Below are 43,581 nucleotides of genomic sequence, written 5' to 3' on the forward strand. Positions count from 1 at the left end.
CCCCAGCCCTCCCCCGCAAGCGGGAGAGGGAGCCGACTGCCGATGCCGCCCCATCCTGCACATCATATGCGATTGCCCTGCCGCTTGCGGGCAGAGGTCGGATCGCCTCGGCGATGCGAAGCATCGTCCGGTGCGATCCGGGCGAGGGGTACAGGTCCCACCACGATTGCACGCGTGGAGAGAGCCCCTCACCCCGCCCTCTCCCCGCAAGAGAGGGGCGAGGGAGACGAGAGAGCGCGGACGATCACCACATCGTGGCTGCAGCTCGCTCCGGCCAGATACGGTCGTACTCGGCACCGCCGACCTTGTTGTCGCTCATCTCGGCGAGGATCTGGCCGGGCGTCGGCAGTGTCTTCGGGTCGATGCGTTTGTCGGGATTCCAGAGGTCGGAGCGCACGATGGCGCGGGCGCATTGGAAGTAGATCTCCTCCACCTTCATCACCATGACGCTGCGCGGCGCCTTGCCTTCGACCTTGAACGAGGCCAGCAGCTCGGGATCGATGGAGAGATGGGCGCGGCCGTTGGCGCGGACCGCGTTACCGGAGCCGGGAATCAGGAACATCAGCGACACCCTGGGATCGCGCACGATGTTGCGAAGCGAATCGACGCGGTTGTTGCCGCGGCGGTCCGGCAGCATCAGCGTCCTGGGATCATGGACGCGGACGAAGCCGGGCAGGTCACCGCGCGGCGAGCAATCGATGCCCTCGGGCCCGATGGTGGCGAGCGCTGCAAACGGCGCCTTCTCGATGAAGATGCGATAGAGCGGCGTGACGTGGTCGGCGACTTTCACGGTCGAGGCGTCACCAACGGCGCCGTAGATGGCTTCAAGCTGCTCGACCGTAGTGATCACCGACATTCCGTTCTCCTTATTGTGCTGGCCGATCCTCGTGCCAGCCTTCGCCCTTGATGACGCGCAGGAGGTGGCGGCCGTGATACTCCGCACTCCCAGCATTGAGGATGGTGACATCGGCCTCGGCCGAGGCGTCGCTGACGCTGCGCGACAGCCGATCTGCGAGATTGCCGTCGCTGTGCCGCGCGCGCGCGGCAAGCCGCGCGGCCAGCACCTCGGGCGGCGCCGTGATCGCGACCACCACGACGTTGGCATAGGCCTGACGCAGCGTGCCGATCACCGTACGCGAGACATTGGCGACGACCGTACGGCCCGCACGGATCTCGTCATTGATGTCGCTCGGCAGCGCATAGGAATGCCCGTGCGCCTCCCAATGCACGGCGAAATCGCCGTGGTCGCGGGCACGGCGGAATTCGTCGGAACCGAGCGCGATATTGTCTTCGTCGGCGGAGGATTCGCGCGTCACGACGCGGCGCGGGAAGACGATGCCGCGATCATCGGCGCAGGCCGCTTGCGCGAGCCGCAGCAGCGTGTCCTTGCCTGCACCACTCGGTCCGACCACGAGCACGAGCCGGCCGGGGCCGATCGCGCCCGCATCGTCCTGCACCCTGGCCGGGATCTCATTCATGCGACGCGGTGTCCTTCGCGCCAGACGCTGCGGACGACGGGCACGTGGCCGGCCACATGCACGCGGATCAGGTCGGCGCGCTTGCCGGTCGCGATCTCGCCGCGATCGGTAAGGCCGACCGCCTCGGCGGGCGCCTTCGTCACGGTGCGGATCGCCGCCGGGAGGCTGATGGCGGGGACATGCTCGGGCAATTGCAGCGCGCCCATCAGGAGGCTCGACGGGATGTAATCCGACGACAGGATGTCGAGCAGGCCTTCGCGGGCGAGATCGACCGCGGCGATGTTGCCGGAGTGCGAGCCGCCGCGGACGACGTTGGGCGCGCCCATCAGGATGTCGATGCCGGCCTGGTGCAGGCCGCGGGCGGCTTCCAGCGTGGTCGGGAATTCCGCCACAGAGACGCGGTCGCGCACGGCATCGGCGACGTTCTCCTCGGTGGTGTCGTCATGGCTCGCCAGCGGGATATTGTATGCATGCGCAAGCGAGACGATCTCGCGCATATTGGCCGCGGCATAGAGCCTCTGATATTCGAAGCGCTTGGCAAAGAGCTCGTCGAGCTCGGCATCGGTCTTGCCGCCGCCCTTGCCGCGGTAATAGTCGCGCAGCTTGACCTCGTCACGGAACTGGCGCTGGCCGGGCGTGTGGTCCATCAGCGACATCAGCTTGACGTCGGGGCGGTCGATCAATTCCTTGGCTTCCTCGACCACGCTCGGCATCGGGATCTCGCAGCGCAGATGCAGGAAGTGGTCGGCGCGCAGCAGGCTGGCCTCGCGTGCGGTGGTGATGGCGGCGGCAAGCACGCCGGCGCGGCCGTCGACCTCCTCGGCGCCGTCCTCACGCCAGACCCGGAGCGAGTCGAATACGGTGGTGATGCCCGAGGTCGCGAGCTGGCCGTCATAGGAGATGACGGCGGCGACCGGATTCCAGAACACTTTTGGCCGCGGGACGTAATGCGCTTCGAGATGATCGGTGTGCAGCTCGATCAGGCCCGGCATGATCAGATCGCCGCCGGCATCCTCCGCACCCGCTGGCGCCCTGCCCTCACCGATCTCGGCGATGCGACCGTCGGTCATTGCGAGCCAGCCCTGCTCGATCACCCGATCGGCCAGCACGATCCTGGCATTGGCGATCACAGTGTCCTTGGCGTTCATTTCCTTCTTCCTTCAGGCCGCGGCGGCAAAGCTGGTGACGTCGACGATACGGTCGGCAATCAGATGACGGATTTCGTCGTCATGGACAATGGCGACCATGGCAACGCCCTGGCGTTTTTTCTCCGCGACCAGCTCGACCACCACGCTGCGGTTGGCGGCATCGAGCGAGGCGGTCGGCTCGTCCAGCAGCAGGATCGGCAGATCCGAGATGAAGCCGCGCGCGATGTTGACGCGCTGCTGCTCGCCGCCGGAGAAGGTCGCGGGCGGCAGCTGCCAGAGCCGCTCGGGGATGTTGAGACGGTGCAGCAGCTCGCCGGCGCGCGCCTGTGCGTCAGGGCGACCGATGCCGTTCACGATCAGCGGCTCGGCGACGACGTCGATGGTGGCAACGCGCGGCACCGCCCGCAGGAACTGGCTGACATAGCCGATGGTGGAGCGGCGGACGTTGAGCACCTGGCGCGGCTCGGCACTGGCGAGATCGATCACCGCGCCGCGGTGGCGGATGCCGATGCGGCCGCTATCGCAGCGGTAATTGCCGAAGATCATCTTGAGGATCGAGGACTTGCCGGCGCCCGATGGGCCCGACAGCACGACGCATTCGCCCGGATCGACGTGGAAGGTCACGCCGCTGACGACAGGCAATTCGATGCCGCCTTGCAGGTGCATCGTGAAGGTCTTCTTGGCGTCGGTGACATCGATCATGGCGGTCATAGGAACACTCATGGCGGTAGAATCGAGGAGACGAGAAGTTGCGTATAGGGCTCGCGAGGGTCGTCGAGCACCTGGTCGGTGAGGCCGGTCTCGATGACGCGGCCGCCCTTCATCACCATCACACGGTGCGAGAGGAGCCGCGCGACCGCGAGATCGTGGGTGACGATGATGACGGCGAGGTGAAGCTCGGCGACAAGGCTGCGCAGCAGATCGAGCAGGCGGGCCTGCACGGAGACGTCGAGGCCGCCGGTCGGCTCGTCCATGAACACCAGCCGCGGCTCGGTGACGAGATTGCGCGCGATCTGGAGCCGCTGACGCATGCCGCCGGAATAGGTCCGCGGCGCATCGTCGATGCGCGCGGTGTCGATCTCGACGCGGGTGAGCCAGTCGGAGGCGGTATCGCGGATGCGGCCGTAGTGATTCCACCCCACCGCCATCAGGCGCTCGCCGACATTGGCACCGGCCGACACCGCCATGCGCAGCCCTTGGGCGGGATCCTGGTGCACGAAGCCCCAGTCGGTGCGGAACAGGAAGCGACGCTCGGCTTCGCCCAGCGTGGCGAGATCGCGAGCAACACCGTCACGCATACGGTAAGAGACGTGGCCGGCGCTGGCTGCGAGCTGGCCCGACAGCAATTGCAGCAGCGTCGATTTGCCCGAGCCGGATTCGCCGACGATCGCCAGCACTTCACCGGGATAGAGCGAGAACGAGACGTCGCGGCAGGCGGCAATGCGGCCGAACGACTTGCTGAGGGACTTTGCGACCAGCAGCGGTTCGTCGTTGTCGAGCAGGTCTTGGTCAGCCATTCGACGCCTCCTGCGCCTTCTCCTTGTAGGGCGCAGCGCTGAGGCTGCCGTGGTGACCGGCGGCCTGACGTCCCTCGCAATAATCGGTGTCGGAACACACGAACATGCGCCCGCCCTTGTCGTCGGTGACGATCTCGTCGAGATAGGAATTTTCCGCCGCGCACAGCGCGCAGGGCGCGTTGAAGCGGTAGGGCTCGAACGGGTGATCCTCGAAATCGAGCGAGACCACCTGCGTATAGGGCGGGATCGCGTAAATGCGCTTCTCGCGGCCGGCGCCGAACAATTGCAGCGCGGGGCAATTGTCCATCTTGGGATTGTCGAATTTCGGCGTCGGTGACGGGTCCATCACATAGCGCGCGTTCACCTTCACGGGGTAGGCGTAGGCGGTGGCGATGTGGCCGAAGCGGGCGATGTCCTCATAGAGCTTCACATGCATCAGGCCGTATTCGGCGAGCGCATGCATGCGCCGCGTCTCGGTCTCGCGCGGCTCGAGGAAGCGCAGGGGTTCGGGGATCGGCACCTGATAGACCAGCACCTGGTTCTCGTTCAGCGTCGCCTCCGGGATACGGTGACGGGTCTGGATCACCGTCGCCTCCTCCGTCGCCGTCGTGGTGGCCACGCCCGCGGTCTTGGCGAAGAATTTCCGGATCGAGATCGCGTTGGTGGTGTCGTCAGAGCCCTGGTCGATCACCTTCAGCACATCCTGGGGACCGAGGATCGCGGCAGTGACCTGCACGCCGCCGGTGCCCCAGCCATAGGGCATCGGCATTTCGCGGCTGGCGAACGGCACCTGATAGCCGGGGATCGCGATTGCTTTGAGGATCGCGCGGCGGATCATTCGCTTGGTCTGCTCGTCGAGATAGGCAAAGTTGTAGGCGGGCGCGTTCATTCCGCGGCCTCCTTCATGGCGTCGGGCGCTTGGGCGTCAGTGAACTCCTTTCGCAGCTTGCGCAGCAGGCCGAGCTCGGACTGGAAGTCGACATAATGCGGCAGCTTGAGATGCTCGACGAAGCCGGTCGCCTGGACGTTGTCCGAATGCGACATCACGAACTCCTCGTCTTGCGCGGGCGCGAGTGCCTCCTCGCCGAGCTCGCGGGCGCGCAGCGCGCGATCGACCAGCGCCATCGACATGGTCTTGCGCTCGCTCTGGCCGAAGGCAAGGCCATAGCCACGGGTGAAGCACGGCCCTTCGGTCGCAGAACCCTTGAACTGATTGACCATCTGGCACTCGGTGAGCGCGATGGCGCCGAGCGGCACGGCGAAGCCGGTATCTTCGGCGACGAATTCGACCTCGACCTCGCCGAAACGGATCTCGCCGGCAAAGGGATGGTTGCGGCCATAGCCGCGCTGGGTGGAATAGCCCATCGCCAGCAGAAAACCTTCGTCGCCGCGCGCGAGGTTTTGCAGGCGCAGATCGCGATCGGCGGGAAAATTCAGCGGCTCGCGGGTGAGATCGCCGACACTGGCGCCCTCTTCGGCCTGCGGCGAGGACTCGATCAGCCCGTCGCGGCCGAGAATGTCCGTCACGCGCGGCGTCGGCGCGGTGGAGGCTTCCGCCGTTGCCGGCGCGTCCGGCACAAAGCCTTGCGCGAGCGCGGGGTCGAGCAGGCGGTGGGTGTAGTCGAAGGTCGGCCCGAGGATCTGGCCGCCCGGAATGTCCTTGAAGGTCGAGGACACCCGCCGCTGCACCCGCATCGCGCCGGTATCGACCGGCTCGCTGGCGCCGAAGCGCGGCAGCGTGGCACGGAAAGCGCGCACCAGGAAGATCGCCTCGATCAAATCGCCGCGCGCCTGCTTGATCGCGAGCGCCGCGAGCTCGCGATCATAGAGCGATCCCTCGCTCATGACGCGATCGACGGAAAGACCGAGCTGCTCCGAGATCTGGTCGAGCGTGAGCTCCGGAACGCTTTGATCGCCGCGCCGCTTGTGGGCGAGCAGGCGATGGGCGTTCTCGATGGCGCGTTCGCCGCCTTTGACTGCGACATACATGCTTCAGCTTCCCTTGCTCACGATTCGCGTGGTGCGGGGGATCGCGACCACGGCGTCATCGGCGACCAGCACCACATCGATGCCGCGCGGAAACAGCGCCTCGTTGAGATGCAGGCGCTCGAACAGATCGAACGGCTTGATCGACGCCTGGAGCATCGCGGCGCCGTCGATGCCCGGGCCGCGCAGCTCGAAGAAGCGACCCGAGTCGAGGCTCTCGACCTGGAGGATCAACGTGGTCGAACGGTCCGGATATTCGCTGGTGCCGAGCGCGAAGCGCTCCAGCGCCGGCAGCACGGCGCCGTCGCCGATCAGGGCAAAGCTCGCGATGGAGGAATCCTGCACCACCGGCGCGCCTGTGTGGAATTTGAGCCATTTCACCACGTCAGTGCTCTCCGCCATCCGCGCATCGAGCCACAGCGGCGTGTCGTGATCGAACAGCGTCAGCGCGATCGCGGCGGTGCCGCGCATCATCGGCTCGGGCGCCCCCGCGCCGGGCACGATGCGCTGGACCGAGCCGGGCCGCGCCATCGCATCCATCACCGAGCGAAAGGTCGACTGCGCCGACAGCACCTTGTCGGCGAAACCGGGCGGCAGTTCCGCAATCGTGGTCATGATCTCACCCCTCACCGCGCACCATGGTGTAGAAATCAACCTTCGTGGCGGCGGTCTCTGCCGCCGCCTGCTCGCGGCGAACCATAAGCTGCTCACGCAACGGCGCGATTACGTCCCGCTCCACCGCGCCGCCGAAATCCCGGGACTGCACCAGCGCATCGCACAGCGCAATCAGCCGCGCCTTCTCGCCGTCGCGCCCGAGCGTGTAGCCGAAGCCGACCTCGCCGCTGGCGAGCCGCACCGCCGCGCGCGACACCGTGGCTTCGCCGAGGTTGAACGGCGCGCCGTCGCCGCCGACCCGGCCGCGCAGCATGACGAGGCCGCTTTCCGGCGCGCGCAGATCCTGATGGTCCGGAAGGGTGAAGTCGCGGAGGCGGGCGGCGATCTCGCCCGCCTCCGCGTGCGCCAGCACGGCCATGGCGGCCTTGCGCTGGGCTTGCTGGTTGTTGTGCTGGGTCACCCGATCCACCGAACCTCTGACAGAACTTGCCGCATCGAAGTTGTCTATGATAATAGACAACTTCATACGGGCGCGCCATGACTGTTTCGTGACAAAGGCGTGATTTCTGGGCTAGGCTGACCGGCGATATGAGCATGCAAGACACTGCCTCGTCGGGCGTCGCGCTGTGGCGCCTCGTTGCCGACGGCATCGAGCGCGGCATCGCCGACGGCCGCTTTGCGGCCGGCGACAAATTGCCAGGCGAGATGGAGATCGCCGAAACCTATCGGGTGAACCGCCACACCGTGCGGCGCGCGCTGGCCGCCCTTGCCGAGCGCGGCCTGGTGCGGGCCGAGCGCGGCAGCGGGACCTATGTCGAGGCCCAGAAGCTCGCCTATCCCCTGCGCTCGCGCACGCGCTTCTCCGAGATCGTCGGCGCCGGCGGCCGCGAGCCGCGCGGGCAGTTGATCGAAGCCTCGGACGACGTCGCGACCCGGGAGCTGGCGCGCGAGCTCGGCTTGAAGGCCGGCGCGCCATTGGTGCGGATCGAGGCGATTCGCCTCGCCGACCGCACGCCGATCTGCGTCTCGACCACTTGGCTGTCGGCCGAGCTGTTTCCGAACGCCGGCGCCGTGTTCGCGGCGACGCGCTCGATGACGAAGCTGCTCGCGCATCATGGCGTGCGCGACTACCGCCGCGGCGCAACCCGGATCACCGCCGGCATCGTCGATGCCACCGACGCGGCCCGGCTCGATCTCGCGCTGGGGCGCCCGATCCTGGTGGTGGATGCCACCGACCACGATCTCGACGGCAAGCCGCTGATGACCAAGCATTCGCGGTTTGCGGCGGAGCGGGTGGAGTTTCTGGTGGAGTCGTAGCTCCGCAGATTCGGTGCCGTAGGGTGGGCAAAGCGGAGCGTGCCCACGGCTTTGGTCATGACGGAGAGAGTTCGTGGGCACGGCGCTGACGCGCCTTTGCCCACCCTACGGCACCGTCGATCAGGCTATCGCCCGCCTGCCGATGATCGCAAAGCGCAGCTTGCCCGAGATGAAGTCGATCGCGGCGACTGCGACCAGGATCATCAGGATCAGGAACGATACTTTCTGCCATTCCAGCACGCGGATCTGCTCGGCGAGCTGGAGGCCGATGCCGCCGGCGCCGACGATGCCGATGATGGTGGCCGAGCGGGTGTTGGACTCGATGAAGTAGAGCACCTGGCCGGCGATTACGGGCAGCACCTGCGGCAGGAGACCAAACCGGATTTCGTGCAGCTTGCTGCCGCCGGAGGCGCGGATGCCTTCGACCTGCTTCTGGTCGGCGCCCTCGATCGCCTCGGAGAACAGCTTTCCGAACGCGCCGAAATCCGACACCGCGATGGCGAGCACGCCGGCGAACGGGCCGAGCCCGACCACGTTGATCCACACCAGCGCCCAGATCAACGTATCGACGCCGCGGATCGAATCGAGGAAGCGGCGCACCGGGAAGCGCAGGATATTCGACGGCACGATGTTGCGCGCGGCCAGCAGGCTGACCGGCAGCGCGAAGACAGCGGCGAGCGTCGTCCCGAGCAGCGCGATCGACAACGTCTCGCCGAGCGCCTTCAGATAGACCGGCAGCGATGTGCCCGGATCCGGCGGGATCATCATCAGGCTGATCCAGCCGAGTTGGCTGAGGCCTGCGAGGAACCGCGACGGCGAGAAATCGAGATCGACGAGGCCGTAAACGAGGACCGCAAAGGCCGCGACGATCATCGCAGGCATGGCGAGCCGCGCCGAGGCCGGCCGGTCGAACACGTCGGGGTAGCGCGCGCGAAGTGCTCGCGTGTCGACCTCCTGCGGCGTCACGTCCGCGCCTCCTTGCCGAACAGGCGGCCGCGCAGCCAACCGGTGGTGATGTCGATGATGAAGACCGTGACGATGATGGTGAGCAGGATGGCGCTGACGTCCGAATAGTAGAATTTGCGGATGGCGACGACCAGCTCCTGGCCGATGCCCCCCGCGCCGACGAAGCCCATGACGGAGGCTTCGCGGACATTGATCTCGAAGCGCAGCAGCGCGTAGCTGGCGTAGCCCGCGGTCACCTGCGGCACCACGGCGAAGCGCATGCAGGACAGCCAGCTCGCGCCGGTCGAACGGATGCCCTCGACCGGCTTCATGTCGGCATTCTCGACGATCTCCGAGAACAGCTTTCCGAGCGCGCCGGTGGAATGAATGGCGATCGCGAGCACGCCGGCCATCGGCCCGAGCCCGAAGGCGATCACGAAGATCAGGGCGAACACGATGCCGGGGACGGTGCGCGCGAATTCGAGCAGGCGCCGCACCGTGAAGCGCAGCCAGGGCGCGGGCGAGGTGTTCTCGGCCGCAAAGAAGTTCAGGCAGAATGCGAGCGTGGCGCCGATCAGCGTGCCGACATAGGAGATGAGCAGGGTCTCGCCCAGCATCTTCAGCCATTTGCGCCAGCCCCAGAGCCATTCGCCGACATCGGTCCAGACGCGCTGGCCGCTGTCGAGCGTGAGGATGCGGTCGAAATAGCTGACGAAATTGCCGAAATAAGTGAACAGCGTGCGCAGATTAACCTCGGCACCGATCGACGCCACGATCAGCGCGGCGACGAACAAGGCAAAGCCGGCCAGCAGCCGCAGCCGCTTGCGCGCAACCGCCTTGCGGTAAGCGCCGTTCAAGACGGCAAGCTGCTGCTCAGGGAGGATCGAAACCGCTATCGTCATGTGTTCGAGGGCGCAGGTCCATCAAGAAGAAGAGCCGGGTCCAGGACCCGGCTCCAGTGCATCGTCCCGACGAGCTCAGGACGCCTTCTTACGCAGATTGTCGACGAACTTAATCAGCTCGATGGTCTTGTTGTAGTCTTCGTTCGTGATCGGCTCCCACGGCTTGTTCTTGCCGTCGGAGAGCTTGTTGAACGCCTCGGGGTCTTTCTGCGCCGCGTCGAGGAAGGCCTTCTTGATCGCGGCCTTCATGTCGTCGGGCAGATTGCTGAGATAGGCATAGGGCGAGTTGATGATGAGGTCGGACTTCACGATGATGCGGAAGTCCTCCTTCTTCATCACGGTGCCGTCTGCCGACTTCACCATGCCCTTGTTGAGCATGCGGGTGAGGTTGGAATCGTCGTCGGCATTCCACCAATTGGCGGCGACGTCGACCGTGCCCTGGGCGAGAGCCAGCACGGCGTTCTCGTGGCTGCCGGTGAACACCACCTTGGAGAAGTAAGCGTCGGGATCGACACCCATCTGATTCAGCTTGAAGCGGGGCATGTTGTTGCCCGAGGTCGAGTTCGGATCGACCAGGCCGAGATTCTTGCCCTTGAGGTCCTCGACCTTCTGGTACGGCGACTTCGCCAGCACGTAGAACACCGAATAATAGCCCTTCGAGCCGTCGGAGTTGACGTCGATCACGAAGGCGTCGGTCTTCACGCCGGTGAGACGCGCGCGCGAAAACGAAGCCGGGCCATAATAGCCGATGTGAATGTTGCCGGCGCGCTGGCCCTCGATGACCGCGGCGTAGTCGTTGGCGACCCGCAACGTGACCTTCACGCCGAGCTCCTTCGACAGATAGTTGACGAACGGCCCGTAGCGCTCGGTGACGCCGCTGCCATTCTCTGCCGGAATCACCGCGAAGGTGATTTCCGGATATTTCGCTTTCCAGTCTTCGGCGGAAGCCGTTCCGGCAAGGGTCAGCGCGGCTGCGCCGGCAAGAATCAGTCTACGAGTGATCATGGATAGCCCCTTCTTGGTTGAGGTCGGTTCGTACGCAAATCAAATACGCGCCGCGGCTCAGGCCGCCGCGGCCGTTCCGAGCGCCGGAACGCCCTCGGGCGCAGGAACCGGCACGCCACCCATGACGTCGGCGGCTTCGAGATCGTAGAGCTCGCGCGCGACGTGATCGGTCAGCGCGGCCGGCGCGCCGTCGAACACCACGCGGCCCGCGGCCATGCCGATCAGGCGATCACAATAGGAGCGGGCGAGATCGAGCGAGTGGAGATTGCAGAGCACGGTGATGCCGAAGTGCTTGTTGATGCGCAAAAGCGCATCCATCACGATCTTGGTGTTGCGCGGATCGAGCGAGGCGATCGGCTCGTCGGCGAGGATGATGTCGGGCTGCTGCACCAGCGCGCGGGCGATCGCGACGCGCTGCTGCTGGCCGCCGGAGAGCTGATCGGCGCGCTGGGCCGCGAGCGCAGCGATGTCGAACTGCTCGAGCGCCGACATCGCCAGCGCCTTGTCCTGCTCCGGCCACACTTGCGACAGCGAACGCCAGGCCGGCATGGTTGCGAGACGCCCCATCAGGACGTTGGTGAGGACATCGAGCCGACCGACCAGGTTGAACTGCTGGAAGATCATCGCCGAACGCGCCCGCCACTGCCGCAGCTGCTTGCCGCGCAACGCGGTGACGTCGACGCCGTCGAACAGGATCCGCCCCTCAGTCGGCGTCACCAGGCGGTTGATGCTCCGCAGCAGCGTCGATTTGCCGGCGCCGGATCGTCCGATGACGCCGACGAAGCCGCCGGGGGAGATTTGAAACGAGGCGTCGTCCACCGCGGCTTTCGCGCCGAAGCGACACGTCAGACCTTCCACCACCAGCATGCAGGGCTCCAGATTAACTGGAGCCCACCGCTAACGCTGGCGGTTAACACTTGTGTGACAGGCGCGTTGCGGTGCGGCGATCCTACACACTTCATCCCCTGTCATCGCCATGTCATGACATCGTCATCAAGCCGCTCGAAGAGGAACGCCCGCCCCCACACTTCGGATTTGACATGTCCGCCAAAATGCTTTCGGTCCAGCCGACCATCGATCCCTCGGCCAAGCTGCACGAGACCAGGCTCGGCGCCTACACCGAGGTCGGCGCCCGCACGATCCTTCATGAGGTGTCGATGGGCGATTACTCCTATGTCGTGAACGATTCGCAGATCACCTACACCACGATCGGAAAGTTCTGCTCGATCGCGGCGATGACGCGCATCAATCCCGGCAACCATCCGATGCATCGGGCGACCCAGGCGCATTTCACCTATCGCTCCAGCGCCTATTTCGAAGGCGAGAGCGACGATGCCGAGTTCTTCGACTGGCGGCGCCAGCATCACGTCCATATCGGCCACGACGTCTGGATCGGCCATGGCGCGGTGGTGCTGCCGGGCCGCAACATCGGCACCGGCGCGGTGATCGCGGCTGGTGCCATCGTCACCAAGGACGTCCCCGCCTACACCATCGTTGCCGGCAACCCGGCACGGATCGTGCGGCGGCGGTTCTCGGAGGAGATCGCCGGGCGACTCGCCAGGCTTGCCTGGTGGGACTGGGATCACGACAAATTGCGTGAGGCTCTGCCGGATTTCCGCAAGCTCGGGATTGAAGATTTCCTCGCGACATACGAAGCACGAGCAACTCTCCCTGCCAGTTCTCCCGCCAGCAAACGAAGCGCGGTCGCGTGACAGACATTTTCCTCGAAGGCGGCCGGGCCCTGATCGGCGCCGAGCTCGTCGAAACCTCCCTCGCCCTATCCGGAACTGATATCACGGAGGTCGACGCCTCTCGCGGCCGGACGCAACTGGCGATCGATGCACGCAACCTGCTGGTGCTGCCTGGTATCGTCGATCTTCACGGCGACGCCTTCGAGCGGCAGATGATGCCGCGCGCCGGTGTCGACTTCCCCATCGACGTTGCGCTCGCCGACAGCGATCGCCAGGCCATCAGCAACGGCATCACCACGGTGTTTCACGCCACGACCTGCTCGTGGGAGCCGGGCCTGCGCAGCGCCGACAATGCGCGCGGCCTGATGGAGGCGATCGAGCGGCAGCGTCCGCAATTCGCCGCCGACACCCGCTTCCACCTGAGGCACGAGACCTACAATCTCGACGCCGAGGCCGAGATCAACCAGTGGCTCGACGAGGGCCGCATCGACCTGTTCGCCTTCAACGACCACATGGACGGCACGGTCGCCGACATGGCAAAGCCGCGCAAGCGCAACCGCATGGTGGAGCGCACCGGGCTCTCGGCCGAGGAATTCGACCGACTGGTCGAACGCGTGACCTCGCGCGCCGACGAGGTGCCGGCCTCCGTGTCGCGGCTGGCCGCCACGGCCCGCGCGGCAGGGGTGCGGATGCTCTCGCACGACGACGCGACGCCGGCGATGCGCCGGGCGTTTCGCGAGCTCGGCGCGTTGATCGCGGAGTTTCCGATCAACGAGGAGACGGCGCAGGCGGCAGCAAGCCACGACGATGCCATCGTCTACGGCGCGCCCAATGTCGTGCGCGGCGGCAGCCACACCGGCTGGACCAGAGCCTCCGACATGATCGCCAAGGGCCTCTGCTCGGTGCTGGCGTCGGATTACTATTACCCCGCGCAGCTCCTTGCCGCGTTCCGCCTCGCCGCCGATGGCGTACTGCCGCTGACGCAAGCCTGGGACCTGGTCTCGGCCGGTCCTGCGCGCGCGACCGGACTTACCGATCGCGGCGTGCTGGCGCAGGGCCGCCGCGCCGACATCCTGCTGGTCGATGACGGCGTGCCGTTGCGGCCACGGCTGATCGCGGTGATCTCGGGCGGCAAGCTCGTGCATCTCACCGATGCGACGCGGCTGCTCGCGGCCATGGCGGCGCCGCGTGAGGCTATCGTCGCGGCCTGAATTGGTTATGCTGAGTCCATGACAGGCTTTCCCCGCTACGCGATCTATTTTGCTGCCGGGCCCAACAGCCCCCTCTCCCGCTTCGGCGCCGAGCTGCTCGGTTATGATGCCTATTCGGGTGACGAGATTTCGTTTCCGCAAGGCGCACTGCAGGTCGCGCCGGACTGGCGCGACCTCACCGGCGATCCCCGCAAATACGGCTTTCACGGCACGCTGAAGGCGCCGATGGCGCTTGTCTCAGGCAAGACCGAAGCCGAGCTGGTGGCCGGCTGCGCGACCTTCGCCGGCAAGGCGCGGCCGCATCCCGTGATCAGACCGATCGTGGATTCCATCAGCGGCTTCATCGCCGTCATCCCGGCCGAGCCGGTCGAGGCGCTGCAGCAGCTCGCCGCCGATTGCGTCCGCGAATTCGATTGCTTTCGCCCTGCACTGACGCCGGAAGACCGCGCGCGGCGCAAACCAGAGAAGCTGAGCGAACGGCAGCGCGACTATCTCGACCGCTGGGGCTACCCTTATGTGATGGAAGAATTCCGCTTCCACATGACGCTCACCGGGCGGCTCGATGCGGACCGACGCGGGCCGATTCTGGCGATGCTGCGGACGCGGTTCGCGGCGCTCGGGATCGAGACGCTGGAGATCGACCGCATCACGCTGTTTCGGCAGGATGACGCCACGGCACGGTTTCGGATCGTGGGCGAGTGGATGCTGGCGCGTTAGCCGGGGCTCGAGCGTCACATTCAGTGTCGTCCTCGCGAACGCGGGACGACTGCGGAGAGTGCCTCTCTCGTCTCCGTCATTGCGAGCGCAGCGAAGCAATGCAGACTGTCTCCACGGAAACAGCCTGGATTGCTTCGTCGCAAGGGCTCCTCGCAATGACGTGGAGAGAGTGTGCGCAACTGCCGTAGGGTGGGCAAAGGCGCAACGCGCCGTGCCCACGACTTTTTTCCAATGACAACAAGTCGTGGGCACGCTTCGCTTTGCCCACCCTACGGCAGCTGCGCGCGCTTGTTGCGCGCTTGTCCGGGACGACAGCGGAGTATTCGGCGACAGACGACGATTCGCGAGCCCTACTTGCCCCACCGCAGCGCCAGCGCGTCGCGCTCCTTGGCCAGCTCCAATAGCCCCGCCCTCGTTGCCGGATGCAGTGGCTGCAGCGGATGACGCACGGCGTCGGACTTGATGACACCGCCGGCCTGCATCATCACCTTGCAGGCGATCAGGCCGCATTGGCGGTTCTCGTAGTTGATCAGCGGCAGCCAGCGCTCGTAAGCGGCCTTGGCCTTTTCGCGCTTCCCCGCGAAATAGGGATCGACGATCTGACGGATGCCGTCGGGATAGCCGCCGCCGGTCATCGCGCCGGTGGCGCCGGCGTCGAGATCGGCGAGCAGCGTGATGGCTTCCTCTCCGTCCCACGGACCCTCGATGTCCTTGCCGCCCGCTTCGATCAGGCTGCGCAGCTTCGACGCCGCGCCGGGCACCTCGATCTTGAAATAGCGGATGTTCGACAACTCGCGGGCCAGCCGCGCCAGCAACTCGACCGACAGCGGCGTGCCCGCCACCGGCGCATCCTGGATCATGATCGGGATGTCGATCGCGCCGGAGAGCACCTTGAAGAATTCGACGATGCCCTTCTCCGGCACGCGGAAGGTCGCGCCGTGATAGGGCGGCATCACCATCACCATGGCAGCGCCGGCGGCTTCCGCCTGCTTGCTGCGCGCGGCGCAGACGGCCGAGCTGAAATGGGTGGTGGTGACGATCACGGGAACCCGGCCCGCGACATGCTCCAGCACCGCATGCATCACGGTCTCGCGCTCGGCGTCGGTGAGCACGAACTGCTCGGAGAAATTGGCGAGGATGCAGATGCCGTTAGAGCCGGCATCGATCATGAAATCGACGCAGCGGCGCTGGCCCTCGAGATCGAGCTCACCGCGCTCGTCGAAGATGGTGGGCGCGACCGGGAACACGCCGCGATAGGGGCGCGGGGCCTTGTTTGGGGTGACCGGCATCGAACTCTCCATCCCTGATGTGTCTTACGTCTGTCGCCGCGCTCGCGGAGCGCGGGGCACAGATGTAGCCGCCGCGCGGACCTCCGGCAATGCCGAACGCGCGACGTCAGGATGGACAAATGAGGCGAAACTACGCGGTCTTCACCGCGCCCAGGAAGCCCTCGACCGCGACGCGGAGACGGTCGGCGTCGGCCGACATCTTCTTGACGGACTCCGACAGCACCGTGCCGGCGTTGCCGGTCTCCTGGTTGAGCCTGGCGACGCTGCCGATGGTGTCGGTGACCTCGCGGGTGCCTTGCGCGGCCTGCTGGAAGTTGCGCGAGATCTCGGTCGTGGCGGCGCGCTGCTGCTCGACCGCGGCGGCAATCGCCGTCATCTTCTCGTCGATGCCGCTGATGGCGCCGCCGATCGAACGGATGGCGGCGACCGCCTGGCCCGTCGCGCCCTGGATCTCCTCGACCTGACGCGAGATCTCTTCCGTCGCCGTCGCCGTCTGGGACGCCAGGCTCTTGACCTCGCCAGCGACCACGGCGAAGCCGCGGCCGGCCTCGCCTGCGCGCGCGGCCTCGATGGTGGCGTTCAGGGCCAGAAGGTTGGTCTGGCCGGCAATGGCGTTGATCATCTTCACGACTTCGCCGATGCGGCTCGCGGTCTGGTCGAGGATCTCGACCGTCGCGTTGGTCTGCGCAGCCTGCGACACGGCCTCGCGCGCCTCGCGGGCACTGGCCTGCACCTGTGCGGAGATCTCGCCTACGGATGCGGAGAGCTCTTCGGTCGCCGCCGCGATCGTCTCGAGATTGTTGGTGGCCTGCTCGGCGGAAGAGGAGACCGCCGCGGTCTGGTTGCTCGATTCCGAGACCAGCGAGCGCACGCCGGTCGCGGTGGCATCGAGCTCCTGGGTCGAGGCTGCAACGCTCTGAATGACCGCCTGCACGGTGTCGTCAAAGCTGCGGCAGGCCGCATCGACGGTGCCGGAGCGGGCGAGCTGCAGCGCCTGCTGCGATTCGCGCTCCCGGCCGAGACGCTCGGCGGTTGCCGCGCTCTCGCGCAGGCTTTCGAGTGCGGCGGCCATGGTACCGAACTCGTCGGGATGCCGGGATTGCGGCACCGGCGTCGCATAGTCGCGCGCAGAGATGCGGGCGATGGCGTCGAGGATGGCGCGCACCGGGCGCATGAGGCGGTTGCGCACCACGAACACGCCGGCCAGGGTCACTGCGAGCGCAAGCAGGAACGCGACGGACTGCACGATGAGGTTGGTGAGGGCCGTCTTCTGCACGGTTTCTGCGCGCGCGATCGACTGGTCGAGCGCCTTGTTGGCGACCGCGACGATCGACGCGAACGGCGACTGACACAGCGCGTTCCACTCCGCCGCGGGCATCGCAGGCTTGCCGCTGCCGTCAAAATTCTTGGTGAGATCGTTGATCTGCTTGAGGACGCCGTTGGTCTTGGCCTTGGCGTCCGAGGCTGCCGTCACCAGCTCCGCCGTCACGTCCGGCGCGGCCAGCAGCTCGGCCATGCCCGCCCAGCCGGAGGTGATCGTACCGTCCCACTGCGCCACGGAGCGCTTCTGGGCGTCGTCGAGCGGCTTGCTGGTGTTGACGTTCGAGCGCAGCGACGAGCAATGGATGCCATAGCGGTCGCGCACCTGCCAGGCGAAACGGCGGACCTGGATCATGCGGGCGATGTAGGGATCGTTCATCCAGGCGCGGTTCGACACCGCGGTGGAGGCGAGGTTCGCGGTGTCGATGACCTTGGTGACGGCATCGTACCAGGAACTGGTCCGCTCGATCTTGCGCTCGGCGCGCGGACGCTTCGCCTCGTCATAGAACAGCTGGAACTGCGGTGCGGCCTCGCCCCAGCGCTGCTTCAGCGTGCCGGCAAGTTCGTCGCGACGCGCGAACTCGACGGTGGCAAGTGCGGCGATGATGGAGTCGTAGCCCGCCTGCTCCGCCTTCTCGGCGGCACCGAGCTTGGCCCGCGGGTCATCCTCACCGAGAATGGCGCTCTGGGCGTCGCCGCGATTGTTACGCAGCGACAGCACGCCGTGGAAGATCGCCTTGTCGGCGGCAGCGAGCCGCGCCGTCTCCAGACTGTCGCTGTAGCGGCCGAAAGCCCCGAACATCTGGATCGCGGTGCTGGTCAGCGCACCGATGGCCAAGAGCGCCATCAGGGCCAGAAGGAGCTTGCTTACCGAATTCTTAACAATCGACATGGGCCAGGGGACCTGCTCTTCACCAGCGGCCACCTTGTACCGTCACATGCCAATGTTCGGTTAAACTTTGAATCAAATGCCAACCGCCGACCGGTCGGGCCGCCCGTTTCACGCCACTTTGGTGAAATCCGGCGGTCGGCGTTCGGCAAAGGCCGTGAACGCCTCGCGCGCCTCCGCGGTGCGCAGGCGCTGGGCGAACTGCGCGCCTTCGGCCTGCATCTGCGCGACCAGCACCTCGCCGTTGCGCATCAGCTTCTTGGTCGCGGTCAGCGCGCCGGCCGGCTGGCGGGCGAGGCGCTGCGCCAGGGCAACCGCTTCGGCATCGAGCTTGTCGAGCGGCACCACGCGGTTGGCAAGGCCCCATTGCAGCGCAGCCTCTGCCGGCACGGTCTCACCCAGCGCGAACATCTCATAGGCGCGGGCATGACCGATCCGCGCCGGCATCAGCAGGCTGGACGCCGCTTCCGGCACCAGCGCGAGGCTGACGAAGGGCGTCGACAATTGCGCGTTGTCGGCGAGCACGACGAGGTCGCAATGCAGCAGCATGGTGGTGCCGACGCCGACGGCGCGGCCCTGCACCGCCGCAACCAGCGGCCTTGTGCAGCGCGCCAGCGACTGGATGAAGCGGATGACGTTACGGCTGCCTTCGGACTTGCCGGCTGCGACCGCGGCGAACTCGCCGACATCGTTGCCGGCGGTGAACATGTCGCCCTCGCCGCGGATCAGGATCACGCGGGCGGACGGATCGAACTCGGCGGATTCGATGGCGTCGGCCAGCTTGCCGTACATCGCATCGGTCAGCGCGTTCTTCTTGTCGGGACGCGCCAGCGTGAGGGTGAGAATTCCGCTGTTGTTCTCGATCCGGACATGCTCGGTCATGGCTCTCTCCTTCTAGTCGTCTGAATGTCTTGCTTCCGAAGATCTCGGAAACTTGTCCTGGATGCTGGTCAGCCAGCGCGCGACGATGTCGATCTCGGCGGCCGTGAATCCGTCCGTCAACGCGGCGTTGACCTCGGCCGCGCCCGCCTTCGCCTGCGCCAGCGCAGTCCGCCCCTTCGGCGTCAGCCAGACGCGCCAGGCGCGTCCATCCTCGCGGTCGGCCCGCCGCTCGATCAGCTTCGCGGCCTCGGTGCGGTCGACCAGGCCGGAAATGCCGGCCGGCCCCATATCCAGCGCCGCGCCCGCCTCGCCCATCAGGACGCCGTCCTGCTTGCCGAGGATGAACAGCAGCCCGGCCTGCGCCGGCGTCACCTCGTTCTCCGGCCGCGCCGCCATCCAGCGCTGCAGGCGGCGCTGGGCGACGCTGAGCAGATAGATCAACCGATGATGCCGCGCGTCGACGTCCTTATTTCGCATGCGAAATAGATAGCCGGGCGCAACGTCGTTGTCAAACGGCCCGCCTCGCTACGGCGCGCAGCTGAAGCTCGCCGCCTCCGTCACCGGCCCCGACTTGTAATGCGGCCAGGCCGGCCAGCGGCACAGCGGCAGCGCGCGCAAGGTCGCGAAGGCCGGCGCCTCGACCTTCTGCTCGGCAACTTCGAGATCGCCGGGCGTCTTGCCCTTCTCGACCCAGTCGACCAGCACGCTCAGCATGTCGACATTGGCCGGCGCGCCGGAGCCGACATGATCGACGCCGGGTGCGGTGTAGAGCCGCGCGAACTCGGCCGTCTCGGCCTTGCCGAGCTTGCGCTCGACGCTCTCGAAATAGCGGATGCCGGCATAGGGGCTTTGCGCGTAGTCGGCCATGTGCTCGAGCATGATCAGCCGGCCGCCGCGCGCACGGAAGCGGCCGAGATCCGGATCGGTCGAATCCATCAGCTTCGACACTTCGAGCAGCCGCGCCTTGTGCTCCTCCACCTTGTAGGTGGTGACGTCGAGCTTGGGATCGCGCGCGAACACATATTGAATGCCGCCGGCGCCGTAGATCCAGGCGATGCCGTTATTGCGTGCGGGCGGCTGGGCCGGCGGCGCAGTGCCGAGCCACCACGCCATCCAACCGCCGGTCGGCCCGATCGCCGGCGTATCCTCGCCCGAGACGCCCCAGCCCGGATAATCGTCGAGACCATTGGCGAGCGCGAACGGGAATTTGTAGGTCGCGTGCAGCGTCTCGATCGCCTTGACCTGCGCATCGGTGAGACACTGATCGCCCGTCTTGCCGTCCGTGCAACGCAGCGTCTCGGCCTTGAAGACAGCCTTGCAGCCGACGGGGTCCTGGACCAGCGCATCGTCGGAGCCGTCGGCCTTGTCGCAGGCTGCGCGCACGGCTTCGCCGACGAGCTTCACCTGCGCCGGATTGATCCAGCCTGCACCCATGGTGACGAGACCCGAGCGCGTGCCGGCATGCTGCAGGCCAACCCAGTTGATGACGGGAACGCGGGCGAAGATGCCGTCGAAATCGTCGGGGTAGCGCTGCGCCATGGTGAGGCCTTCGCGGCCGCCCTCGGACGAGCCCATGAAGTACATCTTCTCCGGCTTCTTGCCGTAGGCGCGCTGCATCAGCCCAACCGCAACATCGCGCACGCGCTTGTAGGCGCGATGGGCAAAATTCTCGAAGGCTTCGTCATTCAGCGCAAAGACCTGCGGCGGCTCGCCTTGCTTGGTTTCATGGCCGGAATCGGTGCCGTAGGTGACGAAGCCGCGCGCGAGCGGCGACGGCTTGTCGAAGGGATAGGCCGGCGGCAGCGCAAGGCCGGTGATCAGCACGCCATTGAAGCCGCCGCCGCCATACTGCACCGAGCGCCCGTTCCATTCGACGGGAAGGTTGACCTGGAATCTGATCGGCGGCGCCTTGGGATCGACGGGATCGATATGGCCCAGCACCTTGCAAAAGGCGGGATTGGCTGGCGTGACGCGCCCCGACGGCGTCGGTCCGCGCTCGGCGACGGCAAGCTGCGAGGGCGCCTGCAGGGTTGTGGAATCGATCTTTACGGCATCGGCACCGCCGACGAAGCTTTTGCAGAGCGCCTCTGCATCCTCTGCCAGGGTCGCGGCGAACGCAGCGTTCGCGCCCATCGCCGCCGCCGTGCCCACGAGCCATGCGCACAGCTTCGCTCTTGTCAGCGTCATCGTTTCCACCCGGTTTTGTTCGATCTGTCAGGAGATCGCATTGAATGCGACCTCCCGACGATCGTCAATGAGGGTGGTTTGCTGTCCGTTAGTGCTCGAACACCAGCCGCGCGCCGACCGTCCCTTCGAGGCTGCGGATCTGCTGCAGCAGCGCGCCGGAATCCTGGCCGCCGAGATCGGCGTCGAGCACGACGTAGCCGAGGTCGCCTGCGGTCTCCAGATATTGCGCGGCGATGTTGATGTCGCGCTGGAGGAAGACCTCGTTGAGCCGGCGCAGCATGCCGGGCACGTTGCGATGGACATGGCTGAAGCGCGCGCCGGAGGGGCGCAGATGCAGCTGCACCTCGGGGAAATTCACCGCGCCCATGGTCGAGCCCGTGATGAAATAGTCGACCAGCTTTCGCGCGACTTCGCCGCCGATGCGCTCCTGTGCCTCTTCGGTCGAGCCGCCGATATGCGGGGTGAGGATGACGTTCTCGAGGCCCTGCACCGGGCTCTTGAAACGGTCCGCGTTCGAGGAGGGCTCGACCGGGAACACGTCGATGGCGGCGCCGGCGAGATGGCCGTCGCGCAAGGCGCGCGCGAGCGCGTCGAGATCGACCACGGTGCCGCGGCTGTTGTTGATCAGGAACGAGCCCGGCTTCATCGCCCGCAGCTCCTTCTCGCCGATCATCCCTGCGGTCTCCGGCGTCTCCGGCACATGCAGGCTGACGACGTCGCTCTGCGCCAGCAGCTCCTCCAGCCGCTCGACCGGCTCGGTGTTGCCGTGGCGGAGCTTGTCGGTGCGGTCGAAATAGATCACGCGCATGCCGATCGCTTCGGCCAGCGTCGAGAGCTGCGAGCCGATATTGCCGTAGCCGACGATGCCGAGGGTGCGGCCGCGCACCTCGCGGCTGCCGGTCGCCGATTTGTCCCAGCCGCCCTCATGGGCCGAGACCGAGCGCGGAAAGATGCGCCGCAGCAGCATCACGATCTCGCCGATGACGAGCTCGGCGACGCTGCGCGTGTTGGAGAACGGCGCGTTGAAGACGGGAATGCCGCGCTTGCGCGCCGCCGCAAGATCGACCTGGTTGGTGCCGACGCTGAAGCAGCCGACCGCGAGCAGCCCGTCGGCAGCTTCCAGCACCTCGTCGGTGATCTGGGTGCGCGAGCGGATGCCGAGCAGCGACACGCCCTTCAGGGCCTTGCGCAGATCTTCACCGTCCAGCGCCTTGGTGAGCCGCTCGACATTGGTGAAGCCCGCGCCCTTGAAAAGATCGACAGCGCTATCATTGACGCCTTCGAGCAACAGCGCCTTCGCGCTCCGCTCCTGGCTCTGGCCTGGGGCTGACATGGAATCTCCTGAACTGGCGGCTTTGCCTGAGCACATAGACCGCGGAGGAGGGGCAGCACAATAGGGGCCGATACGGAGGGGAAGATGGCGGGATGCGGCGACGCTTGGTATCCCACCAGCTCCGACATTTCCGCGTCACCAAGAGCCTACCCGTCATCCTGAGGTGCGAGTGGCGCGATGCAAGGCATCGCGCCGGCAGCCTCGAAGGATGAACGGCCCCGATATAGCCGCACCGAAAGAGCCGGGCCGTCGCCCTTCGAGAGCCGCTGAAGGAGCGGCCACCTCAGGGTGACGGTGATGGAAATAGTGTTCGGTCGAGTCGCGCTCTCGTCCAACCCTCAAATCACATAGAACCCGTGCGTCCCATCGCGGCGGAGCTGCTCGACGAGGCCGTATTCCCAATCGAGATAGGCCTGCATCGCCTTCTCCGCGACGTCGGTACCTTCATAGGGCCGGCGATAGCGGTGGGCCGGATCCGGCTTGGGCAGCACGCGCGGCGGGCCGATCTCGAGCGCGCCGTCATAGCCGCCTTCCAGCACATAGACCTCCCAGCCCATCTGCGCGAGCCACGATGCCGTCATGTCGGCGCGCACGGCCTTGTCGTCGCTCAATACGATGCGCGCGCCGCGCACGGGCGCGGCCATGTCGGTCTCCTGCACCAGCTGGCCGCCCGGATAGTGCCGGAAGCCCGGGAGATGACCGGCTGCATATTCCTCGGCGTCGCGCACATCGAAGCAATAGAGCGTGCGATCCGTCTGCGCGGCAAGCGCGGCCATCTCGCGCGCACCGATATGGCGAACGCCGGCGCGGTAAGCGACACCGCGTGCGTTCGCAGGACCGCCCTCGAATGGCCCGATCTCCCCGCGCTTGTCCGCACCGTGGTCGAGCGTGTGCTTCGCCAGCGTCCAGCCGATGGTGCCGTTGCGCAGCGCGCGCACCTTGTTGGGCACGCCGGCATTGATCAGCGACTGGGTGCCGATGATGGAGCGCGTGCGTCCCGCGCAGTTGACGATGATGGTGGTGCCAGGGTTGGGCGCCGCCTGCCCTGCCCGCAGCACCAGCTCCGCGCCGGGCACGCTGACCGAGCCAGGAATGTTCATGGTCGCGTATTCGTCGAAGCGGCGAACATCGAGAATGGCGATGTCAGCCTTGTCGGCGATCAGCCTGGCCACCTCGTCGGCGCTGAACGAGGGCGTGTGCCTGCGCGACTCGACCAGCTCGCCAAACGCTTTCGAATAGGAGTTGACGTCCTCGAACACCTCGTAACCCGCCGCACGCCAGGCCTTCAGTCCGCCGTCGAGCACGCTGACATTGGTGTAGCCGAGTGCGGCAAGACGCTCGGCACCACGCGCGACCAGCCCTTCACCGTCATCATAGAGCACGATCGGCACATTCTTGCGCGGCAGCCGCGTCTCGGCTTCGATCTCGATCCGATCGGCGGCCATGTTGGCGGCGAACAGAGGATGCCCCGTCGCAAAGCCGGCCTCGTATCTGAGATCGAGCAGCGCGATCTCTTCGCGCAGCAGCCATGCGCGGCGGATGTCGGCGGGGGTGACGGTCTTCATGGCATCAATCCTGGCAAGGACAAGTCAGGGGCTTTTGACCGATTAGAGGCGCGTTGGCTAGCCTCGTCCGCTCACTCGCCGGGAACCAGCCGCCCGAGCGGCTTCTGTACCGGACGCCGCAAGCTGCGGCGCGACAGATAGAGCAGGATTCCGGTGACGGAAAACAGCGGCATCAGGATCGCGGCGATCATGAAGGCGAGCTTGCCCGGCCAGCCCAGGATCTCGCCGCGATGGATGTCGTAGATGGCCGCGATGATCTTCTCGCCGAACGTCTTATTGGTAAAGCGCTCGGCGGAGACCAGCTGGCCGGTGACCGCATCGATGCGGAATTCGTCGCGCGTGGTCTCCAGCAACGAATCCTTGCCCCACGACCGGATGCGGATCGCGGTGCCCGGTCCCGCCGGCAGCGTCAGCAAGACCTGGGAGTACCGGTCGCCCTCCTCGCGCTGGAACGTCGTCCAGGCCCGATCGAACCCGATCGCAACCGGCTCAGTGCGGCCATCCGGGCGCGGCGGCTTTGTCGTCATCTTCGCCGCACTGACGTGCGGACGCGCCAGCAGCCAGGTCACGCCGTCCTTGTACCATTCGAAGGAGAAATACAGTCCGGTGAGCGCCATCGTCAGATACACCGGAAGAACCCAGGTGCCGATCACGGTGTGCAGCGACCGGTGCAGGCCACGGCCGCCGAGCCCGAGATTCGGCTTCAGCCACATCTTCACACTGCCCGCACGACGCGGCCAGCGCAGCACGAGACCCGTGACCAGCATGACGATCAGGCCGAGCGCGATCGTGCCGGTGATCGGGCGTCCCCAGCCCTTGCCGTCGCCGGGAATGAGCAGCCAGCGATGCAGCCGGCGCACGGTGGCGAAGAACGCCTCGCCGCGCGGGGCGCCCAGCACGCGCGCGTCGTAGGGATCGACATAGAGCGAGGTCGGCCGGCCGCCCTGCCCGTCACGCGCAAAGCGGACATGAACAGCCGCGGACGGATCGCTCGACAGCGTGACCGCGGCGACCTTGCCGAGATCCTGCGCCGCCTTCAGCCGCGCAACCAGCTCATCAGGCATCAACGCCGGTGCTTGGCGCGGCGCGACCTGCATGATGCCGGCATTGAGATGATCGACGATCTCGTCCTCGAAACTCATGATCGCGCCGGTCAGCGCGATCAGCGACACCAGCACGGCCAGGATCAGGCCCGCGACGGAATGGACCTGGAACAGGACCGCCTTGATCGCGTGTCCGAGCCGCGCCGCCATGGCTAGAACTTGACCGTCGCCGACAGCGACACGCGCCGCGCATCGCCGATGGCGACGTTGAGATTGTTGACGGCCGAGGGATAATAGACGGTGTCGAACAGGTTCTTGACGTTGAACTGGTAGATGACCGGCGTGTTCTGGTGCTTCGTCTCGTAGGTCGCGAAGATGTCGGCGACCACATAGGACGGCAGGAAGAAGCTGTTGGTGGAGTCGCCGGGACGGTCGCCGACATAGCGCGCGCCGCCGCCGACGCGGAGCTGGCCCGGCAAGGCCGTGCCGAAGTCGTAGACCAGATAGAGCGATGCGGTATTGAGGGCGACGTTCTGCAGCTTCCTGCCGAGCAGCGTCGCGTCCTCGGACGCCGTCACGCGTGCGTCGGTATAACCATAGCTGCCGATCAGCGCCCAGCTGTCGGTGAGACGTCCGGTGACGTCCAGCTCGACGCCGCGCGAGTGCGCGCGGCCGACAGTGTGGAGCTCCACCACGCCCGCACTGTTCGTCTTCGTCGTCTGCACGTTCTTCTTGTCGAGGTCGTAGAACGCCAGCGTGCCGGAAATGCGCTTGTTCAAGTCGAACTTGACGCCGGTCTCGTACGACACGCCCTCCTCGGGCGCGACGTTGGAGTCGATCACGACGCCGATCGGCGCAATCGTCGAATTCGGCTTCAGCGATTGTGTGTAACTCGCATAGAGCGAGATCTGGTCGGTCAGCTTGAAGATGGCGCCGCCGAGGGGAAGCACCTTGTCCTGCGACACGTTGGTGTTGGTGACGAACGGCTTTCCGCGTCCGGCGATCTGGTCATAGTCCATGTAACGCGCGCCGCCGACCAGCGCGAAGCGTTCGGTCAGGTGCAGCGTGTCCTGGACGAACAGCGACCACTGCCCGAGCTTGTCAGTCTGGGCGCTGTCGGAGTTCGACACCGTCGTGCCGGGGCCGATCAGGCCGTAGACGGGATTGTAGATGTTGATGGCGGGCGTTGCCTGACGGATCAGATTGTCGCGGTAGATGGTGCGATATTGACCGTCGCCGCCAAACACGACGTCGTTGCGCATGTCGCCGAGCCAAAAGCTGCCGGAGATGTAGGACGTCCCGTAGCTGACATTGCTGAGCGACCCCTGCGTGCCGTCATTGCTGCGTTTCTCGGCGCCGGTGGTGAAATCGATGGCGGTGATGCGGAGCTGGTTGGCGCTGAAGGTTTCGGTGTTGTAGCTGTAGCCGGCGTAAAGCTTCCAGTCCTGGTTGAAGCGATGCTCGACCGAGGCCTGGAGCAGGTCGGACGTGCCCCATGTGTTGTTGAAGGGCTCGTCGAGCCGGCGCGTGGCGGGCACTGCGAGCGGCGCCTTGGTCACCGGGTTGAACGCCGTGCCGCGATCGAACGGGTAGACGAACTCGCGGTGCTCGTAGTTGAGCTGCACCGTGGTGTCCTTGCCGTACCAGGCCAGCGACGGCGCCACCAGCATCTCGCGATGGCGGCCGAAATTGCGCCAATAATCCTCGCTGACGCCGTAGCCGATAAAGCGGTAGGCAAGCCCCTGGTCGCCGATCGGACCGGTGACGTCGAGCAGGCCGTCGGCCCCGGTCTTCGAAGCATTGAAGGCCGAGCCGAGCAGCGTGACCGAGCCGCGCTGATAGAGCTCCGGCCGCTTGCTGATGGTGTTGACGATGCCGCCGGGATCCATGATGCCGTAGAGCAGCGAGGCCGGCCCCTTCAGCACCTCGACACTTTCGACCGCGGGATTGAAGCTGCGACCCTGCACCAGCGGCATGCCGTTGCGCATGATCGAGCCGTCGCGATTGTCGCCGAAGCCGCGGCGGATCACTGCGTCCTGGCTGCCGGCGAGCGTGTTGGTCTGGGTGATGCCGGAGACGTTGATGAGCGCATCGTCGATGTTGCGCGGAAGCTGGTCTTTCAGCACCTGCTCGGGCACGACGTTGACGGCCTGCGAGGTATCGAGCGGCGAGGCGCCGCTGCGCAGCGTGCTCGCGCTCGGCATCGCGCGGTAGCCGAGCTTTGCCGCCTGTTGCGCCGCAGCCTCCGCGGCCGCGCGCTCCGAGGGCGTCGGCACGGCGGGGGCGGGATTGCTGGCGGGTTGGCGGCGTGCTGCGGCCTGCGTTCGGCGTGACGGCTGCTCCGACGCGCGCACCGGTTTGGACCGCGGCGCCGGCGCCTCCACTGTCACCGGCGGCAAAGCCGATTGCGCCTGTGCGCTCGTCGTGAGGGATGGAAGTTCGGCGAGCAGCACGGCTGCACCGATGAGAAGACCTGCACGGCTCTCGCCGGCACGATGACGACGGCTGCCGTTACGCAGGCCATCCACGGAGGCACGCACTTTCAATCCACTTCACGTCACGAACATTGAAGTGTGCGCGTGTAACAGCGGTCGGGATCGAGGAGAACCGTAGTGGAGCTTGAATCGCTCTAGTGTGGAATCGTTCTAACGAAAGATCGACCAGCAACGGCAATCATGAATTGCCGTCATGCCGCGCGCGACACGCTGCGCGCGAATTCGCCGCAACGTGCCGCTACGTGATCGCGATCTCAGGCGACGGCGGGAGCCGTCAACTCGTCGAGCTTGCGCTTGAGCGCAGCGCCGTCGGACGATGCGCGGAGCGGCGGGCGCACGCGCTGCCAGGCGGCATCGCCGGTTTGTGCCGCAAGGATGGCTTTCAGCGTCGCAGTGAAAGATGGCGTCTTCAGCACGATATCGATCGCAGCCTGCATGCGCGCCTCGACATTCTTGCCGTCGACCATGCCCTTGACCAGCTCGGGCACGGCATTGGCCATGCCGCAGATGGTGCCGGCACCGCCCGCCGCGATCGCGCGGGTGATGTCGGCTTCATTGCCGACGGTGATGGCGAGTTCGGGAGCGGCAGCGCGGAAGGCCTGGAACTGCTTGAAGTCGCCGCTGGAGTCCTTCAGGCCGGCGATCACCTTGCCGTAACGCTTGCGCAGGTTGGCGGCGACGCTGGTCGGGATCGCGACGCCCGACATCTGCGGAATATGATAGAGATAGGCGCGCAGCCGGTCGTCAGCGACACCGTCGATGATCGCAGCGAACGCATCCTCGATACCTTCGGGCGAGACGCCGCGGTCGAAATAGGGCGGCAGCACCAGCACGTGACGGAGGCCGAGGCCGAGCACGGCGCGCGAGAGTGCGATGCTGTCGGTGATCGCGGGGAAGCCGCCACCGATGCCGATGCGTTCCGGCGCGACGCCTGCCTTGAGCACGGCTTCGATGGTCGCGATGCGCTCGCTGACATTAAAGGAGGTGCCCTCGCCGGTGGTGCCGAACAGCACGATGCCGTCGACGCCCTTGCCGAAGAGCTGTCTGGCGTGAGCTGCGAGCTTTGCCGAATCCACGCTGCCGTCGGCCGCCAGCGGCGTCGCCGACGCCACCCAGAACCCGCGAATTGCCTCGGTCATCACACTGCCCTTTGTTCCGACCCGGAACTAAGCCTCTGATCTCAAACGACCTTACGAAGCCCTGCCGAGTCCTGTTTTTGCTTTACTTTTTACCTTGTACCTTACATACAAGAGTGACGCAAACCCTTTCCGCCGTCACGGCGCGCAAATGGCGCAGCCAGATCTTGAAGGAGGTCTCGCATGAACATGGCGACCGCCATCGGGCGCCCCGACCAATTGCTCGGCGCCCTCCGCGACAAGCTCGGCGCAGCCGCGGTGCTGGTCGGCACCGACGTACCCGCGCGCAATTGCAACGACTGGAGCGCGAGCCTGCCGCAGACGCCGCTCGCGGTGATCCGCCCCGTGGACGCGCAAGGCGTTGCCGATGCGGTTCTGACCTGCCGGCAGGCGCGTCTGCCGTTCGTGCCGCAGGGTGGACTGACCGGCCTGTGCCGCGGCGCCTCGCCCGAAGCCGGCTGGGTTGCGATCTCGCTGGAGCGCATGACCGGCATCGAGGAGATCGACCCCGCGTCGATGACGATGACGGTGAAATCAGGCACGCCGCTGGAGACGATCCAGAAGGCCGCGGACGAGGCCGGCTTCTTCTTTCCCCTCGATCTCGGCTCGCGCGGCTCCTGCGCGATCGGCGGCAATCTCTCGACCAATGCCGGCGGCAACCGCGTGATCCGCTACGGCATGACGCGCGAGCTGGTACTCGGTCTCGAAGTCGTGCTGCCGGACGGCACGATCATCACTGGCCTCAACAAGCTGATGAAGAACAATGCCGGCTATGACCTCAAGCACCTCTTCATCGGTTCGGAAGGCACGCTCGGCATCATCACCCGCGTGGTGCTGAAACTGTTCCCGAAGCCGCGCTCGACCATGGCGGCGCTCTGCGCGCTGAAGGACTACGCTGCGGTGATCGCGCTGCTCGGCGCGGCGCGCAGCGGGCTCGGCCCGTTGCTGTCGGCCTTCGAGGTGATGTGGCCGGACTATTGGGACGTGATCACGACCCGCGCCGGCGTGAAGCCGCCGGTCGCCGCAGGCCACGGTCTCTACGTGCTGGTGGAAGCACAAGGCACCGACGAGAGCGTCGATGCGCCGCGCTTCCAGGCCTGGCTCGAGGAGCTGATGGAGCGTGGGCTGCTGGCAGATGCCGCCGTGGCGCAATCGCTGGCGCAGACGCAAAGCTTCTGGCGCGTGCGCGACATCTGCGCCGAGTTCGGCCAGGTGCTGGGCCCGCACATCTCCTACGACATCGGCCTTGCGGTCGCGCGGATGGACGAGTTCGTCACCCGCTGCAAGGCGGCGCTCGCTGACGGCATCAAGGGTTGCGAGAGCGTCTATTACGGCCATATCGGCGACGGCAATCTGCACCTCGTCTCCTGGGTCACCGGCCTTCCCGTCGAGCAGCAGCCGAAGGAGGAGATGGACGCGATCATCTATGGCCTCGTCCGCGAGCTCGGCGGCAGCGTCTCCGCCGAGCACGGCATCGGCACCCTGAAGAAGAAATGGCTGGGCCATGCGAGGAGCGAGCCCGAGATCGCGCTGATGCGGACGCTGAAGGCCGCGCTCGATCCCGACCACCTGCTCAATCCCGGCAAGGTGGTCTGAGAGCTGAAGATGCGATCGCTCAAGCTCGACACGCCGAAATCGCTGTCGCAGCGCGTGATGCAGCGGCTGCGTCAGGCGATCATCGACGGCGAGTTCGCGCTTGGAGCTGCCATCTCCGAGGAGATGGTGGCGAACTCCTTCGGCGTCAGCCGCACGCCGGTGCGCGAGGCGATGGGCCAGTTGCAGGCGCAGGGCCTCGTCGTGATCCGTCCGCAGGTCGGCAGCTTCGTCTTTACGCCGAGCGCGGAGGATATCCATGCGCTCTGCACCTTCCGCATCGCGCTGGAGCCGAAAGCCGCAGAGCTCGCTTATCGCCACGACCGCGACGGCGCTGTCGCGTCGATGAGCGAGGCGATCGCCGCGATGGAGCCGGCCGTCGCGGCAAAAGACAACATCGCCTATGGCCGCGCCGATGCGGCCTTCCACGAGGCTCTGTTCGTCCATTGCGGCAACCGCTATCTGGCCGAATCCTACCAGCTGGTCTCCGGCCGCGTCGCCGCGCTCCGCACCAATCTGACCTCACCGATCGACGTTCGCACCCGCTCGTCCTTCGACGAGCACCGCAAGCTGCTCGACCTGTTCGCGCGCGGCGAGTTCACCGCGTTCGAAGCGTTGATGACGACGCACATCACCAATTCGGGCCTGGTCTATGCCAAGGCTTTGAAGGTGGAGACGGCGAAAGCGGATTGAACGCGGCTATTTCGCGTCCTTCGAGCCCGGCCTGTCCAGGAAATCCAGCGCCGTGTTGATCTGTTCGAGCTGGTGCTCGATCCTGTCGCGATCCTCGACCGATGGCGCCTTTTCGAGCTGCTCCACGAGCTTCTGCTTTCGCGACAGCAGGTTCTCTATGACTGTACTCACAGCTCCCCCATCGCCAGAGGCGAACATTTGCGAGCGCGCGCGAGCCGGGCCCGCCGCAGCCCTCCATCAGAATGTTCGCGAGGACGGATGGTTCCTGCGAATGAACCGGGATGTGTGCGGATGGAACTAGCGCCGCAGGCTGGCCCAGACCCCGCCCAGAATCAGCAGGCCGCCGAACAGGTGAATCAGTTTCGGCGGCTCTCCGAGGATCGCGAAAGACAGTAGCGCGCTCGCGATCGGCCCGAGATAGAGCACGAGCGAGGTCCGCACCGATCCGAACCTGCCGCCGAGCCAGGCAAAGCCGGCATAGGCGAGCAGGCCGGGAACGATGCCGGCAAAGACATAGGCCGACAGCGCCTTGGTGCTGAAGACCTGGGCCGGCATTGCCCACATCTCCATGGCCGCTGGTGGCAGCGAGAACAGCGCGCCGGCGCCCGAGAACAGGCTGATGCGCGCGAGCAGGGACGCCTTGGGCGCGGCGCGCGATTGCAGCAGCGTATAGCCGGACCAGCCGAGCATCGCGATCACGACGAGCCCGTCGCCCGCCACGGTCTGAAGCTCGATCAGCGTCTGCGGATGGCCGCCGGAGATGATGAGCAGCGCACCGGCGAGCGCCAGCGCCGTGCCGAACCATTGCAGCGGGCCGACATGCTCGATGCCGCGCAGGGCCGAGATCAGCAGCACCGTGATCGGCGACAGCGCCATGATCAGCGCGATGTGGATCGCCGTCGTCGACACGCCCGCGGCATAGACCGGCCCGCCGCACAGGAACATGCCCATGAAGCCGGCCGCGAGGATCGGCCAGATGTTTCGGCCGAGCGGCACGCGGCCATTGCGGATCTCTCGAAGCGCGATCGGCGCGAGCCCGATAGCGACGATGCTCCAGCGGAAGAAGGCGAGCGCGAAGGGCGGGACGGAGCCGGCAAGCCCGCGCGCCAGAACCTGGTTGGAGGCTTGCGCGGTCGCGACCAGGATGAAGCCGACCAGTGCGATCACACCTAGCCAGGCGCCCGTGGACGGCGATACGCCGGCAATCGTGCGATGACCGCCGTCAGAGGTTTCCTTGCCCGTTGCCTCGCCCATGGATCAATCGGATATCCGATGTCAGCCGCGGTGAGAACCCCGAGGACGGATCAGTGACATGCATATGCGGCACGCGCGCCATTCCGGAAGGCGCGGACACGCTCGCGAGCAGCACCGGAACGTTGGGGGTGCGGGTGAGCGACACCGAGAACACCGCCAGCAGCGCGCACAGCATGCAGAGCCTCATCCGCACCGTCCTGCGATCGGTGATCGGCAGGAACAGGAAAAACAGCATCGCCAGGATCAGCAGCGCATCGATCAGAAACATGGGTCATCTCCCTTGAAGTTCGAGGGGAGGATGACGCGCCGTGGCCGACGGGACTGTGGACGGCGTCACAGTGCCGGAGCCGGCCGTCCGCGCCTTATGGAGCCGAATTGAGCACCATTAGGGAACCCTGATCGCGAAGTTGGCATCGCGGCCGGTTGTATTCGGAAGCCCGGAGTCCTATGCCTACGCCCCATGGACACAGAGATCATCGCCGCCGCCAAGCCCCTGATGGCCCAGGCACGCCCGCGCAAGCCGGCGCCGTTCCTCCCGATGAGCCGCGCCGAGATGGACGCGCTCGGCTGGGACGCCTGCGACATCGTGTTGGTGACCGGGGATGCCTATGTCGACCATCCGAGCTTCGGCATGGCGATCATCGGCCGGCTGCTGGAGGCGCAGGGCTTTCGCGTCGGCATCATCGCGCAGCCGGACTGGCATTCGGCCGAGCCGTTCAAGGCTCTGGGCAAACCAAAGGTGTTCTTTGGCGTCACCGGCGGCAACATGGACTCCATGGTGAACCGCTACACCGCGGACCGGCGCATCCGCAGCGACGACGCCTATACGGCGGGCGGCGAAGGCGGCAAGCGGCCGGACCGCTGCACGGTCGTCTACGCGCAGCGCTGCCGCGAGGCATTCAAGGACGTGCCGATCATCCTCGGCGGCATCGAGGCCTCGCTGCGCCGGATCGCGCATTACGATTACTGGTCGGACAAGGTGCGCCGCTCGGTGCTCGCCGACGCCAAGGCGGACCTGCTGCTGTACGGCAATGCCGAGCGCGCCGTCGTCGAAGTGGCGAACCGCATCGCGGCCGGCGAGACCGCGCGCGAGCTCGACGACATCAGGGGCGTCGCGCTGTTCCGCAAGGTGCCCCAGGATTACACCGAGCTGCACGCCGACGATCTCGATTCCGCGGACGAAGGCGCAACGCGCCAGAAGGGCGCGACCGTGATCCGCCTGCCCGCGCTGGAGCAGGTCGAGCAGGACAAGGAAGCCTATGCCCGCGCCTCACGCGTGCTGCATCGTGAGAGCAATCCCGGCAATGCGCGGCCGCTGGTGCAGCGGCACGGCGACCGCGATCTCTGGCTCAATCCGCCGCCGATCCCGCTCACGAGCGAGGAGATGGACGCGGTCTACGACCTGCCTTACGCGCGCGCGCCGCATCCGTCCTATGGCGAGGCGAAGATCCCCGCATGGGACATGATCAAGTTCTCGGTGACGATCATGCGCGGCTGCTTCGGCGGCTGCACCTTCTGCTCGATCACCGAGCACGAGGGGCGCATCATCCAGAACCGGTCGGAAGGCTCCATCCTGCGCGAGATCGAGAAGATCCGCGACAAGACGCCGGGCTTCACCGGCGTGATCTCCGACATCGGCGGCCCCACCGCCAACATGTACCGGATGGCGTGCAAGGACCCGAAGGTCGAGGCGGCGTGCCGCAGGCCGTCCTGCGTCTTCCCCGAGATCTGCCCGAACCTCAACACCTCGCATGACGATCTCATTCGCCTCTATCGCAAGGTTCGCGAGACCAAAGGCATCAAGAAGGTGATGGTGGCCTCGGGCGTGCGCTACGACCTCGCGGTCGAGAGCCCGGAATACATCAAGGAGCTCGTCACCCATCACGTCGGCGGATACTTGAAGATCGCGCCGGAACATACCGAACGCGGCCCGCTCGACAAGATGATGAAGCCGGGCATCGGCGCCTACAACAAGTTCAAGCGCATGTTCGACGAGGCGGCCGAGCGCGCGGGCAAGAAGTACTATCTGATCCCGTACTTCATCGCGGCGCATCCGGGCACGACCGACGAGGACATGATGAACCTCGCGCTGTGGCTGAAGAAGAACCGCTATCGCGCAGATCAAGTGCAGACCTTCCTGCCCTCGCCGATGGCCACAGCAACCGCGATGTACCACACCGGCGTCAATCCCTTGCGCGGCGTGCGCCATGGCGGCAGCGACAAGGTCGAGGCGATCAAGGGCCTGCGCCAGCGCCGCCTGCACAAGGCGTTCCTGCGCTACCATGACCCCGACAACTGGCCGGTGCTGCGCGAGGCCCTGATCGAGATGGGCCGCCGCGATTTGATCGGCTCGCAGCCCCATCAGCTCGTCCCCGCGCACCAGCCGCCCGGCACCGGCAAGGCCGCCGGCACCAGGCGCCCCGTTCGCCCCGGCGGCAAGACGCAGAAATTCACGACCAAGGGCCTGCGGGTGATGAAGTAGCGGCGCAAGCCGCCCGCTAGAGATCGAGCACGACTGCTCCCGACACGGCATCCGTGACGCCGCGTCCGTGGCCCTGCTCCTCGAGCACCGACCTGAAACTGTCGAGCGTCTTGATCATCGCGGGGCGCGCCGCAACCATTGCCTCCTGGCTGGCCCAGGTGCCGATCAGGCAGAAGGCCTGCTCGCCGGTCTTGATGATGACGCCATGTTCGAGGCCGGGCCATTTCGCCTTGCCGCCCCGGTGCGCATCGAGGAAGGCGGCTTCCTCGCCCTGCTTCACTTTGAACCTCACCACATTGTAAACCTGCATAACGCGCCTCCAAAAAATGGACTGATGAAATTGGGCGCCGCGCGAGCGACAGGACGAAAAGTCCATACGGCCGCCCGGACCAAATGGTGCTCCTCGCGGGTGGGGCCGTCACCGCGACAAAACAGCATGGCGAGCCCGGCTGCCAAACCAAAAATGTCGAAAACAACCCCATGCACAGTAGACGGCATGAGCGGGATCAATGGGTTAGAGGACGTGCAAAACGCGCGATGAGCGGTGCGAGGACGAGTTGCTCCGCCGGGCAAAACAGCCGTGTGACGGCATTATCGGGGAACCACGCGCGCTGACGTCGGCAAAATCGCTTGACCTCCCGGCTATCATGTAACATGTATAGTTACATGAAACGAGACAGCCGATTATCCGGCGTGCTGCACGTTCTCCTGCACATGGCGCAGCAGCCGGGACCTTTCACATCCGAGACTCTGGCGAAAGCCATGGACACCAATCCCGTGGTGATCCGGCGCATCATGGCGGGTCTGCGGGAGCTTGGTTACGTCCACTCCGAGAGGGGGCACGGCGGTGGCTGGACGCTTGCCTGCGACCTGTCGAAGGTGACGCTGCGCGACGTCTATGCCGCGCTCGGCAGCCCGTCGCTGCTGGCGATGGGCAACCGGACCGAGGCGCCCGGCTGTCTCGTCGAGCAGGCTGTCAACGCCGCGCTCGCTCAGGCCTTTGGCGATGCCGAGGCCTTGCTGCTGTCGCGCCTCGGCGAGGTGACGCTGGCGATGCTGAGCGATGATCTCCGCAAGCGGCTCGGGTCGCGAAAGATCCACGACATCAGTGCGCATCGCGCGTGACCAGCTCCATTCACGGGGACGACATCATGACCGACATTCAAGCCGCATTCTCGGATCCGCAATTCGTGGCGCGATACACCGAAGGGCCGCGGCGCTTCGTGCCGGGCTATGACGCCATGCAATCCATGGCGGCGATTCTGCTGGCCGAAAGCGTCCCCAGCGACGGGCAGGTGCTCATCCTCGGCGCCGGTGGCGGCCTGGAGCTCAAGGCCTTTGCACAGGCGCATCCCGGTTGGCGCTTCGACGGCGTCGATCCGTCGGCGGCGATGCTGGCGCTGGCCGGGCGGACTCTGGGAGAGCTCGCACCACGTGCGCGCTTTCACCAAGGCTATGTCGATGATGCGCCGGAGGGACCGTTCGACGGCGCCACCTGCCTCTTGACCCTCCATTTCGTCGATGTCGCCGAGCGGCGCCGGATCGCCTCGGAGGTCCGCCGCCGGCTCAAGCCGCGCGCACCGTTCGTGGTCGCGCATCTGAGCGCGCCCGATGGAGCGAAGGAACGTCCGCTGTGGCTGGCGCGGTACTCCGCGTTCCTGGCCGCATCCGGCGTCGAGCCCGAGCAGGCCGCGGCGGCGCGGGATGCCGTCAGCAACCATCTGCAGATTCTCGCGCCAGCGCAGGACGAGGTGATCCTGCGCGAGGCCGGCTTCTCGGAGCCGACGCTGTTCTATACGGGCTTCGCCTTCCGCGGCTGGGTGGCCTACGCGTGAAGTGCGAGGCTTCGTCTAGCGGCCCATTGCGCTCAGTCGACCCTCTTCTTCGGGGTCCAGTTTTTCTTGATTGGACAGCGGTCCTGAGCCATTCGCTTGGAGTTTTGCCAATCTCCTGCGACCAAATGCCCGCGTGAGTACACGATAGCCTAATGCACGACGCGGTCTGCGAGCTGGGACGCCAGATCGGCACGCGCCGAGTCGCCCAGAACGTTGAACAGCTTGGCAAGGTTTCGCAATAATTCATCGTCGCTGGGATTGGCGATTGAAGCCTCTACGAGAGTATCGACGATCGGCTGCAACACTTGTGGTTCGAGCCTGATGTCTTCGTAAGACCTGCCTCTTGCAGTCTCGCGCTTTAGCGCAATCTGCAAACGCGCTAACGCGAGCAGGCTTTCGAATTTTGGATGCCGCGTTTTGCTGTTCTTGATCCAACTCTCGGCGAGGTCTGCGGCCTTTTCCGGTTGATCTTGGAGCAATCGAAGGGTCGCGAACTCTTTCGACATCTCTTCCGCATCTCGCGTAAAGCCTTCCGGCAGCCGTCTAGGTCCGGCACCGGCCGTTTGTGCTAGAATATCGTTGGTGAAATCGGCTGCCTTCAGCAAGAAAGCACATTCATCCGAGCAGAACTCATCGACGCTAGTCCACCCGCGACGACCATCTGACAATTGCAGCTCCACCCAGGAGCCGCTGCGACCGACGATTCGGTACAATCCCTCCAACTTGGCAACAACGGCCGCACTGGCTTTGGGTTGCCGCCGCAAACTCGACACCTGGCGTGCCGCTCTTTTTAGGTTTTCGGCCGAACTCTTTTCCAAGTCCGTAGTGCTAACCAGAACTCGATCCGACTTCAAATGAGCGCTTAACGTTGCCCCTCCCATTGCCTTCGGCAACCGGATGTCGGCACCGAGTTTTTCCCTGCTGGCGCTGGCAGGCACTTGCAAGAAAGAGTCGATGCTTATTCCGGCACCAGCACGAGTTATTCGCCCCCATACAGCTAGACCAAAATTCTGGTTTTGGGTGACGAGGTCAACCTTGTCGAAATAGGTCGGGCTTCTCGATGCACGATCTGGACCGACCGGTGTTTCCAGTTGCTCGCCCCGGAAATTAACCACAGCAAATGACTGCACCGGCGATGTGAATAGCAACTTTTTGGAGATCAGATAGGCCACGGCGTCTCCAAGACCGGTAGCTTGCGGGTCTTCGTAAGTAAAAACTGCCGTCCGATTTGCAGCTCGACCGAAGATCCTACCCCCGCTTGCTCCCTCTGCGGCCTCGCGGACGTCCTTTAAGGTCTTTGTTAATTCGGCAAGTCGGCGCTCTAGCCGGTTTAGACGCGCTTGTATTTTGGCGACCTCGCGGCTGTATATTGGCTCGGGTCCGTCGGTCGCTGCGGCTTCTTCATACCGTTTCTCGACTGAGGACAGATATTCACGAGCCTGCCCGATCTGGTCTATCAGATCTTTGGACTCTTGATATGCAGGCTGAGCCATCACTTGGTTCTCAACCTCTATGATGCGCCGGTATTCTCGTTCGAAAGAAATGTCGCCTCCGGCACGTGCCGCGCCCGGCAGCGCGATCGCGAACAGAACCAACAACGCAAGTCTTGCGACTCTCGGGAAGATCATTGGGTATTTTTCCTGAGATTCACGTTGGGTAGCCGCACCTCGCAGCTTTTTCTAAGACCGGCCAGGTATTCAAAGCCCGCCGGGATGGGATTGTCGCCAGGCTGTTCCAAGAAGCGCTCGGCGACGGTTATGACCTTGATCGCCGTGACGCAATCGTCCTTTCTTGCAAGCCCGGCAGCGATGGATGCAAGGACGGCGACATGTGTCTCGTCAGACACCTCCACCTCGCTGGGCGTCTCGAGATTTAGACTCCGGTTCCTCGCGAGCTGCGGATCGGAGAACAGGCCGTATGCATCGCTCACATAGAAATTGACCGCATAACCGGGCAGCCGTCTATCGCGAGAAATATCACCATCGACAAAGGCGTCTGCGTCCAGCGCTTTTGCATATCCGGACCCAAATCTGGTGGTCGGCGGTTTAGCCGCTTCACATGGCACGAAGGACGGTTGCTTGTTGAGAGTTAGATGCGCCGACTGCAACCTCGTCCTCAACGCAAACTCCAACGATCTCGCAATACGACGCGAGAGCTCTGACAAGCCCCCGGCTGGGGTGGGTGGCAAGAAATTCCCAATGATCACGGAGTGTTCTGCCTTGAGCTTGCATTCGAGGATACCTGACGGAAAGAGCTCCAGATCCTTTATTGGTTCTGCGACCCCGTCCGTGATCTTCAGCTCGAGCATGACCGCCTCGTGTCCTGCTCCCCGCGCGGCAATAGTTGCGTACGCCAATCCGGGTACCGTTGCCGACCAGGCGATCGGAATGCGATATCGACCGCTCGCATCCGTCCTGACCGTGCCAATCGTCTGGGACGAATACGAAACCGACACATCGGCCCCCGCAATTGGCTGCTTTGTAATTGCATCGGAGACCTGGCCACCTACGAGGGTGTCAGCCGAGGCCGAACCGCCTCCCCACGCCCAGCAACCCAATAAGCTAGCTATGAGGAGTAAGGCGCAACGTCGCGCGTTCATCTGTTGACTTCCTACCGTTAACGAGCTCGCAGCCCGACAAGGCCCCAAACTGAGAATGGGTGCCATCAGACCAATGCAGCTCAATTGAGTAACCCGAGACGTTCTTTGGCTGAATTTCGAACTCGACCGGCTTGCCGGTGTAGATTGAATACCGATCCTGCTTTCCCTTGACGGCAATGTCGAGAAAGCTCGGGATTGCCGCATCCCTGGAATTCGTCGGCTCGATCACTGCCTTCATCTGACACGCCGGCGGTGGTGGAGGGGAAGGGGTGAACCTGAGCAATAGAGCGATTGTGGCGACAACCGCTGCAGAAACAGTGAGGCTCCTGGTCGGGATTGATCGCGTCTTCCTGGCTGCTCCAATTTGCTCGAGCAGCTCAGCCGACCGCCCCTTCAGCTCTCCCAGCTCGATTCGTTTAGCGGGCGTTAGCAAGTTGCGCTTGGCGATATACTGCTCCAAGGCTGCGATTCGGCCCTGAACCACGAGGTATTCTTTTTCAGTCTCCGAAAGATCGAAGTCGATCGTTCCAATCGGGCCGGTGTCAATCAAGATGGTCTGATCGGGGTACTGATCGATAAGCCTTGCGTCGTTCTTATCTATCTTGATCTTCAGCATGTCTTGCCAAACCGCCGGAGGCTTGATCGGCTCGGGCGTGATCTTTCCGAGATACAAGCCGATAAAAGATGGGATCGGAGCGCTTGGATTCCTCTTCTTTTCCTGATCGAGAAAAATCTGGATTGGATAATTATGCAACAAGCCGCCGTCATACACTCGGCGAAGGTCTATCCACTGAGGCTGGAAAAGGTACGGTATGGACATGCTACAGCGCACAGCCGTGTGCACCGCCGAGTCTGCGTGCTCCCCGATCTTGTCGAATGTCACCTCCCCGGCAAGTGCTGTCGATGCATAAGTCACTGCCCGCTTGGGAAGGTCCTTCATTTTGACATCTAGATATTGGGGTATTCGCCTGTGGACTTCCTCTCGCAACCAATCGACGAATGTATAGCCCGGGTGCAATCCGCGGGTGAACCAGAAGGTAAATGGAAGACTCCAGACATTTCCGTCCAGGAAGTCTTTGAACGATTTCTTGCGAAGCACATCTTCGAGCTCCGCGCCACTGGCGCCGCAAGCAAATAATGCCGCGGCGATCGCGCCTGCAGATGTGCCGACGTAGCACTGAAAATCGACGAAGCATTCCAGCTCACGCATGGCACCGGCGAACGCCAGTCCTTTAACGCCGCCGCCTTTCATGATCAGCGCATCGATCGTGATCTTGCCTTGACCAGTGCCGGCAGGATGAGCGGAGCTCTCACCATCGCGTGCAGTCGGGGGGTGCGATACCTGTGGTCCGCCGGTCAGCATCAGGCGCGCTCATATCCGGCTCTAGCCGGCCGGGACCCGCGGCTAGAGGCTTGTGCGGCGCGCTTCATAGCATTTTCGATTTTCATCTCTCCCCCTCGTCCGAGCGCTATCCAACCGCAACCCTTGCGCGAACGCAAGAGTCAGACATCCCGCAGGTCTCCCGGGAATAAGCTCCATACCTTGTCGGTCAGTGATCCATTCGACGTCGCCTGAAGCGAGTTCGTGGTCGGCACGCCAACCCGTGTCTAATCTGCTTTACGCCCCTGCCGACATCTTTCCCTCGACCTGCCTCTCGCAAACTCTTCCCATCATCAATATGTTGCCTCCATGAAAAAGATCGGATTTCTGTCCTTCGGACACTGGACGCCCTCGCCGCAATCGCAAACCCGCTCGGCTTCAGACACGCTGCTGCAATCGATCGATCTGGCAGTCGCGGCCGAACAGCTCGGCGCGGATGGCGCCTATTTCCGCGTGCATCATTTCGCGCGGCAGCTGGCTTCGCCGTTTCCGCTGCTCGCGGCGGTCGGCGCGAAAACAAGCACGATCGAGATCGGCACGGCCGTGATCGACATGCGCTACGAGAACCCGCTCTACATGGTGGAGGACGCAGGATCCGCCGACCTCATCGCCGGCGGGCGGCTGCAGCTCGGCATCAGCCGCGGCTCGCCGGAGCAGGTGATCGATGGCTGGCGCTATTTCGGCTACCGCCCCACCGAGGGCGCGAGCGATGCCGACATGGGGCGCCGTCACGCCGAAGTCTTCCTCGACCTCCTGCGCGGCGAAGGCTTTGCCGCGCCCAACCCGCAGCCGATGTTTCCGAACCCGCCGGGCCTCTTGCGCATCGAGCCGCATTCGCAAGGCCTGCGCGAGCGGATCTGGTGGGGTGCCGGCTCGAATGCCACCGCGGTGTGGGCGGCGAAGCTCGGCATGAACCTGCAGAGCTCGACGCTCAAGAACGACGAGACCGGCGAGGCCTTCCACGTGCAGCAGGCGGCGCAGATCCGCAGCTATCGCGCGGCGTGGAAGGAAGCCGGCCACACCCGCGCCCCCCGCGTGTCCGTCAGCCGCAGCATCTTCGCGCTGATGAACGATCGCGACCGCGCCTATTTCGGCAGCGAGCGCGGCGGCGAAGACCAGATCGGCTTCATCGACCCGCAGACCCGGGCGATCTTCGGCCGGAGCTATGCCGCGGAGCCGGACGTGCTGATCGAGCAGCTGCGACAGGACGAGGCGATCGCCGAGGCGGACACGCTGCTGCTGACCATTCCGAACCAGCTCGGCGTCGCCTACTGCGCGCATGCGATCGAGGCGATCCTGAAGCACGTCGCGCCGGCGCTGGGATGGCGGTGAGGCCGGCGGCAAAACTTCGCGGGGCCAGGCGATGACTCAGCATCCGTCACTCGTCAGTTGGATCTGATCCAATCCGTCAAACGAGGCTGACGCTGCCGCTCCCGCCTTGCCCACCTCACCCCGTCTTCGTCCCCGTTATCACCGCCAGCGCCTCGACGAGCGTGCGCACAGGACACAAGCCGCTTCGCTATCGCGGCGCAGAGCGTGCAAGCGTGCACGCGGATGAACCACGAATGAATGAAAGCGGTGCGCGGCCTCTCACGCCGCGGAACTTCGCACGACGAGTGAACTCACTGCGTCAGCGTGTCCGACATGAGGAACGTTTGTGCGATTGCCAATTTATCCCGAGCCTTATTTGGCAGTCTGTTTTTTTGGAAACCCTGGAGGAGACAAAATGAGGATTCTGAAGCTCTCTGCGGCTGCGGCCGCGCTGCTCGCCACCACCGCACTCGCCGTTGCGCAATCGAGCTCGACGGTCGGCACCGGCGGTTCGTCGGCGGGTGGCGGCACCAGCAGCTCGACCGTGGGCACCGGTGGCTCCGCGGCCGGCAGCGGCACGGGCAGCGGTTCGGCTTCGACGCTCGGCACCGGCGGCTCGTCGGTGATGCGGCTGCTGAGGGATCATCTCGGCCCACGCATTCTCGGCCAGGATGCCGACCAGATCGAGGGCATCTGGCACGATCTTGAATTCTTCACGCATGCGACGACGATCGGAGCGATCACATCGATTGCGCTGGCTGCGATTGACACCGCCTTATGGGATCTGCGGGCGAAGAAATTCGGCTTGCCGCTCTGGAAGCTGGCAGGCGGCGCCAAGGATCGCTGCCCGCTCTATACGACCGAAGGCGGCTGGCTGCATATCGAGCCGCAGGCGCTGGTCGACGACGCGCTCGCTGCTCAGGCCAAGGGGTTCAGCGGCTCCAAGGTCAAGATCGGCAAGCCGCATGGCGCGGAGGATTTTTCCCGGCTGGAAGCCGTGCGCAAAGCAGTCGGCGACGGCTATGAGATCATGACCGACTGCAATCAGGGCTTCCGGCTCGATGAGGCCATACGCCGTACCGAGCGTTTGAAGGATATCGACCTCGCCTGGATCGAGGAGCCGCTCGCGGCCGACGACATCGACGGACATGTGCGGCTTTCCGCCAGCACATCGACACCGATCGCGGTCGGTGAATCGCTTTATTCGGTCCGGCATTTCCGCGAATATATGCAGAAGGGCGGCTGCTCGATCGTTCAGGTCGATGCCGGCCGCATCGGCGGCATCACGCCGTGGCTGAAGGTAGCGCATGCGGCCGAGGCCTTCGATATCCCCGTTTGCCCGCATTTCCTGATGGAACTGCATGTCAGCCTGGCTTGTGCTGTCCCGAACGGCAAATATGTGGAATATATCCCGCAGCTCGATGAGATCACCGGCAAACATATGGTGATCGAGAACGGCCATGCGCTGGCGCCGAATGAACCGGGCATTGGCATCGACTGGGATTGGGACGAGGTCAGGCGCCGATCGATCGATGAATTTACCACAGTGATTACGTGACCGGGGAGACGAGCATGCAGCGAATGGGACAAGTCCTGGGCCTGAAGCCTGAAAAGGTCGCGGAATATGTGCGGCTGCATGCCGATGTCTGGCCGGAAATCCTGGAGATGATTTCGGCCTGCAACATAAAGAACTATTCGATTTATCTGAAGGAGCCGGAAAACCTGCTCTTCGCCTATTACGAATATCACGGCACGGATTATG

General features: G+C 65.1%; 41 protein-coding genes and 2 pseudogenes. 12 read left to right on the forward strand and 31 right to left on the reverse strand.

Annotated elements, in window-relative coordinates; genetic code table 11:
- Positions 1-244 precede the first annotated feature (244 nt).
- From Q0743_RS02630 to phnG, 9 genes are read right to left on the reverse strand one after another with little or no spacing between them, the layout of a single operon-like run.
- The gene (locus Q0743_RS02630; RefSeq protein ID WP_298240040.1) at positions 245-856 is read right to left on the reverse strand and encodes a pyridoxamine 5'-phosphate oxidase family protein; all 612 of its coding nucleotides are present in this window, start codon (positions 854-856) and stop codon (positions 245-247) included.
- 10 nt (positions 857-866) lie between these two features.
- Positions 867-1,478 carry a phosphonate metabolism protein/1,5-bisphosphokinase (PRPP-forming) PhnN gene (gene phnN / locus Q0743_RS02635; protein WP_298240041.1) on the reverse strand — a complete coding sequence of 204 codons (612 nt, stop codon included), beginning with the start codon at positions 1,476-1,478 and terminating at the stop codon, positions 867-869.
- Positions 1,475-2,626, reverse strand: coding sequence for an alpha-D-ribose 1-methylphosphonate 5-triphosphate diphosphatase (locus Q0743_RS02640; protein WP_298240042.1), 1,152 nt, complete (start codon positions 2,624-2,626; stop codon positions 1,475-1,477). Before Q0743_RS02640 ends, phnN begins: the two co-directional genes overlap by 4 nt.
- Positions 2,627-2,638: 12 nt before the next feature.
- Positions 2,639-3,337 carry a phosphonate C-P lyase system protein PhnL gene (gene phnL / locus Q0743_RS02645; protein ID WP_298240043.1) on the reverse strand — a complete coding sequence of 233 codons (699 nt, stop codon included), beginning with the start codon at positions 3,335-3,337 and terminating at the stop codon, positions 2,639-2,641.
- Positions 3,338-3,345: 8 nt separating this feature from the next.
- Positions 3,346-4,143 carry a phosphonate C-P lyase system protein PhnK gene (gene phnK / locus Q0743_RS02650; protein ID WP_298240044.1) on the reverse strand — a complete coding sequence of 266 codons (798 nt, stop codon included), beginning with the start codon at positions 4,141-4,143 and terminating at the stop codon, positions 3,346-3,348.
- Positions 4,136-5,032: an alpha-D-ribose 1-methylphosphonate 5-phosphate C-P-lyase PhnJ gene (locus tag Q0743_RS02655; protein WP_298240045.1), complete on the reverse strand. Its 897-nt coding sequence runs from the start codon at positions 5,030-5,032 to the stop codon at positions 4,136-4,138. Before Q0743_RS02655 ends, phnK begins: the two co-directional genes overlap by 8 nt.
- Entirely contained in the window at positions 5,029-6,132 is a 1,104-nt protein-coding gene (locus Q0743_RS02660; protein ID WP_298240046.1) for a carbon-phosphorus lyase complex subunit PhnI, read from the reverse strand. The genes Q0743_RS02655 and Q0743_RS02660 overlap by 4 nt, the downstream gene beginning before the upstream one ends.
- A gap of 3 nt (positions 6,133-6,135) precedes the next feature.
- Complete coding sequence (gene phnH / locus Q0743_RS02665; RefSeq protein ID WP_298240047.1) at positions 6,136-6,744, reverse strand: phosphonate C-P lyase system protein PhnH; 609 nt, start codon at positions 6,742-6,744, stop codon at positions 6,136-6,138.
- 4 nt (positions 6,745-6,748) lie between these two features.
- Positions 6,749-7,213, reverse strand: coding sequence for a phosphonate C-P lyase system protein PhnG (gene phnG / locus Q0743_RS02670; protein WP_298240048.1), 465 nt, complete (start codon positions 7,211-7,213; stop codon positions 6,749-6,751).
- Positions 7,214-7,332: 119 nt separating this feature from the next.
- Here phnG and phnF point away from each other — a divergent pair, with 119 nt between their 5' ends.
- Positions 7,333-8,061, forward strand: a complete 729-nt coding sequence (gene phnF / locus Q0743_RS02675) for a phosphonate metabolism transcriptional regulator PhnF (RefSeq protein ID WP_298240049.1) — start codon at positions 7,333-7,335, stop codon at positions 8,059-8,061.
- A 120-nt stretch (positions 8,062-8,181) separates the two neighbouring features.
- On the opposite strand, the gene phnE (Q0743_RS02680) is transcribed toward phnF, so the two are convergent.
- From phnE (Q0743_RS02680) to phnC, 4 genes are all read right to left on the reverse strand, one after another.
- Entirely contained in the window at positions 8,182-9,027 is an 846-nt protein-coding gene (gene phnE / locus Q0743_RS02680) for a phosphonate ABC transporter, permease protein PhnE (protein ID WP_298240050.1), read from the reverse strand.
- A complete protein-coding gene (phnE, locus tag Q0743_RS02685) occupies positions 9,024-9,908 on the reverse strand; it encodes a phosphonate ABC transporter, permease protein PhnE (protein ID WP_298240051.1) in 885 nt (294 codons plus the stop codon). The genes phnE (Q0743_RS02680) and phnE (Q0743_RS02685) overlap by 4 nt, the downstream gene beginning before the upstream one ends.
- A 75-nt stretch (positions 9,909-9,983) precedes the next feature.
- Positions 9,984-10,913: a phosphonate ABC transporter substrate-binding protein gene (gene phnD, locus Q0743_RS02690; protein ID WP_298240052.1), complete on the reverse strand. Its 930-nt coding sequence runs from the start codon at positions 10,911-10,913 to the stop codon at positions 9,984-9,986.
- A gap of 57 nt (positions 10,914-10,970) precedes the next feature.
- Entirely contained in the window at positions 10,971-11,780 is an 810-nt protein-coding gene (phnC, locus tag Q0743_RS02695) for a phosphonate ABC transporter ATP-binding protein (RefSeq protein WP_298240053.1), read from the reverse strand.
- Between the two features lie 173 nt (positions 11,781-11,953).
- Between phnC and Q0743_RS02700 the strand changes: the two genes are divergently transcribed.
- From Q0743_RS02700 to Q0743_RS02710, 3 genes are read left to right on the forward strand one after another with little or no spacing between them, the layout of a single operon-like run.
- Positions 11,954-12,625, forward strand: coding sequence for a chloramphenicol acetyltransferase (locus tag Q0743_RS02700; protein WP_298240054.1), 672 nt, complete (start codon positions 11,954-11,956; stop codon positions 12,623-12,625).
- Positions 12,622-13,815 (forward strand): alpha-D-ribose 1-methylphosphonate 5-triphosphate diphosphatase, encoded by a 1,194-nt coding sequence (locus Q0743_RS02705; RefSeq protein ID WP_298240055.1) that lies wholly within the window; start codon positions 12,622-12,624, stop codon positions 13,813-13,815. Before Q0743_RS02700 ends, Q0743_RS02705 begins: the two co-directional genes overlap by 4 nt.
- An 18-nt stretch (positions 13,816-13,833) precedes the next feature.
- Positions 13,834-14,532, forward strand: a complete 699-nt coding sequence (locus Q0743_RS02710) for a DUF1045 domain-containing protein (protein WP_298240056.1) — start codon at positions 13,834-13,836, stop codon at positions 14,530-14,532.
- 350 nt (positions 14,533-14,882) lie between these two features.
- Here Q0743_RS02710 and Q0743_RS02715 read toward each other — a convergent pair whose 3' ends face one another.
- The 10 genes from Q0743_RS02715 to Q0743_RS02760 all read right to left on the reverse strand — a co-directional run bounded on the left by Q0743_RS02715 (position 14,883) and on the right by Q0743_RS02760 (position 28,674).
- Entirely contained in the window at positions 14,883-15,821 is a 939-nt protein-coding gene (locus Q0743_RS02715; protein WP_298240057.1) for a dihydrodipicolinate synthase family protein, read from the reverse strand.
- A 130-nt stretch (positions 15,822-15,951) separates the two neighbouring features.
- Entirely contained in the window at positions 15,952-18,033 is a 2,082-nt protein-coding gene (locus tag Q0743_RS02720) for a methyl-accepting chemotaxis protein (protein WP_298240058.1), read from the reverse strand.
- A 108-nt stretch (positions 18,034-18,141) separates the two neighbouring features.
- The gene (locus Q0743_RS02725) at positions 18,142-18,912 is read right to left on the reverse strand and encodes an enoyl-CoA hydratase (RefSeq protein ID WP_298240059.1); all 771 of its coding nucleotides are present in this window, start codon (positions 18,910-18,912) and stop codon (positions 18,142-18,144) included.
- A gap of 12 nt (positions 18,913-18,924) precedes the next feature.
- On the reverse strand, positions 18,925-19,389 hold the full coding sequence (locus Q0743_RS02730; RefSeq protein WP_298240060.1) for a MarR family winged helix-turn-helix transcriptional regulator: 465 nt from the start codon (positions 19,387-19,389) through the stop codon (positions 18,925-18,927).
- 48 nt (positions 19,390-19,437) lie between these two features.
- Complete coding sequence (locus Q0743_RS02735; protein WP_298240061.1) at positions 19,438-21,099, reverse strand: tannase/feruloyl esterase family alpha/beta hydrolase; 1,662 nt, start codon at positions 21,097-21,099, stop codon at positions 19,438-19,440.
- 88 nt (positions 21,100-21,187) lie between these two features.
- On the reverse strand, positions 21,188-22,432 hold the full coding sequence (serA, locus tag Q0743_RS02740) for a phosphoglycerate dehydrogenase (RefSeq protein ID WP_298240062.1): 1,245 nt from the start codon (positions 22,430-22,432) through the stop codon (positions 21,188-21,190).
- 338 nt (positions 22,433-22,770) lie between these two features.
- A complete protein-coding gene (locus Q0743_RS02745; protein ID WP_298240063.1) occupies positions 22,771-23,997 on the reverse strand; it encodes a rhodanese-like domain-containing protein in 1,227 nt (408 codons plus the stop codon).
- A gap of 71 nt (positions 23,998-24,068) precedes the next feature.
- Positions 24,069-25,250 (reverse strand): PepSY domain-containing protein, encoded by a 1,182-nt coding sequence (locus Q0743_RS02750; protein WP_298240064.1) that lies wholly within the window; start codon positions 25,248-25,250, stop codon positions 24,069-24,071.
- Positions 25,251-25,252: 2 nt separating this feature from the next.
- The gene (locus Q0743_RS02755; protein ID WP_298240065.1) at positions 25,253-27,586 is read right to left on the reverse strand and encodes a TonB-dependent siderophore receptor; all 2,334 of its coding nucleotides are present in this window, start codon (positions 27,584-27,586) and stop codon (positions 25,253-25,255) included.
- Positions 27,587-27,789: 203 nt separating this feature from the next.
- Entirely contained in the window at positions 27,790-28,674 is an 885-nt protein-coding gene (locus Q0743_RS02760; protein WP_298240066.1) for a dihydrodipicolinate synthase family protein, read from the reverse strand.
- 180 nt (positions 28,675-28,854) lie between these two features.
- On the opposite strand from Q0743_RS02760, the gene Q0743_RS02765 reads away from it, so the two are divergent.
- A complete protein-coding gene (locus tag Q0743_RS02765) occupies positions 28,855-30,267 on the forward strand; it encodes an FAD-binding oxidoreductase (RefSeq protein WP_298240067.1) in 1,413 nt (470 codons plus the stop codon).
- Between the two features lie 9 nt (positions 30,268-30,276).
- Positions 30,277-30,957, forward strand: coding sequence for a GntR family transcriptional regulator (locus Q0743_RS02770; RefSeq protein ID WP_298240068.1), 681 nt, complete (start codon positions 30,277-30,279; stop codon positions 30,955-30,957).
- A gap of 6 nt (positions 30,958-30,963) precedes the next feature.
- Here the strand turns inward: Q0743_RS02770 and Q0743_RS02775 are convergent, their stop codons facing one another.
- The 3 genes from Q0743_RS02775 to Q0743_RS02785 all read right to left on the reverse strand — a co-directional run bounded on the left by Q0743_RS02775 (position 30,964) and on the right by Q0743_RS02785 (position 32,479).
- Entirely contained in the window at positions 30,964-31,128 is a 165-nt protein-coding gene (locus Q0743_RS02775) for a hypothetical protein (RefSeq protein ID WP_298240069.1), read from the reverse strand.
- A 126-nt stretch (positions 31,129-31,254) separates the two neighbouring features.
- Entirely contained in the window at positions 31,255-32,211 is a 957-nt protein-coding gene (locus tag Q0743_RS02780) for a DMT family transporter (RefSeq protein WP_298240070.1), read from the reverse strand.
- Complete coding sequence (locus Q0743_RS02785) at positions 32,180-32,479, reverse strand: hypothetical protein (RefSeq protein WP_298240071.1); 300 nt, start codon at positions 32,477-32,479, stop codon at positions 32,180-32,182. The genes Q0743_RS02780 and Q0743_RS02785 overlap by 32 nt, the downstream gene beginning before the upstream one ends.
- Positions 32,480-32,671: 192 nt before the next feature.
- Here Q0743_RS02785 and Q0743_RS02790 point away from each other — a divergent pair, with 192 nt between their 5' ends.
- Positions 32,672-34,693 carry a YgiQ family radical SAM protein gene (locus Q0743_RS02790; RefSeq protein WP_298240072.1) on the forward strand — a complete coding sequence of 674 codons (2,022 nt, stop codon included), beginning with the start codon at positions 32,672-32,674 and terminating at the stop codon, positions 34,691-34,693.
- Positions 34,694-34,709: 16 nt separating this feature from the next.
- On the opposite strand, the gene Q0743_RS02795 is transcribed toward Q0743_RS02790, so the two are convergent.
- Positions 34,710-35,003, reverse strand: a complete 294-nt coding sequence (locus tag Q0743_RS02795; protein WP_298240073.1) for a DUF718 domain-containing protein — start codon at positions 35,001-35,003, stop codon at positions 34,710-34,712.
- A 356-nt stretch (positions 35,004-35,359) separates the two neighbouring features.
- On the opposite strand from Q0743_RS02795, the gene Q0743_RS02800 reads away from it, so the two are divergent.
- Together Q0743_RS02800 and Q0743_RS02805 are read left to right on the forward strand one after the other, a co-directional pair.
- Positions 35,360-35,818: an Rrf2 family transcriptional regulator gene (locus Q0743_RS02800; protein WP_298240074.1), complete on the forward strand. Its 459-nt coding sequence runs from the start codon at positions 35,360-35,362 to the stop codon at positions 35,816-35,818.
- Between the two features lie 26 nt (positions 35,819-35,844).
- A complete protein-coding gene (locus tag Q0743_RS02805; RefSeq protein ID WP_298240075.1) occupies positions 35,845-36,528 on the forward strand; it encodes a class I SAM-dependent methyltransferase in 684 nt (227 codons plus the stop codon).
- A 149-nt stretch (positions 36,529-36,677) separates the two neighbouring features.
- Here Q0743_RS02805 and Q0743_RS02810 read toward each other — a convergent pair whose 3' ends face one another.
- The 4 genes and pseudogenes from Q0743_RS02810 to Q0743_RS02820 all read right to left on the reverse strand — a co-directional run bounded on the left by Q0743_RS02810 (position 36,678) and on the right by Q0743_RS02820 (position 40,490).
- Positions 36,678-38,156 carry a hypothetical protein gene (locus tag Q0743_RS02810; protein WP_298240076.1) on the reverse strand — a complete coding sequence of 493 codons (1,479 nt, stop codon included), beginning with the start codon at positions 38,154-38,156 and terminating at the stop codon, positions 36,678-36,680.
- On the reverse strand, positions 38,153-38,836 hold the full coding sequence (locus Q0743_RS02815; protein ID WP_298240077.1) for a hypothetical protein: 684 nt from the start codon (positions 38,834-38,836) through the stop codon (positions 38,153-38,155). The genes Q0743_RS02810 and Q0743_RS02815 overlap by 4 nt, the downstream gene beginning before the upstream one ends.
- 87 nt (positions 38,837-38,923) lie before the next feature.
- Positions 38,924-39,193 (reverse strand): annotated as a pseudogene (locus Q0743_RS34255) (hypothetical protein); the annotation flags it as partial.
- Complete coding sequence (locus Q0743_RS02820) at positions 39,090-40,490, reverse strand: patatin-like phospholipase family protein (RefSeq protein ID WP_298240078.1); 1,401 nt, start codon at positions 40,488-40,490, stop codon at positions 39,090-39,092. The pseudogene Q0743_RS34255 and the gene Q0743_RS02820, both read right to left, overlap by 104 nt.
- A 327-nt stretch (positions 40,491-40,817) precedes the next feature.
- Between Q0743_RS02820 and Q0743_RS02825 the strand changes: the two genes are divergently transcribed.
- The 3 genes and pseudogenes from Q0743_RS02825 to Q0743_RS02835 all read left to right on the forward strand — a co-directional run.
- Positions 40,818-41,840, forward strand: coding sequence for an LLM class flavin-dependent oxidoreductase (locus Q0743_RS02825; protein WP_298240079.1), 1,023 nt, complete (start codon positions 40,818-40,820; stop codon positions 41,838-41,840).
- A gap of 559 nt (positions 41,841-42,399) precedes the next feature.
- Positions 42,400-43,377, forward strand: a pseudogene (locus tag Q0743_RS02830) (mandelate racemase/muconate lactonizing enzyme family protein); the annotation flags it as partial.
- Between the two features lie 14 nt (positions 43,378-43,391).
- Positions 43,392-43,581: L-rhamnose mutarotase (locus Q0743_RS02835; protein ID WP_298240080.1), on the forward strand; the 190-nt coding region annotated here is incomplete at its 3' end.

Source organism: uncultured Bradyrhizobium sp. (assembly GCF_936943645.1).
GTDB lineage: Bacteria > Pseudomonadota > Alphaproteobacteria > Rhizobiales > Xanthobacteraceae > Bradyrhizobium.

Bases quoted from the DNA above. Each gene is read 5' to 3' on its own strand.
- Q0743_RS02630 (WP_298240040.1), bottom strand. From the start codon at position 856: ATGTCGGTGATCACTACGGTCGAGCAGCTTGAAGCCATCTACGGCGCC.
- phnN (WP_298240041.1), bottom strand. From the start codon at position 1,478: ATGAATGAGATCCCGGCCAGGGTGCAGGACGATGCGGGCGCGATCGGC.
- Q0743_RS02640 (WP_298240042.1), bottom strand. From the start codon at position 2,626: ATGAACGCCAAGGACACTGTGATCGCCAATGCCAGGATCGTGCTGGCC.
- phnL (WP_298240043.1), bottom strand. From the start codon at position 3,337: ATGACCGCCATGATCGATGTCACCGACGCCAAGAAGACCTTCACGATG.
- phnK (WP_298240044.1), bottom strand. From the start codon at position 4,143: ATGGCTGACCAAGACCTGCTCGACAACGACGAACCGCTGCTGGTCGCA.
- Q0743_RS02655 (WP_298240045.1), bottom strand. From the start codon at position 5,032: ATGAACGCGCCCGCCTACAACTTTGCCTATCTCGACGAGCAGACCAAG.
- Q0743_RS02660 (WP_298240046.1), bottom strand. From the start codon at position 6,132: ATGTATGTCGCAGTCAAAGGCGGCGAACGCGCCATCGAGAACGCCCAT.
- phnH (WP_298240047.1), bottom strand. From the start codon at position 6,744: ATGACCACGATTGCGGAACTGCCGCCCGGTTTCGCCGACAAGGTGCTG.
- phnF (WP_298240049.1), top strand. From the start codon at position 7,333: ATGAGCATGCAAGACACTGCCTCGTCGGGCGTCGCGCTGTGGCGCCTC.
- phnE (WP_298240051.1), bottom strand. From the start codon at position 9,908: ATGACGATAGCGGTTTCGATCCTCCCTGAGCAGCAGCTTGCCGTCTTG.
- phnD (WP_298240052.1), bottom strand. From the start codon at position 10,913: ATGATCACTCGTAGACTGATTCTTGCCGGCGCAGCCGCGCTGACCCTT.
- phnC (WP_298240053.1), bottom strand. From the start codon at position 11,780: ATGCTGGTGGTGGAAGGTCTGACGTGTCGCTTCGGCGCGAAAGCCGCG.
- Q0743_RS02700 (WP_298240054.1), top strand. From the start codon at position 11,954: ATGTCCGCCAAAATGCTTTCGGTCCAGCCGACCATCGATCCCTCGGCC.
- Q0743_RS02710 (WP_298240056.1), top strand. From the start codon at position 13,834: ATGACAGGCTTTCCCCGCTACGCGATCTATTTTGCTGCCGGGCCCAAC.
- Q0743_RS02715 (WP_298240057.1), bottom strand. From the start codon at position 15,821: ATGCCGGTCACCCCAAACAAGGCCCCGCGCCCCTATCGCGGCGTGTTC.
- Q0743_RS02720 (WP_298240058.1), bottom strand. From the start codon at position 18,033: ATGTCGATTGTTAAGAATTCGGTAAGCAAGCTCCTTCTGGCCCTGATG.
- Q0743_RS02725 (WP_298240059.1), bottom strand. From the start codon at position 18,912: ATGACCGAGCATGTCCGGATCGAGAACAACAGCGGAATTCTCACCCTC.
- Q0743_RS02730 (WP_298240060.1), bottom strand. From the start codon at position 19,389: ATGCGAAATAAGGACGTCGACGCGCGGCATCATCGGTTGATCTATCTG.
- Q0743_RS02735 (WP_298240061.1), bottom strand. From the start codon at position 21,099: ATGACGCTGACAAGAGCGAAGCTGTGCGCATGGCTCGTGGGCACGGCG.
- serA (WP_298240062.1), bottom strand. From the start codon at position 22,432: ATGTCAGCCCCAGGCCAGAGCCAGGAGCGGAGCGCGAAGGCGCTGTTG.
- Q0743_RS02745 (WP_298240063.1), bottom strand. From the start codon at position 23,997: ATGAAGACCGTCACCCCCGCCGACATCCGCCGCGCATGGCTGCTGCGC.
- Q0743_RS02750 (WP_298240064.1), bottom strand. From the start codon at position 25,250: ATGGCGGCGCGGCTCGGACACGCGATCAAGGCGGTCCTGTTCCAGGTC.
- Q0743_RS02760 (WP_298240066.1), bottom strand. From the start codon at position 28,674: ATGACCGAGGCAATTCGCGGGTTCTGGGTGGCGTCGGCGACGCCGCTG.
- Q0743_RS02765 (WP_298240067.1), top strand. From the start codon at position 28,855: ATGAACATGGCGACCGCCATCGGGCGCCCCGACCAATTGCTCGGCGCC.
- Q0743_RS02770 (WP_298240068.1), top strand. From the start codon at position 30,277: ATGCGATCGCTCAAGCTCGACACGCCGAAATCGCTGTCGCAGCGCGTG.
- Q0743_RS02780 (WP_298240070.1), bottom strand. From the start codon at position 32,211: ATGGGCGAGGCAACGGGCAAGGAAACCTCTGACGGCGGTCATCGCACG.
- Q0743_RS02785 (WP_298240071.1), bottom strand. From the start codon at position 32,479: ATGTTTCTGATCGATGCGCTGCTGATCCTGGCGATGCTGTTTTTCCTG.
- Q0743_RS02790 (WP_298240072.1), top strand. From the start codon at position 32,672: ATGGACACAGAGATCATCGCCGCCGCCAAGCCCCTGATGGCCCAGGCA.
- Q0743_RS02795 (WP_298240073.1), bottom strand. From the start codon at position 35,003: ATGCAGGTTTACAATGTGGTGAGGTTCAAAGTGAAGCAGGGCGAGGAA.
- Q0743_RS02800 (WP_298240074.1), top strand. From the start codon at position 35,360: ATGAAACGAGACAGCCGATTATCCGGCGTGCTGCACGTTCTCCTGCAC.
- Q0743_RS02805 (WP_298240075.1), top strand. From the start codon at position 35,845: ATGACCGACATTCAAGCCGCATTCTCGGATCCGCAATTCGTGGCGCGA.
- Q0743_RS02810 (WP_298240076.1), bottom strand. From the start codon at position 38,156: ATGATCTTCCCGAGAGTCGCAAGACTTGCGTTGTTGGTTCTGTTCGCG.
- Q0743_RS02815 (WP_298240077.1), bottom strand. From the start codon at position 38,836: ATGCTCGAGCTGAAGATCACGGACGGGGTCGCAGAACCAATAAAGGAT.
- Q0743_RS02820 (WP_298240078.1), bottom strand. From the start codon at position 40,490: ATGCTGACCGGCGGACCACAGGTATCGCACCCCCCGACTGCACGCGAT.
- Q0743_RS02825 (WP_298240079.1), top strand. From the start codon at position 40,818: ATGAAAAAGATCGGATTTCTGTCCTTCGGACACTGGACGCCCTCGCCG.